The sequence below is a fragment of the Blastococcus sp. TF02A-26 genome, assembly GCF_003319125.1.
Classification (GTDB): domain Bacteria; phylum Actinomycetota; class Actinomycetes; order Mycobacteriales; family Geodermatophilaceae; genus Trujillonella.
Map to the genome: position 1 here is coordinate 1 of NZ_QOHG01000029.1, position 44,259 is coordinate 44,259.

46 protein-coding genes, 2 pseudogenes and 1 riboswitch are annotated in these 44,259 nt (G+C 74.9%); of the genes and pseudogenes, 24 read left to right on the plus strand and 24 right to left on the minus strand.

Annotation, left to right across the window (positions count from 1 at the left end; translation table 11 throughout):
- Positions 1-122 precede the first annotated feature (122 nt).
- The 3 genes from DQ240_RS22045 to DQ240_RS22055 are packed head-to-tail and all read right to left on the minus strand — an operon-like array spanning position 123 to position 2,085.
- Positions 123-746 (minus strand): alpha/beta family hydrolase, encoded by a 624-nt coding sequence (locus DQ240_RS22045; RefSeq protein WP_113841862.1) that lies wholly within the window; start codon positions 744-746, stop codon positions 123-125.
- Positions 743-1,414, minus strand: coding sequence for an HAD-IA family hydrolase (locus DQ240_RS22050; protein WP_113841863.1), 672 nt, complete (start codon positions 1,412-1,414; stop codon positions 743-745). The genes DQ240_RS22045 and DQ240_RS22050 overlap by 4 nt, the downstream gene beginning before the upstream one ends.
- The gene (locus DQ240_RS22055; RefSeq protein WP_113841864.1) at positions 1,411-2,085 is read right to left on the minus strand and encodes a DedA family protein; all 675 of its coding nucleotides are present in this window, start codon (positions 2,083-2,085) and stop codon (positions 1,411-1,413) included. Before DQ240_RS22055 ends, DQ240_RS22050 begins: the two co-directional genes overlap by 4 nt.
- A gap of 70 nt (positions 2,086-2,155) precedes the next feature.
- Between DQ240_RS22055 and DQ240_RS22060 the strand changes: the two genes are divergently transcribed.
- A complete protein-coding gene (locus DQ240_RS22060) occupies positions 2,156-3,454 on the plus strand; it encodes an amidohydrolase family protein (RefSeq protein WP_113841865.1) in 1,299 nt (432 codons plus the stop codon).
- A gap of 42 nt (positions 3,455-3,496) precedes the next feature.
- Here DQ240_RS22060 and DQ240_RS22065 read toward each other — a convergent pair whose 3' ends face one another.
- Positions 3,497-4,312: an MBL fold metallo-hydrolase gene (locus DQ240_RS22065; RefSeq protein WP_113841866.1), complete on the minus strand. Its 816-nt coding sequence runs from the start codon at positions 4,310-4,312 to the stop codon at positions 3,497-3,499.
- 149 nt (positions 4,313-4,461) lie between these two features.
- On the opposite strand from DQ240_RS22065, the gene DQ240_RS22070 reads away from it, so the two are divergent.
- The 6 genes from DQ240_RS22070 (at position 4,462) to DQ240_RS22095 (ending at position 11,440) form a co-directional block, all read left to right on the plus strand.
- Positions 4,462-6,330 (plus strand): cation:proton antiporter, encoded by a 1,869-nt coding sequence (locus DQ240_RS22070; RefSeq protein ID WP_113841867.1) that lies wholly within the window; start codon positions 4,462-4,464, stop codon positions 6,328-6,330.
- Between the two features lie 31 nt (positions 6,331-6,361).
- Positions 6,362-7,876 carry a TldD/PmbA family protein gene (locus DQ240_RS22075; RefSeq protein WP_113841868.1) on the plus strand — a complete coding sequence of 505 codons (1,515 nt, stop codon included), beginning with the start codon at positions 6,362-6,364 and terminating at the stop codon, positions 7,874-7,876.
- Positions 7,873-9,261, plus strand: coding sequence for a metallopeptidase TldD-related protein (locus DQ240_RS22080; protein WP_113841869.1), 1,389 nt, complete (start codon positions 7,873-7,875; stop codon positions 9,259-9,261). Before DQ240_RS22075 ends, DQ240_RS22080 begins: the two co-directional genes overlap by 4 nt.
- A 152-nt stretch (positions 9,262-9,413) precedes the next feature.
- The gene (locus tag DQ240_RS22085; protein WP_113841870.1) at positions 9,414-9,716 is read left to right on the plus strand and encodes a hypothetical protein; all 303 of its coding nucleotides are present in this window, start codon (positions 9,414-9,416) and stop codon (positions 9,714-9,716) included.
- Positions 9,717-9,763: 47 nt separating this feature from the next.
- Complete coding sequence (locus tag DQ240_RS22090; RefSeq protein WP_113841871.1) at positions 9,764-10,237, plus strand: hypothetical protein; 474 nt, start codon at positions 9,764-9,766, stop codon at positions 10,235-10,237.
- Positions 10,238-10,423: 186 nt separating this feature from the next.
- A complete protein-coding gene (locus DQ240_RS22095; RefSeq protein ID WP_113841872.1) occupies positions 10,424-11,440 on the plus strand; it encodes a C40 family peptidase in 1,017 nt (338 codons plus the stop codon).
- A gap of 27 nt (positions 11,441-11,467) precedes the next feature.
- Here DQ240_RS22095 and DQ240_RS22100 read toward each other — a convergent pair whose 3' ends face one another.
- Positions 11,468-12,037 (minus strand): YdeI family protein, encoded by a 570-nt coding sequence (locus tag DQ240_RS22100; RefSeq protein WP_113841873.1) that lies wholly within the window; start codon positions 12,035-12,037, stop codon positions 11,468-11,470.
- Positions 12,034-13,068, minus strand: a complete 1,035-nt coding sequence (locus DQ240_RS22105; protein WP_113841874.1) for a uroporphyrinogen decarboxylase family protein — start codon at positions 13,066-13,068, stop codon at positions 12,034-12,036. The genes DQ240_RS22100 and DQ240_RS22105 overlap by 4 nt, the downstream gene beginning before the upstream one ends.
- Positions 13,069-13,152: 84 nt before the next feature.
- On the opposite strand from DQ240_RS22105, the gene DQ240_RS22110 reads away from it, so the two are divergent.
- The 3 genes from DQ240_RS22110 to DQ240_RS22120 all read left to right on the plus strand — a co-directional run bounded on the left by DQ240_RS22110 (position 13,153) and on the right by DQ240_RS22120 (position 15,713).
- Positions 13,153-13,731: a gamma carbonic anhydrase family protein gene (locus DQ240_RS22110; RefSeq protein ID WP_113841875.1), complete on the plus strand. Its 579-nt coding sequence runs from the start codon at positions 13,153-13,155 to the stop codon at positions 13,729-13,731.
- Positions 13,732-13,836: 105 nt separating this feature from the next.
- Positions 13,837-14,364 carry a SigE family RNA polymerase sigma factor gene (locus tag DQ240_RS22115; protein ID WP_113841876.1) on the plus strand — a complete coding sequence of 176 codons (528 nt, stop codon included), beginning with the start codon at positions 13,837-13,839 and terminating at the stop codon, positions 14,362-14,364.
- On the plus strand, positions 14,364-15,713 hold the full coding sequence (locus DQ240_RS22120; protein ID WP_113841877.1) for a hypothetical protein: 1,350 nt from the start codon (positions 14,364-14,366) through the stop codon (positions 15,711-15,713). The genes DQ240_RS22115 and DQ240_RS22120 overlap by 1 nt, the downstream gene beginning before the upstream one ends.
- A gap of 18 nt (positions 15,714-15,731) precedes the next feature.
- Here DQ240_RS22120 and DQ240_RS22125 read toward each other — a convergent pair whose 3' ends face one another.
- Entirely contained in the window at positions 15,732-16,796 is a 1,065-nt protein-coding gene (locus tag DQ240_RS22125) for a low specificity L-threonine aldolase (protein ID WP_113841878.1), read from the minus strand.
- A gap of 95 nt (positions 16,797-16,891) precedes the next feature.
- Between DQ240_RS22125 and gdhA the strand changes: the two genes are divergently transcribed.
- Positions 16,892-18,241, plus strand: a complete 1,350-nt coding sequence (gene gdhA / locus DQ240_RS22130; protein WP_113841879.1) for an NADP-specific glutamate dehydrogenase — start codon at positions 16,892-16,894, stop codon at positions 18,239-18,241.
- Positions 18,242-18,255: 14 nt separating this feature from the next.
- Here the strand turns inward: gdhA and DQ240_RS22135 are convergent, their stop codons facing one another.
- The 5 genes from DQ240_RS22135 to DQ240_RS22155 all read right to left on the minus strand — a co-directional run bounded on the left by DQ240_RS22135 (position 18,256) and on the right by DQ240_RS22155 (position 22,665).
- Positions 18,256-19,380: a homoserine O-acetyltransferase gene (locus DQ240_RS22135; RefSeq protein ID WP_113841880.1), complete on the minus strand. Its 1,125-nt coding sequence runs from the start codon at positions 19,378-19,380 to the stop codon at positions 18,256-18,258.
- Position 19,381: 1 nt separating this feature from the next.
- Positions 19,382-20,674 (minus strand): bifunctional o-acetylhomoserine/o-acetylserine sulfhydrylase, encoded by a 1,293-nt coding sequence (locus DQ240_RS22140; RefSeq protein WP_113841881.1) that lies wholly within the window; start codon positions 20,672-20,674, stop codon positions 19,382-19,384.
- Between the two features lie 42 nt (positions 20,675-20,716).
- Positions 20,717-20,832: riboswitch (SAM riboswitch) on the minus strand.
- Positions 20,833-20,890: 58 nt separating this feature from the next.
- Positions 20,891-21,382, minus strand: a complete 492-nt coding sequence (locus DQ240_RS22145; RefSeq protein WP_113841882.1) for a hypothetical protein — start codon at positions 21,380-21,382, stop codon at positions 20,891-20,893.
- The gene (locus DQ240_RS22150) at positions 21,379-22,269 is read right to left on the minus strand and encodes a mechanosensitive ion channel family protein (RefSeq protein WP_199589464.1); all 891 of its coding nucleotides are present in this window, start codon (positions 22,267-22,269) and stop codon (positions 21,379-21,381) included. Before DQ240_RS22150 ends, DQ240_RS22145 begins: the two co-directional genes overlap by 4 nt.
- 15 nt (positions 22,270-22,284) lie before the next feature.
- On the minus strand, positions 22,285-22,665 hold the full coding sequence (locus DQ240_RS22155; RefSeq protein WP_113841884.1) for a hypothetical protein: 381 nt from the start codon (positions 22,663-22,665) through the stop codon (positions 22,285-22,287).
- A gap of 129 nt (positions 22,666-22,794) precedes the next feature.
- Here DQ240_RS22155 and DQ240_RS22160 point away from each other — a divergent pair, with 129 nt between their 5' ends.
- Positions 22,795-23,193, plus strand: a complete 399-nt coding sequence (locus DQ240_RS22160) for a VOC family protein (protein ID WP_113841885.1) — start codon at positions 22,795-22,797, stop codon at positions 23,191-23,193.
- A gap of 86 nt (positions 23,194-23,279) precedes the next feature.
- Positions 23,280-24,245, plus strand: a complete 966-nt coding sequence (locus DQ240_RS22165; RefSeq protein ID WP_233498908.1) for a siderophore-interacting protein — start codon at positions 23,280-23,282, stop codon at positions 24,243-24,245.
- An 81-nt stretch (positions 24,246-24,326) separates the two neighbouring features.
- Here DQ240_RS22165 and DQ240_RS22170 read toward each other — a convergent pair whose 3' ends face one another.
- The 3 genes from DQ240_RS22170 to DQ240_RS22180 are packed head-to-tail and all read right to left on the minus strand — an operon-like array spanning position 24,327 to position 27,318.
- Positions 24,327-25,163 (minus strand): ABC transporter ATP-binding protein, encoded by an 837-nt coding sequence (locus tag DQ240_RS22170; RefSeq protein WP_113841887.1) that lies wholly within the window; start codon positions 25,161-25,163, stop codon positions 24,327-24,329.
- The gene (locus tag DQ240_RS22175) at positions 25,160-26,251 is read right to left on the minus strand and encodes an iron chelate uptake ABC transporter family permease subunit (protein WP_113841888.1); all 1,092 of its coding nucleotides are present in this window, start codon (positions 26,249-26,251) and stop codon (positions 25,160-25,162) included. The genes DQ240_RS22170 and DQ240_RS22175 overlap by 4 nt, the downstream gene beginning before the upstream one ends.
- On the minus strand, positions 26,248-27,318 hold the full coding sequence (locus tag DQ240_RS22180) for an iron ABC transporter permease (RefSeq protein ID WP_233498909.1): 1,071 nt from the start codon (positions 27,316-27,318) through the stop codon (positions 26,248-26,250). Before DQ240_RS22180 ends, DQ240_RS22175 begins: the two co-directional genes overlap by 4 nt.
- Before the next feature lie 189 nt (positions 27,319-27,507).
- Here DQ240_RS22180 and DQ240_RS22185 point away from each other — a divergent pair, with 189 nt between their 5' ends.
- The 7 genes and pseudogenes from DQ240_RS22185 (at position 27,508) to DQ240_RS22210 (ending at position 31,505) form a co-directional block, all read left to right on the plus strand.
- Positions 27,508-29,166 (plus strand): APC family permease, encoded by a 1,659-nt coding sequence (locus DQ240_RS22185; RefSeq protein WP_233498910.1) that lies wholly within the window; start codon positions 27,508-27,510, stop codon positions 29,164-29,166.
- Positions 29,166-29,426 carry a DUF167 domain-containing protein gene (locus DQ240_RS22190; protein WP_113841890.1) on the plus strand — a complete coding sequence of 87 codons (261 nt, stop codon included), beginning with the start codon at positions 29,166-29,168 and terminating at the stop codon, positions 29,424-29,426. Before DQ240_RS22185 ends, DQ240_RS22190 begins: the two co-directional genes overlap by 1 nt.
- A gap of 55 nt (positions 29,427-29,481) precedes the next feature.
- Positions 29,482-30,045 (plus strand): dihydrofolate reductase family protein, encoded by a 564-nt coding sequence (locus DQ240_RS22195; protein ID WP_113841891.1) that lies wholly within the window; start codon positions 29,482-29,484, stop codon positions 30,043-30,045.
- A 135-nt stretch (positions 30,046-30,180) separates the two neighbouring features.
- Positions 30,181-30,726, plus strand: a pseudogene (locus DQ240_RS24565) (DUF222 domain-containing protein); the annotation flags it as partial.
- A gap of 70 nt (positions 30,727-30,796) precedes the next feature.
- A pseudogene (locus DQ240_RS24570) lies at positions 30,797-30,931 on the plus strand (hypothetical protein); the annotation flags it as partial.
- A gap of 21 nt (positions 30,932-30,952) precedes the next feature.
- Entirely contained in the window at positions 30,953-31,186 is a 234-nt protein-coding gene (locus tag DQ240_RS24575; protein WP_369832029.1) for an HNH endonuclease signature motif containing protein, read from the plus strand.
- A 94-nt stretch (positions 31,187-31,280) separates the two neighbouring features.
- Positions 31,281-31,505 (plus strand): hypothetical protein, encoded by a 225-nt coding sequence (locus tag DQ240_RS22210; protein WP_113841893.1) that lies wholly within the window; start codon positions 31,281-31,283, stop codon positions 31,503-31,505.
- Here the strand turns inward: DQ240_RS22210 and DQ240_RS22215 are convergent.
- The 4 genes from DQ240_RS22215 to DQ240_RS22230 all read right to left on the minus strand — a co-directional run bounded on the left by DQ240_RS22215 (position 31,502) and on the right by DQ240_RS22230 (position 34,603).
- A complete protein-coding gene (locus DQ240_RS22215; RefSeq protein WP_113841894.1) occupies positions 31,502-31,903 on the minus strand; it encodes a DUF2237 family protein in 402 nt (133 codons plus the stop codon). The genes DQ240_RS22210 and DQ240_RS22215 overlap by 4 nt on opposite strands.
- Before the next feature lie 12 nt (positions 31,904-31,915).
- A complete protein-coding gene (locus DQ240_RS22220) occupies positions 31,916-32,635 on the minus strand; it encodes a hypothetical protein (protein ID WP_113841895.1) in 720 nt (239 codons plus the stop codon).
- 91 nt (positions 32,636-32,726) lie between these two features.
- Positions 32,727-33,746 (minus strand): hypothetical protein, encoded by a 1,020-nt coding sequence (locus DQ240_RS22225; RefSeq protein WP_113841896.1) that lies wholly within the window; start codon positions 33,744-33,746, stop codon positions 32,727-32,729.
- Between the two features lie 89 nt (positions 33,747-33,835).
- Positions 33,836-34,603, minus strand: a complete 768-nt coding sequence (locus tag DQ240_RS22230) for a hypothetical protein (protein WP_113841897.1) — start codon at positions 34,601-34,603, stop codon at positions 33,836-33,838.
- A gap of 173 nt (positions 34,604-34,776) precedes the next feature.
- Here DQ240_RS22230 and DQ240_RS22235 point away from each other — a divergent pair, with 173 nt between their 5' ends.
- Positions 34,777-36,762, plus strand: a complete 1,986-nt coding sequence (locus DQ240_RS22235) for an acetoacetate--CoA ligase (protein WP_113841898.1) — start codon at positions 34,777-34,779, stop codon at positions 36,760-36,762.
- Here the strand turns inward: DQ240_RS22235 and DQ240_RS22240 are convergent, their stop codons facing one another.
- Genes DQ240_RS22240 through DQ240_RS22250 form a run of 3 tightly spaced genes read right to left on the minus strand, consistent with a single transcriptional unit; the run spans position 36,763 to position 38,596 of the window.
- Positions 36,763-37,428 (minus strand): NUDIX domain-containing protein, encoded by a 666-nt coding sequence (locus tag DQ240_RS22240; RefSeq protein ID WP_199589465.1) that lies wholly within the window; start codon positions 37,426-37,428, stop codon positions 36,763-36,765. It abuts the gene before it with no gap.
- Positions 37,425-37,808 (minus strand): DUF4406 domain-containing protein, encoded by a 384-nt coding sequence (locus tag DQ240_RS22245; protein WP_233498911.1) that lies wholly within the window; start codon positions 37,806-37,808, stop codon positions 37,425-37,427. Before DQ240_RS22245 ends, DQ240_RS22240 begins: the two co-directional genes overlap by 4 nt.
- Positions 37,805-38,596, minus strand: coding sequence for a DeoR/GlpR family DNA-binding transcription regulator (locus DQ240_RS22250; protein ID WP_113841899.1), 792 nt, complete (start codon positions 38,594-38,596; stop codon positions 37,805-37,807). The genes DQ240_RS22245 and DQ240_RS22250 overlap by 4 nt, the downstream gene beginning before the upstream one ends.
- A gap of 147 nt (positions 38,597-38,743) precedes the next feature.
- On the opposite strand from DQ240_RS22250, the gene DQ240_RS22255 reads away from it, so the two are divergent.
- Complete coding sequence (locus DQ240_RS22255; protein ID WP_113841900.1) at positions 38,744-40,030, plus strand: acyl-CoA dehydrogenase family protein; 1,287 nt, start codon at positions 38,744-38,746, stop codon at positions 40,028-40,030.
- Positions 40,031-40,073: 43 nt separating this feature from the next.
- Here the strand turns inward: DQ240_RS22255 and DQ240_RS22260 are convergent, their stop codons facing one another.
- On the minus strand, positions 40,074-41,291 hold the full coding sequence (locus DQ240_RS22260; RefSeq protein ID WP_113841901.1) for an Nramp family divalent metal transporter: 1,218 nt from the start codon (positions 41,289-41,291) through the stop codon (positions 40,074-40,076).
- Positions 41,292-41,387: 96 nt separating this feature from the next.
- On the opposite strand from DQ240_RS22260, the gene DQ240_RS22265 reads away from it, so the two are divergent.
- Positions 41,388-41,888, plus strand: a complete 501-nt coding sequence (locus tag DQ240_RS22265) for a hypothetical protein (protein ID WP_199589466.1) — start codon at positions 41,388-41,390, stop codon at positions 41,886-41,888.
- Here DQ240_RS22265 and DQ240_RS22270 read toward each other — a convergent pair.
- Entirely contained in the window at positions 41,865-43,127 is a 1,263-nt protein-coding gene (locus DQ240_RS22270; protein WP_147262062.1) for a TetR/AcrR family transcriptional regulator, read from the minus strand. The two genes, DQ240_RS22265 and DQ240_RS22270, sit on opposite strands and share 24 nt — an antisense overlap.
- 97 nt (positions 43,128-43,224) lie before the next feature.
- Between DQ240_RS22270 and DQ240_RS22275 the strand changes: the two genes are divergently transcribed.
- On the plus strand, positions 43,225-44,139 hold the full coding sequence (locus DQ240_RS22275) for an alpha/beta fold hydrolase (RefSeq protein WP_199589467.1): 915 nt from the start codon (positions 43,225-43,227) through the stop codon (positions 44,137-44,139).
- Positions 44,140-44,259: the final 120 nt, after the last annotated feature.

Genomic DNA, 44,259 nt, shown 5'->3' on the forward strand with positions numbered 1-44,259 from the left:
CTCCGGAGCTCGTGGAATGGGTGCCTTCAGCAGCTCCACTCCACGTCCGGAGGTCCTCCCCGAACAAGATCAATCAGATCGTGTCGTCACACGTCCTCGACCAACGTCTCCGGTCAGTACAGCTAGCGGGGGTGGACCTCGTCGAGCCAGGCCAGCGCGGCGGCGGCGACGACGTCCGGGTTCTTCTTGAGCGAGTGGTCGCCGGGCACCTCGTAGACCGACGCGGTCCGGCGGCCGGCCAGCGCGGCGGCGACGGCGGCCGGTGCCCCGAAGGCGTCGGTCTCGCCCTGGACGACGACCAGCGGGACCTCCACCGCCGTCAGCTCCTCGGCCCGGCTCTTCTCCGGCCGGCCCGGCGGGTGCAGCGGGAAGGCCAGCGTCAGCACGCCGTCCGCCCCGAGGGCCGCCGCCGTCCGGCAGGCGACCCGGGCGCCGGCGCTGCGGCCGCCGAACACCACGGGGCCGGAGAGCCGGTCGTCGGCGCGCAGGGCGCCGAGCACCGCCGTCCACCCCCCGTCCAGGCGCGCCGGGGCCGGGGCGATCCGCTTGCCGGCGACCCGCCAGGGCTGCTCGACCCGCAGGACCCGCCAGCCGGCGGCGACGACGTCGCGGGTCACGGCCGCGAGGTCCGCCGACTCCACGCCCCCGCCGGCCCCGTGACCGAGCAGCAGCGTGCCGTGCGGTGACCCCGCCGGCTCGTCGGCGAGGACCCGTGCCGGGCCGAGCGGGGTGGGGACCTCCGTCATGCGGCGGGGAGGGCGAGCAGTGCGTCGACGGCGCCGCCGAGGTCCTCGGCCACGATCGCGGCCGGGTCGTAGACCGCGGGATAGGTGCGCTCGGCCCGCGGGAACCAGGCGCCGGTGAGGCCGGCCCGGATCGCGCCGTGCACGTCCCAGCCGTGCGCGGCGACCAGCGCCATCCGGGCGGGCTCCACGTCGCAGATGCCGGCGGCCCACAGGTACACCTCGCGGGCGGGCTTCCACGCGCGGATGACCTCGCTGGACAGCGTCCGCTCGACCAGCGGCGAGATCCCGCCCCGCTCGAGCCCGGCCTCGGCGACGCCGGGGGAGCCGTGCGACAGGGTCACGACGCGGACGCCGGCCTCCCGCAGACGGCGCAGCGCCGGCTCGACGTCGGGGTGCGGCCCGAGCTCGAGGAAGGTGTCGGCGAGCCGTCCGCGGTCGGCGGCGGAGAGGTCGGTGAGCTGGGCGAGGGCGGCGTCGAAGGCGTCGCGGAACCGGCACCACGTCCCGGCGGTCGCGGCGGCGAAGCCGGTGAGCAGGGTCCGGGCGAAGACCGTGGACAGCAGGTCGGGCGCGAGACCGTGCTCCACCAGGCCGGCGCGGACCGGGGCGAGGTCGAGCAGCGTCTCGTTGACGTCGAGGGCGACGACCCGCGGGCGGGTGGGCGTCATGCCTGGTCGCGCTCGTCCACCGGCAGGTCGGCGCCGGCGTCGCGCGGACGGCGGAGCTTGCCGGTGGCCTTGCGGTAGACGAACCACGCGACGGCGCCCACGACGACGGCGACGACGACGTAGTCGAGGTAGTGCAGGTTCGCCTCGATGAAGTCGCGGGCCAGCCAGCCGAGGGTGACCAGCAGGGTGTTCCAGATCAGGCTGCCCGCCGCGGTGTAGAGCAGGAACTGGCCGAACGGCATGCGGACGACGCCCGCCGGGACGGAGATGAAGCTGCGCACGATCGGCACCATCCGGCCGAAGAACACCGCGGCACGGCCGTGCTTCTCGAACCACTCGAAGGTCTTGTCGACGTCCTCGGTCTCGACGAGCGGCAGCCGGTCGAGGAAGGCGTGCGACCGGCGCGGTCCGAGGGCCCGGCCGACGTAGTAGAAGAAGATCGCGCCGAGGACCGAGCCGATCGTCGCGAAGAGGACGACGAGGAAGAAGTCCCACGGCGTGTCGATGAGGACGCCGGCCGCGCCGAGCACCGCCTCGCTGGGGATCGGCGGGATGACGGTCTCGAGCAGGATGCTGAAGCCCACCCCGAGCGGTCCCAGCGTGTCGACGAGGTCCAGGAGCCAGGCGGTGATCCCACCCTCGTCGGAGGCGGCGGCGGCGAGGAAGGACATGCCCCCACGGTAACGGCGGCATCACGGGTGTCGGCCGACCCGGCGGGACGCGTGGGGCTAGCGTGCCGCCATGCGCCAGCGTTTCACCGCCCGGGCGGTCGTCGTGGGGGACCGGTCCGGCACGGTGGTGCCCGGCGGGGTGGTCGACGTCTCCGACGGCCTGGTCACCTGGGTCGGGCCCGCCGCGGACGCCCCGCCGGCCGAGGACGTCGAGTCCGTCGCCGTCCCGGGGGTGCTGCTCCCGGGCCTGGTGAACGCCCACTCGCATGCGCCGATGGTGCTGTTCCGCGGCCAGGGCGAGGGGCTGCCGCTGGACCGGTGGCTGCAGCAGGTCATGTGGCCGCGGGAGGCGCGGCTCACCCCCGACGACGTCGAGGTCGCGATGACGGCGGCGTCGGCGGAGATGCTGCGCGCCGGTGTGACCACCAGCGTGGAGATGTACTTCGAGCCGGAGCGGATCGCCGCGGCGGTGGGCCGTACCGGGGCGCGCGCCGTGATCGCCGCGCCGATGGTGCCGCTGCCCGGGATGCCGCCCCTGGAGGAGCAGCTGGCCGCCGCCGTCGAGCTGGCCGCGGGGGCGCCATCGGACGGGACCGTCGAGTACGGCCTGGGGCCGCACGCGGCCTACACCGTCCCCCTCCCGCTGCTGCGGCAGGCGGCGGAGGCCGCGCGCGAGCACGGGATGCTGCTGCACCTGCACGTCGCCGAGACCGCGACCGAGGGCGCGGACCTGCTCGCCGCGCACGGGCTCTCGGTGCCCGCGCTGCTGGCCGCGCACGACGTGCTCGGCGGCCGGGTGCTCGGCGCGCACTGCGTGCACATGGACGACGCCGACCTCGAGCTGTGGCAGGAGTACGACGTCGCGGTGGCGCACTGCCCGGCCAGCAACGCCAAGCTGGCCAGCGGCGTCGCCCGGCTGCGGGACATGCTCGACCGCGGCATCCGCGTGGGGCTGGGCACCGACGGGCCGGCGTCCAACGACGGGCTCGACCTGCTCGCCGACGCCCGGCTGGCCGCCCAGCTGGCCCGGCTGCGGAAGGCCTCGGCGACCGCGCTGCCCGCCGCCGAGGCGCTGTGGCTGGCGACCGGTGCGTCGGCCGACGCGATCGGCCGGCCCGACCTCGGCCAGGTCGCCGTCGGCCGGCGGGCGGACCTGGTGCACGTCGACACGCGCGACCTGGGCTTCGAGCCGGTGGGGGACCCCGCCGACCTGGTCACGCACCTGGTCTGGTCGGGCGCCTCGCGGCTGGTGCGCGACGTGTGGGTGGGCGGCCGGCAGGTCGTCGCGGACGGCGTCGTGACCTCCGTCGACGCCGACGCGCTGCGGGCCGACGTCGCCGCTCGCGCCGCCCGCCTCGCCGGCGCCTGAGCGGAGTCGCTGGAGGGCGGCTTCCGCACTCGAGCGACTCCGCTACGGGCGGAGGGAGATGGTCTCGCCGCGGCTCACCGGGCGGAGCTCGCCGGGCACCCGCCGCTCGGCCACCTCGCGGACGAAGTCGCCCAGCGGTGAGGCGAACCGCGAGTAGTCGTCGAAGTGCACCGGCACGGTCACCGGTGGCTTCAGCAGCTCGACCAGGTCGGCGCCCTGACGGCCGTCCATCGTCACCGTGAAGCCGAGCGCCTTCGTGCCGCCGAGGTGCGGGATCAGCACGTCGAGCGGGCCGCACCGCTGCAGCACCTCGGCGAGGTAGGGGCGGAAGAGCGTGTCGCCGCTGATGTAGGCGCGCCAGCTGACCTCGCCGCCCCGCACGAGCTCGAGCACGCTGCCCATCACCGGCGGCAGCACCTTCGCCAGCAGGCCGGGACCGTGCTCGCCGGGCACCGACGTGATCCGCAGCGTCTCCTCGCCGCGGGTGATCTCGTGCCGCTGCCAGGGGGTGAGGTCGAGCGTCTGCCCGAAGCCCCGTCGGGACAGCGCCTTCGCCGCCTCCTGCGTGGTGACGACGGGCGTGCCCTTGTCGAGGGTGCGGGTGGCGATCCGGTCCCAGTGGTCGGCGTGCAGGTGCGACAGCAGGATCGCGTCGAGCGCGGGCAGCTGGGTGGGCTCGATCGCCGGATCGGTCAGGCGCGTGGTCCACAGGCCCTTGCCGAGGTAGGCGCGCTGCCCGCGGCGGAGGAAGTTCGGATCGGTGAGCAGGGTGAACCCGCCGATCCGCAGCAGCGTGGTGGCGTTGCCGCCGAAGGTCAGCGTGACGTCGTCGGCGGGGGACGGCGGGGCGGCGGTCATGGGTCGCTCCTACCCCCGGGGAATGCGCCGGACGCGCCGCGACTTGCCGCTGGCCGGACACCCGGCCGCCGTCGACGGTCGCGGCCGGCACTGGGCAGGCTGTGCGGGGACGTCGACCGGTGCCCCCGCGGCGGTGAGGAGGAGCAGGCGTGGAGCTGACCGCCGTGCTGGTCGGCCTGGTGATCGCCGTCGGGGTGATCGCGGGGTTGTGCGACCGATGGGGATGGCCGACCCCGCTGGTGCTGGTCGTCGCCGGGGCAGCCGCCTCGTTCGTGCCCGGCGTCCCGGACGTGCAGCTCGAGGCGGACGTCGTCCTGTACGGCGTCCTCCCGCCGCTGCTCTACGCGACGACGGCCCGCACGTCGCTGTTCGACTTCAAGCACAACAAGCTGAGCATCGTCCTGATGTCGGTGGTGCTGGTCGTCTTCACCACCGTCGTCGTCGGCGCGGTGACCTGGCTGCTGCTGCCCGGCGTGGCCCTCGCCGCGGCCCTGGCGCTCGGCGCGGTCGTGGCGCCGCCCGACGCCGTCGCGGCCTCGGCGATCGGCCGGCGACTGGGCCTGCCCCGGCGGGTGGCGACCCTGCTGGAGCACGAGAGCCTGGTGAACGACGCGGCCGCGCTCATCGCCCTGACCGTCGCGGTCACCGCGCTCACCGAGGCCCCCTCCGCGCCCGAGGTCGCCGGCGAGTTCGTCTGGGCCGTCGTCGGTGCCGTGCTCGTCGGCGGGCTGGTCGCCGCGGTGCTCGCCGTCGTCCGGGCGCGGCTGCGCGACCCCGTGCTCGACACCCTCGTCTCCTTCGTCGCCCCCTACCTGGCCTTCCTGCCCGCCGAGGAGGTGCACGCCTCCGGCGTCCTGGCCGTCGTCGTCACCGGTCTGGCGCTGGCCCAGCTGTCCCCGAAGGTGCAGACGGCGTCCGCGCGGGTGACCGAGGCGATCACCTGGCGGACCGTCGCGTTCGTGCTGGAGAACGCGGTGTTCCTCGTGATCGGCATGCAGCTGCCGGGCCTGCTCTCCGGCCTGGAGGAGGCCGGGGTCAGCGGCTGGCGGGTGACGCTGGTCTGCGCCGGCGCCCTGGTGGCCACGATCGCCGCCCGCTTCGTCTTCGTGTTCGGGACGGCGGCCCTGCTGCGGGCGGGGAGCGCGGGGATGCGCCGCCAGGTGTGGAGCACGCCGGTGGCCGGGCTGGTGTCCTGGGCCGGGATGCGCGGCGTGGTGACCCTGGCCGCGGCCCAGCTCATCCCCGAGGACCTGCCCGAGCGCGACGTCCTGCTGCTCGCGGCCTTCACCGTCGTCGTCGGCACGCTGCTGATCCAGGGATCGACGCTGCCGTGGCTGGTCCGCCGCGTCGGCCTGCCGCCGCCCGACCCGGCCGAGGACGCCCTGCAGGCCGCCGAACTGGGCGACGCCGCCAGCGCCGCGGGCCTGCGCCGGCTGGCGGAGCTCGTCACCGGCGACGAGCCCGACGGCGTCGTCGAGCGGCTGCGCGACCGGTCCGAGGCCCGGTCGCACGCCGCGTGGGAGCGGCTGGGCCGTCCGCTGGCCGACCAGGAGACCCCGTCGGCGACCTACCACCGGCTGCGGGTGGAGATGCTCGCCGCCGAGCGCGACGTGATCGTCCGGGCCCGGGACGAGGGGCGGGCGCCGGGCGAGGTGCTGACGGCGGCACTGGCGGCGATCGACCTCGAGGAGTCGCTGCTCGACCACAACGAGGAGCTCGAGGAGCTCGAGCGCGACCGGGCCCTGGCCCCGCGCCCCGCCGAGCCCCGCTGCGAGCACCTTCGGACGGCGCCGGTGGGGGAGTCGCACCCGGCGGCGGCCTGCCAGGACTGCCTGGTCGAGGGGACGACGTGGGTGCATCTGCGCACCTGCCTGACCTGCGGGCACGTCGGCTGCTGCGACTCCTCGCCGCGGCGGCACTCCCGGGCGCACTTCGGCGCGGAGGGGCACCCGGTCGTCGTCAGCGCCGAGCCGGGCGAGGCGTGGCGCTGGTGCTGGGTGGACAGCGAGCTCGGCTGAGGGCGTCGGCCGCGGCTGGTAGACAGGGGTCGTGGCCGGACCCCGCGACGTCGATGCGTCCTTCCTCGCCCTCCCGCTCTCCGCGCTCACCGAGGCGGCGCTGACCCGCGCGGTCGACCTCGGCTGCGAGCACGCCGACATCCGGGTGGAGCGGATCCGCACCCAGTCGATCAGCCTGCGCGACGCCCGCCTGGAGAGCCTGGCCGACGGCGAGGACCTCGGGCTGGCCGTCCGCGTGGTGCACGAGGGCACGTGGGGCTTCGCGGCGGGCGTCGTCCTCACCGCGGCCGAGGCGGTCCGCCTGGCCGAGGAGGCCGTCGCCGTCGCGCGGGTCTCCGCGCCGCTGAGCACCGACCGCGTCGAGCTCGCCCCCGAGCCGGTGTACCCCGACGCCGTCTGGGTCTCGGAGTACGAGATCGACCCGTTCGCAGTCGCCGACGCCGAGAAGACGGCGCTGCTCACCGAGCTCTCGGAGCGGCTCATGGCCGCCGACGGCGTCGAGCACGTGCAGTCGAGCTGCACCGCGGTCAAGGAGCAGAAGTACTACGCCGACACCGCCGGGACCCGCACCCGGCAGCAGCGCGTGCGCATCCACCCCGCGTTCACCGCGCTGACCGTCGACCGTGCGACCGGCGCCTTCGAGAGCATGCGCACGCTGGCCCCGCCGGCCGGCCGTGGCTGGGAGTACCTCACCGGCGGCTCCCACGACTGGGACCGCGAGCTGGCCGAGATCCCCGAGCTGCTGCGCGAGAAGACCAAGGCGCCCAGCGTCGAGGCCGGCCGCTACGACCTCGTCGTCGACCCCTCGAACCTGTGGCTGACCATCCACGAGTCGATCGGTCACGCCACCGAGCTCGACCGCGCGCTGGGCTACGAGGCCGCCTATGCGGGCACCTCGTTCGCGACCGTGGACAAGCTCGGCTCGCTGCAGTACGGGTCGGAGATCATGCACGTGACCGGCGACCGCACCGCCGTCCACGGTCTGGCCAGCGTCGGCTGGGACGACGAGGGCGTGCAGGCCCAGCAGTGGGACATCGTCCGGGACGGCGTCCTGGTCGGCTACCAGGTCGACCGGAACATGGCCCGCCTGCGGGGCATGGAGCGCTCCAACGGCTGCGCGTTCGCCGACTCGCCCCAGCACGTCCCGGTGCAGCGGATGGCGAACGTCTCGCTGCAGCCGGCCGCCGGCGGGCCCTCCACCGAGGAGCTGATCGCCGGCGTCGAGCGCGGCGTCTACGTGGTCGGCGACAAGAGCTGGTCGATCGACATGCAGCGCTACAACTTCCAGTTCACCGGCCAGCGCTTCTACCGGATCGAGGGCGGGAGGCTGGCCGGGCAGCTGCGCGACGTCGCCTACCAGGCGACCACGACCGACTTCTGGGGCTCGATGCGCGCGCTCGGCGGGGAGCAGACCTACGTGCTGGGCGGCGCGCTGAACTGCGGCAAGGCCCAGCCCGGGCAGGTGGCGCCGGTGTCGCACGGCTGCCCGTCCGCCGGGTTCGAGGGCGTCAACATCCTGAACACGGTCCAGGAGGGCGGGCGATGACGGCCTACCGCGCACAGGAGCTCGTCGAGCGGGCGCTGGCCGCCTCCACCGCCGACGGGCAGGTCGTCTACGTCGTCGACAGCTCCGAGGCCAACCTCCGCTGGGCCGGAAACAGCCTCACGACCAACGGCGCGATGCGCTCCCGCCAGGTCGTCGTCATCTCGTTCGTCGACGGCGGCGCGGGGATGGCGGCCGGCACCGTCGCCCGCTCGGGCACCCCGGACATCGCCGAGCTGGTCGCCGCCAGCGAGCAGGCCGCCCGCGACGCCGGACCGGCCGAGGACGCCGTCCCGCTGGTCTCCGACGTGCCCCCCGGCGCGGGCGACTGGGACGCCGACCCGGCCGAGACGTCGATCTCGGTCTTCGAGGAGTTCGCGCCCGCTCTCGGCGCCGCCTTCGGCCAGGCCCGCGGCCGCGGCGACCTGCTGTTCGGCTACGCCGAGCACGCGATGTCCACCACCTACCTCGGCACCTCCACCGGGCTGCGGCTGCGGCACGACCAGCCGACCGGCCGGGTCGAGCTGAACGGCAAGAGCAGCGACCTCAGCCGCTCGGTCTGGGCCGGCGTGGGCACCCGCGACTTCCTCGACGTCTCGGTGGCCGGCCTGGCCGCCGAGGTCGAGCGCAAGCTCGCCTGGTCGCAGCGCAGGGTGGAGCTGCCGGCGGGCCGCTACGAGACGCTGCTCCCGCCGTCGGCGGTCAGCGACCTCATGATCTACGCCTACTGGACGATGGAGGCCCGGGACGCCGACGAGGGCCGCAACGTCTTCGCCAAGCCGGGCGGCGGCAGCCGGATCGGCGAGCGGCTGGCCGCACTGCCGCTCACGCTGCGCAGCGACCCGAGCGCCCCCGGCCTGGAGACGGCGCCCTTCCAGGTGGTCGGCGGTTCGTCGGGCGCGGCCTCGGTCTTCGACAACGGCATGGCGGTGCCGGCCGTCGACTGGATCCGGGACGGCGTCCTGACCAACCTGGTGCGGCCCCGGGCGTGGGCGCTCAAGACGACCGCGCCCGCCACGGCCGCCGTCGACAACCTGATCCTCGAGGACCCGAACGCCACGGCCAGCCTCGAGGAGATGGTCGAGTCCACCGAGCGCGGTCTGCTGCTGACCACCCTCTGGTACATCCGCGAGGTCGACCCGCAGACGCTGCTGCTGACCGGCCTGACGCGCGACGGCGTCTTCCTCGTCGAGGGCGGCGAGGTCACCGGGGCGGTCAACAACTTCCGCTTCAACGAGTCCCCGGTGGACCTGCTCGGCCGGATCACCCAGGCGTCGCGCACCGAGCGCACCCTGCCGCGGGAGTGGAACGACTGGTTCACCCGCGCGGCGATGCCGGCCGTCCGCGTGCCCGACTTCCACATGAGCTCGGTGTCGCCCGCCAGCTGACGCGGGTGGGACTCGTGGGACCCGTGCGGCGCCGCGGGCGGAAACCGCTTCAGTTACCGCCTCCTCGTGCCGTCTAAACACGGTGCGGGGATATTTTTCCCCGGAACGTGCACGCGGGCCCCTGGCGGGGGCTGTCGAGGGGAGCGGTCCCGATGAGCAGGTCGCAGAAGCCGTCGGTGTTCCAGATCGGGCAGGTGTGGGACGACGGCCGCACCGTCGTCGTCTCGGGCTGGGGCCTGGGCCTGTGCGCCACGGGCTGCACCTGCCACCGCCACCCGTCCGCCGGGCACCTCGCCATCGACGAGGACCAGGCCGCCGGCCGGCTGGGCCTGGTCAGCTACCGCGAGGGCGGCTGCGACTGCTGCGAGGCGTGGACCGCCGACGAGCTCGCCGCCGTGATCCGGGACTTCGAGCACGTCTCCTCGCTGGAGGCCCAGGAGCCCCTGGCCGGCTGAAGGACCCCGGTCCGGTTCCCGGGTCGGCCTGCGGGTAGGGCGTCCCCATGCTGGGACGCGCTGCTCTGCGAGGTGCACTGGCCGGGTTGGCCGGCACCGCGGCCATGACGCTCGCCGAGAAGGCCGAGCAGCAGGTGACGCACCGGCCGGACAGCTACGTGCCCGGCCGGACCCTCACCGCCCTGACCACCGGGCGGCGGCTCCCCGAGCGGGCACGGCCGCCGGTGCGCAACCACCTGATGCACTGGGGCACCGGCGCCCTCGTCGGGGCGCTGCGGGGCGTGTGGTCGGCCAGCGGGCTGCGCGGCTGGCGTGCCTCGGCCTGGCACACCTCCGTCCGCCTCGCCACGGACCAGACGCTCGAGAACGCCACCGGCGTCGGCTCGCCGCCGTGGACCTGGTCGCGGCAGGACCAGGTCGTCGACATCGCGGGCAAGGCCATCTACTCGTTCGTCACCGGAGCCGTCGCCGACCGGCTCGTCCCGCCCGCTCCGGACCGCCGCGGCGACCTCTGGCGCTGACGCCCGGCCGGGGCTGCTGCGGCCTCCGCCACCTCCCGGGACGGGTGTGACGCCCGAGGTCGGACGACAGCTCCGGGCTCCGCGTGCCCTCCTCACGTGTCAACACGTCGTCCTTACCGTGCGTGTTGACGCGCGACCTGCCACCTCTTCCCCGCCGGCAGGTGCGGAGCACACGAGGAGCTGACGATGCAGCGCAATCGGACGACGAGCCGCCGGTGGGCCGGTGCCGTGCTCGCGGCCGCCGCAGCCGTCGCCGTGGTGCTGGGACCGACCGGCGCCACCGCCGCGCCCACCACCGCCGCGGAGGCGGCCGACCTGGTCGCCCAGGCCGGCCAGGAACTCACCGTCCTCGACGAGCAGGTGCACGAGGCCGAGGTGACCGTCGCCGGCCTGCAGCAGGCCGCAGCCGACGCGCGCGCCGCCGCCGACGCCGCGTACGCCGAGGTCGCCCGCTTCGAGCCGCAGCTCATCTCGATCGCGCAGACCGGCTACACCTCCGGACCCACCTCGGGCGTGGCCGCGTTCCTCACCAGCGAGTCGGCCGAGGACTTCGTCCAGCAGATGACGACGCTGGACATGATCGCCGACCACACCGACCAGGTGCTGGGCGCGGTGTCCGCGGCCCGCCGGGAGGCCGTCGCCGCGCAGGAGCAGGCCGAGGCCGCCGCGGCACAGGCAGAGGCCGCGCTGGCCACCCTGCAGGAGCAGCAGGCGGCCGTGCAGGCGCGGGTGGACCAGTACGAGGCGGACTTCACCCGCCTGTCGGCCGAGGAGCGGGCCGTGGTGACCACGACGCTGGCCGGCCCCACGATCGCGCCGCCGCCCGTGGAGCAGGTCGTCGCCCGGGCCCCCTCGGCCGGCGCGGGCGTGATCATCGAGGCCGCCCTCGCGCAGGTCGGGGCGCCCTACGTGTGGGGTTCCTCGGGGCCGAACGGCTTCGACTGCTCGGGCCTGACGCAGTTCGCCTACGCCGCGGCCGGGGTCTCGCTGCCGCACTCCAGCCGGGCGCAGGCGGGGATGGGCGTGGCCGTGTCGCGCGCAGAGCTCCAGCCGGGCGACATCGTCTACTTCTACTCGCCGGTGAGCCACGTGGGCATCTACATCGGCAACGGCCAGATGGTGCACGCGCGGACCTTCGGGACCCCGGTCTCCGTCACCACCGTCGACATGCGCGGCTACGCCGGAGCGCGCCGCATCCTCTGAGGCATCCTGACGCGGACGGGGGCGGTCTCAGGGGCTCGCCTCCAGCGACGCCACCGCGGCGGTGATCCGCCGGGCGCGGGTCTGCGGCGTGGCCGCCGTGTGGACCCGCCAGAGCACGGAGTAGCGCTCCTGCCCGGCCAGCCGGTCGAAGGCGGCCCGCGCGCCGGGGACGGCGTCCAGGGCCGCGGCCAGGTCGTCGGGCACGGTCATGTCGGCGCTGCCGGGGTAGGCGCGCTCCCACCGGCCGTCCGCCTGCGCCGCCTCGACCGCCGCCAGGCCGGCCGGGCGCATCCGTCCCGCCTCCAGCAGCCGGCCGACGGCGGCGACGTTCTTCTGCGACCACACGCTGCGCGCCCGCCGCGGCGTGATGCGCTGCAGGTAGGTCGCCTCGTCCAGCCGGTTGGAGCGGCCGTCGATCCAGCCGAAGCACAGGCAGCTCTCCACCAGCTCGGGATACGTCACCGACGCGATGCCCGAGCCCTTCTTGGCCAGCCGCACGTAGATCCCCGGCGCGGTGTCACCCTCGGCCGCCAACCAGGCCTCGAACGCGGCCTGGTCGGGGAAGGCGAGCACCGGCAGATCGGTCGGCAGGGTCACCGGAGCTCGGCGCGGACCACCGCCGCCGCCTCGGCGAGCGAGCGCATCTTGCCGGCGGCCGACTCCCGCGGCAGGTACTTCAGGCCGCAGTCGCTGGTGAGCACCAGCCGCTCGACGTCGACGTCGTCCAGCGCCCGCCGGATCCGGTCGGCGACCACCTGCGGCGTCTCCACCTCCGGCGTGGAGAGGTCCAGGACCCCCAGCGCGATGCCCTTGCCGCGCAGCGGCCGCAGCTGAGCCGGGTCCAGGTGCGACTGCGCCGTCTCGACGGCGACCGTGTCCACCGGGGTGTCGGCCAGCTCGGGCAGGAACGAGTAGCCCTCCGGCCGCTCGGAGACCATCGCCGCGTAGCCGAAGCACAGGTGCAGGTGCACCGGCCCGGGGGCGCCCTCCACCGCGCGGGTCACCGCCTCCGCGCCGTAGCGCCGGGCCACCTCGGGCCGGGCCTGCAGCCACGGCTCGTCGATCTGCACGATGTCGGCGCCGGCGGCGAACAGGTCGGCGATCTCGGCGCGGACGACGTCGGCGTAGGCCAGGGCGAGCTCGCGGTCGTCGCCGTAGTGGTCGTCCTGCGACTGCTGGGCCATCGTGAACGGCCCCGGCACGGTGATCTTCACCGTCCGGTCGGTGTGCGCCCGCAGGAACCGGACGTCGTCGGCCTGGATCGGCCGTGGGCGGTTCACCGGGCCGACCACCCGCGGCACCGGGATGGACTTCCCCGAGCGGTTGAGCACGCTGCCCGGGTGGTCGATGTCGATGCCGTCGAGCGCGGTGGCGAAGTGGTTGGAGTAGGACTCCCGGCGGATCTCGCCGTCGGTGACGATGTCGAGCCCGGCGTCCTCCTGCGAGCGGATGGCCAGCAGCGTGGCGTCGTCCTGGGCGCCGGCGAGCTGCTCCGGGGCGACCCGCCAGATCTCGCGGGCCCGCACCCGCGGCGGGAACTGGCCGGCGAGCTTCTCGTGATCGACCAGCCACTCGGGCTGCGGGAGGCTGCCGACGATCGACGTGGGCAGCGGCGGCAGGGACGGCATGAGGGGCACTCCAGGGGACGGCGGCGTCGGGACCGAGTCTGCCGGACAGGTGCGCCGTCGACAGCGCTGTGCTGGGGTGGGCCCGTGGCGGAGAACTACATCGGCGAACTGGACTTCGGTGCCCCGCGGATCGACCCCGAGGCGTTCGTGGCGCCCACGGCGGTCGTGGTGGGCGCGGTGACGCTCGGTCCGCAGTCCAGCGTCTGGTACGGCGCCGTCCTGCGGGCCGACGCCGAGGTCATCGAGATCGGCGCCGGCTCCAACGTGCAGGACGGCAGCACCCTGCACTCCGACCCCGGCTTCCCGCTGGTGGTGGGGACGGGCGTCACGGTCGGCCACCGAGTCGTGCTGCACGGCGCCCGCGTCGACGACGACGTCCTGGTCGGGATGGGCAGCATCGTCATGAACGGCGCGCACATCGGCTCGGGGTCGATCGTGGCCGCCGGCGCCGTCGTCACCCAGGGCAAGCAGTTCCCGCCCGGCTCGGTGATCGCCGGGGTGCCGGCGAAGGTGGTCCGGCAGGCCACCGACGACGACCTGCTGCACATCCGCGGCAACGCGCTCTCCTACAGCGAGCGGCTGCCCTCGGCGCGCAAGGTGCGCCCGGTCGTGCGCGGGAAGCTCCCCGCCGCCGGGCACGCCCCCGGCGACGACGCCGACTAGCCCTCTGGGCGGATGGGTCACACCGGGTAACGAAGCGGTAACGCGGTCACCCGGAACGGCCGCCGGATCGCGTCTTAGGAGCGTGATTCGCCACCTGGGGGAGAGATGAGCGGCGACGGCTCGTTCGAGGCGTTCGTCGCCGAGCGGTCGACGGCGCTCCTGCGCACGGCGTACCTGCTCACCGGCGACCGCGGCCACGCCGAGGACCTGCTGCAGACGGCGCTGGTGAAGACCTACCGGCACTGGCACCGGCTGGTGAACCGGGAGGACCCGACGGCGTTCGTCCGCCGGGTCCTGGTCACCACGCACGCCGGCTGGCGGCGCCGGCTCCGGGTCAGCGAGTTCGTCTCGGCGACGCCCCTGCTGCGGGGGGAGACCGACGCCGGCTTCGACACCGGTGACCGGCAGGTCGTGGCGGCCGCCCTCGCGCAGCTCCCGCCGCGGATGCGCGCCGTCCTGGTGCTCCGCTACTTCGAGGACCTCTCCGAGGCCGGCACCGCCGAGGCGCTCGGCTGCTCGGTCAACACCGTCAAGACCCACACCACCCGCGGGCTGGCCCGGCTGCGCGAGCTGCTCGCCGTGCCGCCGACCCGGCCCGCTCCCTGCACCACCGGCTCCGGAGGGCAGCCCTGATGGACATCGAGACCCGTCTCCGCGACGACCTGGCCTCCCGGGCCACCGACATCGCCGCCGCCCCCGCGGACCTGTACGGCACCGTGCTGGCCGGTCACCGGCGGCAGCAGCGCCGGCGCCTCGGGGTGCTGGCGGCCGGCGCGTGCGCGCTCGTCGCCGCGGTCGCCGTCCCGCTCGCGGCCGGCGGGGACGGCGGCCAGGACCGCATCGGGCCCGGCTCGTCGTCCGCCCCGGCCCTGACCGCCGGCTACGAGCCCTACGCCGTGGCGCCGCGGGGCAGCCTCGCGGCCGATCCCGCCTACGTCGACGCCCTGCTGGGCACCCCGTGGAGCGGCGGCCCACCGGAGGAGACCCGGCACGTCGTGTTCGCCGGGGACGTCGGCGGCGGGACCTCCGCCCTGGTCATCGGCTACCGGGACGGCGGCTGGACCGCGCTGGACCTCCGGGGCCCGGCCGGGGCCGCCCCGGAGGACCTCGCGCCGGCCGGCGAGCCGCAGCCGGTCGACCCCGGGGCCTGGATGCAGATCACCACCGAGGACGCCGTCGTCGTCATCGCCCTGCCCGGGGACGCGATCGAGGTCTCGCCCCGACAGGAGCCCGGCCCGGACGGCGTGCCGACCTCGGCGCCGTACCGGCCGGTCGGCGACGCCACGGGGATCGCGGTGCTCGACGCCGTCGACCTCGGCGCCGCGGCCGTGCGCATCACGCGCGACGGCGCGGTGGTCCACGAGGGGCCGCTCGGCACCGCCCAGGCGGCGGCCGAGGGGGGCGTCGACGGCCTGGACCTGGGCGCGGCGCTCGCGGCCGCGGCGGGCGAGCCCGACGAGTCGCTGGTCCGCCAGCTCGTGGTCGGCGCCGCGGTGGCGGCCGGGGAGCCGGCGGGTGGACTCGCCGTCGAGGTGCTCTGGGGCGGGCCGATCGGGACGCGCGAGGACCCGGTGGACGCCGCCGTCGTCGCGGTCTCGCTCGACTCCGGGGTGCGGGTCCTGGTGGGCGGCATGGCGATGCCGGCCGCGGACGGCGGAACGGTCACCGGACCGTGCCTGCGCTCGTTGCTGCCCGCCGGTGCCGACCTCGCCGGGCAGGTGGTCCCGATGCGCTGCGACCTCTACGACCCGGCGGACGGCTCCCCGCTGGGCAGCCGGCTGGTCGTAGTGGCCCCGGACGGGACGGCGTCGGTGCGCCTGACCGGCGTCTCCGGGGCGGTCCTGGACGAGCGCGTGCCGGACGGGCCGGTGTCGGTCGGCCCGGCGCCCGAGGGGCTGGCCGCCGTGGCCGCGCTCGACGCGGACGGCCGGGTGCTGGCCGAGGCCCCGGTCGGCCGGATCGAGGGCCTGCCGCACGACTAGCCGGCGGCACGCCCGGGATCAGGTGCCGGCGAGGGCAACGACGGCGCTGCGGATCTCCTCGATCGACAGGGCGAGGGTGGCGTCGCCGACGGAGAGCTCGGTCTTCAGCACCGACGGGTCCGACGTCGTCTGCGCCTGCTGCCAGGTCCACAGCCCGCCCTCGGCCAGCCGCACGACCGCGGCCGTGAAGGCCTCGGGCGTCGTCTCCAGCAGCAGGTGCAGCATCGGCGTATCCGGCGGGTCCGGGACGACGCGCACGCCGGGCAGCTCGCGCACCGCGGCCGCCACCTCCCGGGCCCGCTCGAGATAGGCCGGCATGAGGGGCAGCCGTCGGCGCAGGCAGGTCAGCGCCGACGCCGCGCCCGGCCACATCCCGAACAGGGTGCCGCCCATCCGGCCCCGCCACTCCCGCACCTCGGCGACGACGTCGGCCGGGCCGGCCAGGCAGCATCCCGGCAGCGCGCCGATGCCCTTGTAGAAGCTCACGTAGACGGTGTCGAACAGGGCGGCGACCTCGGCCGGCGGGCGGCCGTAGCCGGCGGCCGCCTCCCAGAGCCGCGCGCCGTCGAGGTGGGCCGCCGCGCCGCGCTCGCGGGCCCAGGCCGCCTGCGCGGCCAGGTCGTCCCAGCCGACCAGCGGCCCGCCGATCTCCCGCTGTGGCAGCTCCACCACCAGTGCGGCCGGGGCCTCGGCGACGCCGTCCAGCTCCGCACGGGTGAGCAGCCGGGCGCGGTCGCCGACCGGCCGGCCGATGAGCCCCTGCACCCGCTCCAGGGCGCCGCCCTCGTGCAGGAAGAGGTGGCACTGGGGATGGGCGACGACGGTGCGCCGCCCGCGCCGGTCGGCGTGCACGCGCAGCGCCACCTGCTGCGCCATCGTGCCGCTGGGCAGGTACACCGCCGCCGGCATGCCGAGCAGCCCGGCGACCTCGGCCTCGAGCTCGGCGACCACCCCACCCGAGCCGTAGCGGTCGACCGCCGTGTCCGGCGGGATCGTGGCGAGCAGGTCGGCGGCCCGCACCGGGCCGTGGCCGGTCAGGGCCCGGTCGCAGGCGGCCCGCAGCGCGTCGAGGTCGGCGTCCACCCGGCCAGTCTGCCCCGGCCACGGGCGGCCGACCGGAGGATCCGGACGGCGCCGTACCGTCCTGGGCGACCGGTGGACGACCCGAGGAGCGCGACGTGGCCGACGAGGTGCCTGCGACGGTGCAGGGGATCTACGAGGAGGTCCTCCGGCGCAACCCGGGGGAGACGGAGTTCCACCAGGCGGTCCGGGAGGTCCTGGAGTCGCTGGCCGTCGTCCTCGACCGGCACAGCGAGTACAGCGAGATGAAGACCGTCGAGCGGATCTGCGAGCCCGAGCGGCAGATCATCTTCCGGGTGCCGTGGCAGGACGACAGCGGCGAGGTGCAGATCAACCGGGGCTTCCGCGTCGAGTTCAACTCCGCGCTCGGCCCCTACAAGGGCGGCCTGCGGTTCCACCCGTCGGTCAACCTCGGCATCGTCAAGTTCCTGGGCTTCGAGCAGATCTTCAAGAACGCGCTGACCGGGATGCCGATCGGTGGCGGCAAGGGCGGGTCGGACTTCGACCCCAAGGGCCGCTCCGACTCGGAGGTCATGCGCTTCTGCCAGTCGTTCATGACCGAGCTGTACCGGCACCTCGGCGAGTACACCGACGTCCCGGCCGGGGACATCGGCGTCGGCGCCCGCGAGATCGGCTACCTGTTCGGCCAGTACAAGCGGATCACCAACCGCTACGAGTCCGGCGTCCTCACCGGCAAGGGCCTGGGCTGGGGCGGCGCCCTGGTCCGCACCGAGGCCACCGGGTACGGCGCGGCGTTCTTCGCCGACGCGATGATGCAGGCCCGCGGCGAGTCCTTCGACGGCCGACGGGTGGTCGTCAGCGGCTCGGGCAACGTCGCCGTCTACGGCATCGAGAAGGTGCACCAGCTCGGCGGCACCGTCGTCGCCTGCTCGGACTCCAGCGGCTACGTGGTGGACGAGAAGGGCATCGACCTGGAGGTGCTCAAGCAGGTCAAGGAGGTCGAGCGGGCGCGGATCGAGGCGTACGCCGACCGGGTGCCGTCAGCGTCGTTCGTCGCCGGCGGCAGCGTGTGGGACGTGCCCTGCGAGGTGGCGATACCCAGCGCGACGCAGAACGAGCTGGACGACGCCGCGGCCACGACCCTCGCCCGCAACGGCTGCCGCTACGTGGTCGAGGGCGCCAACATGCCGACGACCCCGGAGGCCGTCCGGGTGCTCAAGGAGGCCGGCGTGGCCTTCGCGCCCGGCAAGGCCGCCAACGCCGGCGGGGTGGCCACCTCGGCGCTGGAGATGCAGCAGAACGCCTCGCGCGACCGCTGGACCTTCGAGCACAGCGAGGCCCGGCTGGAGGAGATCATGCGCGGCATCCACGCCCGCTGCCACGCCACCGCCGAGGAGTACGGCTCACCGGGGGACCTGGTGCTGGGCGCGAACGTGGCCGGGTTCCTCGAGGTCGCCGAGGCGGTGCACGCCCACGGTCTCATCTGAGGCGACGAGGGAGTTCAGGAACCGAGCAGCTCGCGGACCAGCGCGCCGACGGCGTCCATCTCGATGAGGAAGCCGTCGTGCCCGTACGGGGACTCGATCACGCGCAGCGGGACGCCGAGCGCGTCGGCCACCCGCTGCTGCAGCTCCAGGGGGTAGAGCCGGTCGCTGTCCACCCCGGCGACGACGGCGCGAGCGGTGACCCGGGCGAGCGCGGCCTCGACGCCGCCCCGGCCGCGACCGACGTCCCAGGTGTTCATCGACTCGGTGAGCACCACGTAGCTGCCGGGGTCGAAGCGGCCCGCCAGCTTGTCGGCGTGGTGGTCCAGGTAGGAGGCGACGGCGAACCGGCCGTCGTCCTGCACGACCGCCCCGAACCGCTCCTCCAGCTCCAGGGCGCTGCGGTAGGTGAGGTGCGCGATCCGGCGGGCGACCCCGAGGCCGTCGACCGGTCCGGGGCCGGGCAGGTAGTCGCCGCCGGCCCACGCCGGGTCGACGCGGACCGCCGCCTGCTGGGTGGTCTGGGTGCCCAGCTGGTCGGCGGTGACGGCGGCGCCCGAGGCCAGGAAGAACAGCGCGCCGACCCGCTCGGGGAGGGCCACCGCCCACTCCAGGGCCCGCATCCCGCCCATCGACCCACCCAGGACGGCGGCCCAGCGGCCGATGCCGAGCGCGTCGGCCAGGGCCGCCTCGACCGCCACCTGGTCGGCGACGGTGACCGCCGGGAAGCGGGAGCCCCAGGGAGCCCCGTCCGGCGCGGTCGAGGAGGGACCGGTGGTGCCCTGGCAGCCGCCGAGCACGTTGGCGCAGACGACGAACAGCCGGTCGGTGTCCAGCGGCGCCCCGGGACCGACGAGCCCCTCCCACCAGCCGGCGGTGGGGTGGCCGGGGCCCGCGGTGCCGGCCAGGTGGCTGTCGCCGGTCAGCGCGTGCTCGACCAGGACCGCGTTGCCGCCGTCCGGCGCGAGCGACCCCCACGTCTCGTAGGCGACGCGGACCCCCGGCAGCACCCCGCCGCGCTCCAGCGCGACCGGACCGTCCAGGTCGAGGAAGAGCCGGTCCCCGGCCGGGTCGCCGTCCCGCCACCCGCCGGTGCGGGAAGGGGTCCGGGACGCCGGACCGGCGTCCCGGACCCCTGTCACCTCACGCCTCCTTGGCGGCGCGGAAGCCGGCCTCCAGGTCGGCGAGGATGTCCTCGATGCCCTCCAGGCCGACCGCGAGGCGGACCAGGCCGGGGGTGACACCCGTGGTGAGCTGCTCCTCCGGCGTGAGCTGCGAGTGCGTGGTCGACGCCGGGTGGATGACCAGGCTGCGGACGTCCCCGATGTTGGCCACGTGGCTGTGCAGCTCGAGCGCGTCGACGAACCGCTTGCCGGCCTCGACGCCGCCGTGCAGCTCGAAGGTGAGCACCGCGCCGGCGCCGCGGGGCGCGTACTTCTGCTGCGCGGCGTGCCACGGCGAGGACTCCAGCGCCGGGTAGTTCACCCGCTCGACGGCGTCGTGGCCCTCGAGGAACCGCGCCACCTCCAGCGCGTTCTCCACGTGCCGCTCCATGCGCAGCGACAGCGTCTCGATGCCCTGGACGACGAGGAAGGCGTTGAACGGGCTGATCGCCGGGCCGAGGTCGCGCAGCAGCTGCACCCGGGCCTTGAGCGCGTAGGCCGGCGCACCGAGCGAGGCGTAGACCACGCCGTGGTACGTCGGGTCGGGCTCGGTGAACCCGGGGAACTTGCCGCTGGTCCAGTCGAAGTTGCCCGAGTCCACGATCAGGCCGGCGATCGCGGTGCCGTGGCCGCCCAGGTACTTGGTCGCCGAGTGCACCACGATGTCGGCGCCGAACTCGATCGGCCGGATCAGGTACGGCGTGGCGATGGTGTTGTCGACGATCAGCGGGACGCCGTTGCGGTGCGCGACCTCGGAGACGGCGCTGATGTCGAGGATGTCGCCCTTCGGGTTGCCGATGGTCTCGGCGTAGAAGGCCTTGGTGTTCTCCTGGACCAGCGACTGCCAGTTCTCCGGGTCGTCGGGGTCCTCGACGAAGGACACCGTGACACCCAGCTTGGGCAGCGAGTGGTGCAGCAGGTTGTACGTGCCGCCGTACAGCGACGCGGACGCCACGACGTGCGACCCGGCCTCGGCGATGTTGAGGATCGCGAGGGTCTCGGCGGCCTGGCCGCTGGCCACCGCGAGCGCGGCGACGCCGCCCTCGAGCGACGCGACGCGCTGCTCGAGCGCGTCCTGCGTCGGGTTCATGATCCGCGTGTAGATGTTGCCCATCTCGGCCAGCGCGAACAGGTCCGCGGCGTGCTGGGCGTCGCGGAACTGGTAGCTGGTCGTCGCGTAGATGGGCAGCGCGCGGGCGCCGGTGGTGGGGTCGGGGCTCGTGCCGGCGTGGATCTGCCGGGTCTCGAAGCTCCAGCTCTGCGGGTCGGTCATGCGCCGGTCTCCTCTCGTTCGGGAGACCCGGCGGCGCACCGGAACCCCGTCTTGCCGGGCGGCGGGCGCCGTCCGACCGGCTCTTCCCCTGGAGCACCTCGGACGGAGTGGAGGTTGCCGGGCAGCCAGCCAGGTGCTTGTCGCTGCCTCTCGTGAGCCAGCGTCGAAGATAGCGGGGCCGCCGCCCCACCCGTCACAGGGGTTCCGGCGGACCGGTCAGGTCTCCGGCGCGGGGCTGCTGCTGGGCGCCCGGCTCGTCGTCGACGTCCGGGAGGGGCTCGAGGGCGACGACGGCTCCGAGGTCTCCGGCGCGGTGGTCCCGGTGTCCTCGGTCGGCTCCGGCGCCGGCTCCGCCTCCTCCGACGGCTCGCCCGTCGTCCGGGGCGCGCTCGTCGTGGGCCGGGCCGAGGTGCCGGGCGCCGTCGTCGTCGGCTCGGGCGGCGGGGTGCTCGCCGGGGGGACCACGACGGGGACGTCGCCGGTGTCGCCGGCCGGGGCGGTGTCGGTGGTCTCGGGGCGCACGTACAGGTAGAGGACGCCGATCGCGACGAACAGCACCGCGAGGACGACGGTCGAGGTGCGCGCCCGGCCCAGCTTGCGGGGGATCGAGGCCCACCAGCGGCGCGGGCCCTCGGCCGGGGCGGTGGTCAGCGTCGGCGCCGGGGCCGTCGGCATGGTGCGGGTCGGCTCCTCGTCGGGGCCGGTCACCGGTCGCCCCCCGCGGGGACGGTGCCGGGTGCCCCGTCGGGCGCCGTCGGCGGCGGCACGGTGAGGCCCTGCCGGCGGAACGCCAGCACCACCCGGGCACGCAGGTCCCGGCCGACCTCGAACTGCTTGCCGGGCAGCGTGCGGGCCACCATGCGGACGTTGACCTCGTCCAGGCCCAGGCTCTCGACGCCCATGACGGACGGCTCGTCGAGCAGCAGCGGCTGCAGGGTCGGATCGGCGTAGGCCTCCCGCCCGACCCCGCGGAGGATGTCGTTGACCGCGCCGACGTCGACGCTGGTCGGCACCGGGACGTCGACCACCGCGCGGGCCCAGTCACGGGAGAGGTTGACGACCTTGACGATCTGGCCGTTGGGGAGGGTGACCACCTCGCCGTCGGCGGAGCGCAGCCGGGTGACCCGCAGCGTCACGTCCTCCACGGTGCCGCGCGCGGGGTCGCCGCCACCGACCACCTGGATCTCGACGACGTCGCCGAACCCGTACTGGCGCTCGGTGATGATGAAGAACCCGGCGAGGACGTCACCGACGATCCGCTGCGCGCCGAAGCCGAGGCCGACGCCGAGCACGGTCGCGGGCGCGACGAGCCCGGTGACCGGGACGCCGAGCCGGTCCAGCACGAAGAAGACCGCGACCGCGTAGATCAGGACGATCAGCGTCCAGGTGATGACCTGGGTGAGGGAGTGGCGGTGCTTGGCCGCCTCGGACCGCACCAGCGCGTCGCCGCCGGTGGACCGGCGGTCGATGCTGTCGGTGATCTTGCGCCCGGTCCAGGCCACGAGGCGGGCGAGCAGCACCGAGCCGAGGATGATCAGCACGATCTCCAGGCCTCGGCCCGACAGCCAGTCCAGCAGGTCGTCCAGCGGTTGCACGGGGTCCACCCTGCCTCATCCCGCCGGCCCGTCGCGCCGGGCGAGCCACAGCGCCGTCCCGACCCAGGCCGCCGCGGCAACCGCGGCGAGCACCCAGATCCAGCGCAGCGGCTCCCCCGCGGTGGAGAGCACGAGCAGGACGGCGACCACGAGGACGGCGCCGGAGACCGTCAGGGAGCGCAGCAGGACGTCGACCGTGCCGGGGCCGGGGATGGCGACGAACACGATCGTGGCGACGACGAGCAGGAACGCGGCGAGGGCGGCCAGGAACAGCGAGGTGACGCCGTACTGGTCCGGCAGGCCGACCCCCGCCAGCCCGAAGAGGACCGTGGCCAGCCCCAGCCCGAGGAGGGTGCGCCGCCGGCGCGGGGACCACGGCGGGCGCAGTTCGGTCACGGGTCGAGGGTCCCCGCTGCCCCGGCGGGCCGCATCCGGCCGGAGGCTGATCCGGCGATGACTTCCCGGGGCGGCGTCCGTCTCTGCTGCGACGGGGGCGCCCGGCCTCCAGACGATCAGGAGCACGTCATGCGCATGGTCTTCCTCAACCTGCCGGTCTCGGACCTCGCCGCCTCGCGGGCGTTCTACGCCGGCCTCGGCTTCTCCTTCGACGAGCAGTTCTCCGACGAGCAGACCACCTCGGTGGTGATCGACGAGAACATCGTCGTGATGCTGCTGACCCACGAGCGCTTCGCCGACTTCGTGACCGGTCCCATCGGCGACCCCGCCTCGGCGACCACCCAGCTGACCGCCCTGTCGGCGGGCAGTCGCGAGGAGGTCGACGAGCTGCTCGCCCGGGCCCTGGCCTCCGGCGGCAAGCCGTGGAAGCCCGCGCAGGACCACGGGTTCATGTACGGCGTCAGCTTCGCCGACCCGGACGGGCACGTCTGGGAGGTCGTGTGGATGGACCGGTCGCAGCTCGGGTGACGGGCATTCCCTCCGGCGGGCTCAGAGGTTAGCCTCACCTGAACCGCCGTCCGCACGGGTCGGCGTCCGAGGATCGGGGACCGCTCGTGACCACCACCGAGGCCCTGCCCGCCGAGGCGCTCGTCGTCGAGGCCCCGCCGGTCGAGGCGCCCGGCTGGCGCTTCTTCGACACCGTGGTCACCGGCGTCCGGCGGATCGGGCCCAGCACGGTGCGGCTGACCCTCGGCGGTCCGGAGCTGGCGACCTTCGGCGCGGCCGGGGACGACCAGCGGATCAAGTTCGTGATCCCGCAGCCCGGCCGCGACGTGGGCGACCTCGTCGCGCACGGCGCCGACTGGTACCCGTACTACTGCTCGATGGCCGACGAGGTCCGCCCGTTCGTCCGCACGTACACGGTGCGTGCCGCGCGGGTGGACCGCGCCGAGATCGACGTCGACGTCGTCCTCCACGGGGTCGACGAGGGCCACGCCGGCCCGGCCGCCACCTGGGCCGCCGGCGCCGTCCCCGGGGACCGGCTCGTCGTCCTCGGTCCCGACCGTCCCGGCACCGGCCGCATGTGGGGCGTCGAGTGGGCCCCACCGGCCACCGCGCACACGTTGCTGCTGGCCGCCGACGAGACGGCCGTGCCCGCGGTCTCCGCGATCCTGGAGGGGCTCGCGGAGGTCCCCGGTCGCCGCGTCGTCGCCCTGCTCGAGGTACCCGAGCCCGGCGACGAGCAGGTCCTCGACGTCCCCGCCGGGGTGACCGTGCGCTGGCTGCCCCGCTCCGGGCGGGTCCGCGGCGAGCTGCTCGTGCCCGCGGTGCACGCCGCGCTCTGCGACCTCGGCATCGCCTCGGCGGAGCGGTCCGGCGAGGTCGTCGAGGACGTCGACCTGGACGCCGGGCTGCTGTGGGAGGTCCCCGACCCCGACGCGACCGCCGGCTGCTACGCCTGGCTGGCGGGCGAGGCCGGAGTCGTGAAGCAGCTGCGCCGGCACCTGGTGACCGACCTCGGTGTGCCGCGCAACGAGGTCGCCTTCATGGGCTACTGGCGGGTCGGCGTCTCCGGCTGACCCCCGGGGCATGGGTACCGATACCCCCGTCCTGAGCGCTGAAGCCGGGGGTATCGGTACCCATGCCCCCCAACGCGGGCGTCAGCGCAGGCGGCGGACCGGGACGACCATCGGGGTTCCGGCCACCGGGTCGGGCACGACCCGCGCTTCCAGCTCGAACACGTCGGCCATGAGCTGCTCGGTGAGCACCTCGGCCGGCGTCCCCGACGCGACCAGGACGCCGTCGCGCATCGCGACCAGCCGCTGCGCGTACCGGGCGGCCAGGTTGAGGTCGTGCAGGACGACGACGATCGTCCGCCCCCGCTCGGCGTGCAGCCGGGCGACCAGCTCGAGGACGTCGATCTGGTGCGCCAGGTCCAGGTAGGTCGTCGGCTCGTCGAGCAGCAGCAGGTCGGTGCCCTGCGCCAGCGCCATCGAGATCCAGGCCCGCTGCCGCTGGCCGCCCGACAGCGCCTCGACCGGGCGGTCGGCCAGCTCCGTCATGTCGGTCCAGGCCAGCGCCTCGCCGACGGCGAGCTCGTCCTCGCGCGACCACTGGCGCAGGAAGCTCTGGTGCGGGTGCCGGCCGCGAGCCACCAGGTCGGCGACGGTCAGCCCGTCGGGCGCGGTCGGCGTCTGCGGGAGCAGGCCGAGCACGCGGGCGACGTCGCGGGTGGAGGTCCTGGCGATGGCCCGCCCGTCGAGGGTCACCTGGCCCGACGTCGGGCGCAGCAGCCGGCCCAGGGCCTTGAGCAGCGTGGACTTCCCGCAGCCGTTGGGGCCGACGATCGCGGTGAAGGAGCCGTCGACGAGGGCCAGGTCGACGTCGTGCACCACGACCCGGTCGTCGTAGGCGAGCCGCACCGACTCGGCGGCGAGCCGGACCGGTCCGTCCGCCGGAGGGCCCTCGACGGCCCCCGGGGCGAGGTGGGTGGTCACAGCGTCGATCGCCGCCTTCCACGGACGAGGAGAAAGAGCAGGTAGGGGGCGCCGACGACCGCGGTGATGATCCCGACGGGCAGCGCGGACGGGAGCACGGTCCGGGTGAGCAGGTCGGCGCTCACCACGAGCAGCGCGCCCAGCAGGCCCGAGGCCAGGAGCGGCGGCCGCGACCCGCCGGTGAGGCGGACGGCGATCTGCGGGACGACGAGCGCGACGAAGGCGATCGGCCCGGCGGCGGCCACCGCGGAGGCGGTCAGCAGGACGGCGATGAGCACCACGGCGCCCTGCGCCAGAGGCAGCCGGACGCCGAGGCCGCGCACCGTGTCGTCGCCGAACTGCAGGGCGGCGAGCGCCCGCGACGAGGCCAGCGCCAGCGGCAGCAGCACCAGCAGGGCGATCGCGAGCGGGACGGCGTGGTCCCAGGTGCGGGCGTTGAGCGAGCCGGTGATCCAGACGTAGGCGGCCGCGGCGTCGTAGATCTGCGCCCGGGTCAGCAGCCACTCCACGGTCGCGCTGCCCAGGCTCCACAGCGCGATGCCGACCAGCACCAGCCGGAAGCCGTCGATGCCGGCCCGCCAGGCGAACACGAGGAGCAGCAGCCCGGCGACCACGGCGCCCAGCAGCGCCGACAGCGGGATGCCGAGGCCGCCGAGCAGGTCGCCGGTCGCCGTCGAGCCGCTGAGCACGATCGCCGCGACCGCGCCGACCGACGCGCCCTGCGTGATGCCGAGCAGGTCGGGAGAGGCCAGCGGGTTGCGGGCGAAGGTCTGGAACAGGGCGCCGGCCAGGCCGAGCGCCAGGCCGACGAGGGCGCCGACGGCGATCCGCGGCGCCCGCAGCTCGAGGACGATGAACTCCGAGGTGCTCTCGCCCAGACCGACCAGCGTGCGCAGCACCTCGCTCAGCGCGATCGGGTAGTCGCCCCGGCCGAGGCTGACCGCGCCGGCCAGCACCAGGGCTCCGGCGGCGAGCAGCGGCACGAGGAGCTGGCGCCAGCGGATCCGCCCGGACAGCGGGCCGAGCCGCACCACCGTCGTGCCCCGGCGGACCGGGACCGGAGCCGGGCGTTCATGCGTGGCGGTCACGGCCCGGCCAGCCGGCGACGGCGGATCAGCGCGATGAAGAACGGGGCGCCGACGAAGGCCAGCACGATGCCGACCTGGACCTCGCCGGGGCGGGCGAGCACCCGGCCGACGACGTCGGCGGTGAGCAGCAGGACCGCGCCGAGGAGGGCCGAGCCCGGGACCAGCCAGCGGTGCCGCGGACCGGTGATCGCCCGGACCACGTGCGGCACCACCAGGCCGACGAACGAGATCGGTCCGCAGGCGGCGGTGGCGGCCCCGCACAGCAGCGTCACGCCGGCCAGGCCGACGACGCGGGCCAGCCAGATCCGCTGTCCGAGGCCGCGGGCGACGTCCTCGCCGAGGCCGAGCAGGTCCAGCGCGGGCGCGTTGGCCAGCGCGAGCACGAGGCCGATCACGATGAACGGGGCGACCTGGCCGGCGACGTCGGAGTCGCGGCCGGCCAGCGACCCCACCACCCAGAACCGGAAGCCGTCGAGGGTCTCCTGGTCGCTGACGAGGATGGCCTGCACCAGCGCGTACAGCAGCGCGGTGACCGCGGCGCCGGCCAGGGCGAGCGTCACGGGGGTGGCCCCGCCGCGCCCGGCGGAGCCGAGGGCGAAGACCACGACGCTGCCGAGCAGAGCACCGGCGAAGGCGAACCAGACGTAGCCCGACGGCGTGCCCACGTCCAGCAGCCAGATGGAGAGGACGACGGCGAACGAGGCGCCGGCGGTCACCCCGAGCAGCCCGGGGTCGCCCAGCGGGTTGCGGGTGTGCCCCTGGGTCAGCGCACCGGCCGCGCCCAGGGCCAGGCCGGCCAGGACGCCCAGCATCGTCCGCGGGATCCGGAGCTCGCGGACGACGACGGCGTCCTCGCTTCCCAGCCCGGGGGTGGTGAGCGCCTCCCAGACGGTGCCGAGCGGGATCGACCGCGAGCCCACCGCGATGCTCAGTGCCACCGCGACCACGAGCAGCGCCAGCAGCACCAGCAGCGTGACCGCGCCGCCGCCCGCGCCGCGCAGGAGGCCCCGCCGCTGGTCGGCGACGGCCGCGGCCGCGGGGGCCGGGGCGTCGGACACGGCGCTCACGGCGACTCCCGGGCGGACGGCGGACGGCGGACGGCGGACGAGGGCAGGGTGCATCGCCCGACGGGTCAGGCAAGGCTCACCTTACTGGGGTCCGCCCCGGGATGGCACCCCTCCGTGCCGAGGGGGCCGACTACCATCGCGCGCGCCGTGCGGCCGCCCCGACGGGCCGACGGCGGAGAGGCGGTCTGCGTGTCGATCCCCGCTGGCGGAGGCGGCCGATCCGCCGTCGCGGACAGCCCCGGTCCTCTCGCCGAGGGCACCGCCGTCGACAAGGGCCTCAAGCGCGGCACGGTCGGGCTGCTGTCCTCGATCGTGATCGGCACGGCGTCCACCGCGCCGGCCTACAGCCTCGCGGCCACGCTCGGGTTCGTCGTCATCGCCGTGGGGGTGAAGGCGCCGGCGATCATGCTGCTGGCGTTCGTCCCCATGTACTTCATCGCGGTCGCCTACGCCGAGCTCAACAAGCGCGAGCCCGACTGCGGGACGACCTTCACCTGGGCCGCGCGTGCGTTCGGGCCGCGGACCGGCTGGCTCGGCGGCTGGGGGCTGATCGCCGCCGACGTCATCGTCATGGCGAACCTGGCGCAGATCGCGGGCTCCTACGGCTACCAGCTCGTCGGCCTGGACTCGCTCGCCGAGAGCACCTTCTGGACCACGGTCGCCGGCGTGCTGTGGATCGCCGCCATGACCTGGGTCTGCTACATCGGCCTGGAGGTCTCCAAGCGCCTGCAGTACGTGCTGCTCAGCGTCGAGGTCGTCGTCCTCGTGGCGTTCGCCGTGTACGCGCTCGTGAAGGTCTACTCCGGCGATGCGCCGGACGGCTCGCTGCGCCCGTCGCTGTCGTGGCTGTGGCCGTCGGGCCTGGAGTGGTCCTCGCTCACCGAGGCGGTGCTCCTGGCGATCTTCATCTACTGGGGCTGGGACACCGCGGTCGCGATCAACGAGGAGACGAAGGACCCCGGCCGCACGCCCGGCCGCGCGGCGATCATCTCCACGGTCCTGCTGCTGGCCAGCTACGCGATCGTCTCGATCGCCACGGTGGCCTTCGCCGGCGTGGGGACGACGGGCATCGGGCTGGGCAACGAGGACAACGCCGAGGACGTGTTCAACGCGATCGGCCCGGCGGTCTTCGGGGACGACCTGGGCGGCCGCGTCTTCGAGGCGCTGCTGATCGTCTCCGTGCTGACCTCGGCGGCCGCGTCGACGCAGACGACGATCCTGCCGACGGCGCGCGCCACGCTGTCTATGGGCGCCTACCGGGCGGTCCCGGCCGCGTTCGCGCGCATCCACCCGCGGTACCTGAGCCCGTCGGTGTCGACGGTCTGGATGGGCGCGGTCTCGATCGCCTTCTACGTCGGGCTCACGATCGTCAGCGACAACGTCCTGCAGGACTCCATCCTCGCCGTCGGCCTGCTGATCGCCTTCTACTACGGCATGACCGGCTTCGCGTGCGCGTGGGAGTTCCGGCGCGATCTGCACACGGCCCGCGACGTGGTGATGCGCTGCGTGATCCCGCTGCTGGGCGGCGTCCTGCTGCTCGCGGTGTTCGTGCTCGCCTGCATCGAGTACGCCGACCCCGACTACGGCTTCACCGTGCTCTTCGGGGTCGGCGGGGTCTTCGTCATCGGGATCGGCACGCTGCTGCTCGGCGTCGTCCTGATGGCGGTCTACAACGTGATCGCCCCGGCCTACTTCCGCGGGGAGACGCTGCGGAACCGGTCCGGCGACCTGCTGCTCGAGCCCGCTCCCGAGGGGGCGGGGCTGCGGCTGCCGGACTCCCGCGAGGAGACCGTCATCGCGCCGGACCTGTCGAACCTGCCCGAGGGGCGCGAGCCGTACCAGCCCTGATGAGGGTCGCTCTCCGGGTGCGGCCCGGTGCCGGCCGGACGGCGGTCGGCGGCTCCCACGACGGCGCGCTCGTGGTGCGCGTGGCGGCGCCGGCCGTCGACGGGCGGGCGACGGAGGCGGCACTGACCGCCGTCGCCTCGGCGCTCGGGCTGCGCCGCCGGGACGTCGTCCTCGTCACGGGCGCGACCAGCAGGACGAAGGTCGTCGAGGTGCCGGACGACCGTGCGGCGGCGGTGGCGGACCTGTTGTCCGACCGATGACTTCTGCGCGTCCGGCCGGTCTGCACGCCGAGGACCGACCCACGGGAGCTGGCGCATGCGGAAGCTGACCTTCGCGATGAACGTGAGCCTGGACGGCTACGTCGCCGCGCCGGGCGACGACCTCGGCTGGAGCGTGCCGAGCGACGAGCTGTTCCAGTACTGGTCCGACCGGGTGGGGGCCACCGAGCTGGCGCTGTACGGGCGGCGGCTGTGGGAGGGGATGAGCTCCCACTGGCCGACCGCCGACCAGCAGCCCGGCGCCACGCCGGCGCACGCCGAGTACGCCCGTCGCTGGCGGGACATGCCGAAGGTGGTCTTCTCCTCGACGCTCGGCGCGGTCGACTGGAACGCCCGCCTGGTCCCCGGCGACGCGGTCGCCGAGATCACCCGGCTCAAGGCCGAGGACGGCGGGGACATGGACATCGGCGGCGCCACCCTCGCCGCGACAGCCATGCGGGCGGGGCTGATCGACGAGTACGTCCTGGTGACCGCCCCGGTCCTGATCGGCGGTGGCGCGCCGTTCTTCACGGCTCTGGACAACTGGGTGGACCTGGAGCTGGTGGAGACCCGGACCTTCGCCGACGGCGTGCTGCTGACCCGGTACGAGGTCAGGCGCTGACTCTCCCGTACCGGCATCGGGCCATCGTGCAAGTGTCCCGTCGAGACTGTGGACAGCGCGCTGACCTGGGGATTCATCGCTTCGCTCGGGCCCTGCGGCGGTAGAATCCGTACATGTGTTCGAGTGGTGCCGGTGGTGATCCGCACGCAAGGAGACCGCGTCGGCGCTGGTGCACCGCGGGCGGGCGCTGGACCTGCTGCCGCCACGGCCGCGGCGTTCGCCGCCGGCGCGATCGGGGTCGACCACGTCACCGCCGTCGCCGAGGTCGTGACGCCCAAGCACCTGGCGATGGCGACCGGACAGGGGGTGGACCTGGCCGAGGTCGACACCGCCCTGGCCACGGTCGCCTCCGGCGGCACCTACCGAGAGCTGACCGAGGCGGTGCACCACTACCCCACCCGGCTCGACCCCGACGGACCCGAACCGGCACCGACCGACCAGCGGTCGCTGACCATCACCACCCACCCCGACGGCACGGTGACCATCCGCGCCGAGCTCGACGCCGTGGGCGGGGAGAAGGTCAAAGCCGTGCTCGAGCCGATCGCCGCCACATCGCGCACCGCCGGCGACGAGCACAGCCCCGCCCACATCCGCGGCGATGCGCTGGTGCAGTGGGCCGACAACACCCTCGCCGCCGGGGCGGTGCCGGTCCAGCGGACCCGCAAGCCCGGCATCGCCGCCGTGATCGACGTCGCCGCTGGCCCCGTCCAGGGCACCGCCCTGAGCGTGCGAAGGGTGGGGAGGACGGGGTCCTCCAACCGCCGCCCGGGCCCGGTGGCTGGCCTGCGACGCCACCGTCGCCCGCATCGTGATCGGCCCCGACGGGCAGCCGATCGACCGCGGCCGCGAGGTCCGCATCGTCCCGCCGGCCCTGCGCCACCTGCTGGACCTGCGCGACGGCGGGTGCGTGTTCGCCGGCTGCGACGCCCCACCCTGGTGGTGCGAGGCCCACCACCTCATCCACTGGGCCTTCGGCGGCGAGACCACCCTGGACAACACCGGGCTGTTGTGCGAACGGCACCACGGCAAGGTCCACGCCGGCTTCCGCGTCGAACGAGATCCCGACGGCACCTGGCACACCCACCGCCCCGACGGCACCGAGATCCTCCTGACCCGACCCGATCTCCTCGTCTCCGTCTGATCGCTGACCTCCCCGCCTCAGCCGCCCACCGACCGGTGGGCGGCCAGGGTGGGTGCCCCGGCAGGATGGGCGTGAGTCGAGCGTGGGAGGTCTCGTGGCAGGTGTGAAGCAGTGGAGCCAGCTGACCGGGGGGCAGCGCGCCCTGGTGGTCACCGGCGTGGTCGTCGACTCCGTGGCCAAGGCCGCGGCCCTGCGTGACCTCAGGCGCCGGCCGGCCGCGCAGGTGCGCGGGCCGAAGTGGCTCTGGGGCGCCGCCATCGCGCTCACCGGGTCACTCGGCGCCGTCCCGCTGGCCTACTTCCTCGTCGGGCGCCGTTAGCCCAGACCGCTGATGTCGTCGGGCACGTCGACGGCGTGCTGGCGGAGCGCCTCGAGCGGCACGACCTCCAGGGCGCGGGCGTTCGTCGCCGCCAGGACGACCCCCGCGGCCGCGCCGGCCTGGTAGGCCTGCAGCCACCGCACCGCGACGACGCACCAGCGGTCGCCGGGGACCAGCCCGGGGAAGTCGTACTCCGGCCGAGGGGTGCTCAGGTCGTTGCCCAGCTCCCGCTGCATCGCGAGGAACTCCGCCGACACGACGGCGCACAGGGTGTGCCGGCCGAGGTCGTCGGGGCCGCTGCTGCAGCACCCGTCCCGGTAGAAGCCGGTCATCGGCTGCGTGCCGCACGGCTCCAGCGGGCCGCCCAGCACGTTCAGTTCGTCGCCCTGCTCGCTCACGCCGCGCTCATCTCACCGGTGCTGCCGACGGCTGCCACCGTGCCAGTCCTCCTCCTGCCCGGCCTCGCCCCGGCGGACGCCGAACGAGGCCAGCTGCGGACGCTCCCGCAGGCTCCGCTTGAGCTCCGCGAACCCCGGGAAGCCCGCCAGCGCGATGACGTGGTCCCACAGCTCGACCGCCTCGTCGGGCTCCGGGAGCCGGCTGATCACCGGCCCGAAGAACGCCGTCCCCTCCGGCGGCCGGAACTGCAGGATCGGCGTCCCGACGTCGCGGCCGGTCAGCTCCAGGGCCTCGTCGGTCTCCGCCTGCACCACGGCGTCCCAGCCCTCGTCGTCCAGGGCCCCGGTCAGCTCCGCCGGCAGCCCGAGCTCGGTCAGCACCGGGGCCACGAACCCCGCCGTCCCGCGGGCGCCGGCGGCGGTCTCCGCCGAGGGCGGTGCGTCGTGGATCCGCCGGCCCAGGGCCAGGTAGAGCCGGTCCACCGCGTCCGGACCGTGCTCGTCGCGCACCCGCGCCGCCAGCCGGAGCAGCCGCAGTCCGTCGGTGTGCCCGGCCTCGTAGTCGGGCGGGAACTGCGCGGCGTAGTCGACGTGCGCGTTGAGGAGCCGCAGCGAGATGAACCGCCACTCGACGGAGTACTCCCGGCGCTCCGCGACCAGGCGCACCCACTCGCTGGTCAGCCAGGCGAACGGGCAGACGGGGTCGAACCAGAATCGCAGGTCGGCCGGCACGGGCCGAACCTAGCGCCGGAGACCGCACACCGCCGGGCGCGCCGGATCGGCGGCCGGGCTCAAGGGTGCCCGACCGCCGATCCGGAGGCGGTCAGTCGAGCTCGACCGCGCGGCGCCGACGGGTCCCCGCCACCACGCCGAGCCCGGTGAGCAGGAACAGTGCCGCGAGGAGCACCCAGGACGCCGCGTCGACGCCGGTCCAGGCGAGCTCCCCGGCCACCGTTCCCGCACCAGACCCGGCCTCCGCCGGCAGGTGCGCCGGAGCGACAGCCGGAGCGACGACGGACGTCGGCCAGGCGGCCGGCGCGACACCGGGGGCGAGACCGGGCTGATGCGGGGTCGGCGTGTCCGGGACGGTCGGAGCTCCGACCGTGCAGCTGCCCGAGCCCGTGCCGAGCAGCCCGAGGCCGGTCCCGCAGACGGTCACCGGGACGTCGACGTCGACCACCGGACCGCCGGTGCCGGGACCGCCCGTGCTCGGGCCGCCCGGCGTGACCGTGCACGTCCCGAGCGCGTCGCCCAGCACGCCGATCCCGGTGCCGCAGACCGTCACGGGGACGTTCAGGTCCAGCAGCGTCGCGGGTGCGCCGGGGCCGCCGGTCGCCGGAGCGCCGGGCGCGCACCCGCCCGCGGCCTCGCCGAGGACGCCGATGCCGTTGCCGCAGACGGTCACCGGCACGGAGACGCCGAGCAGGCCGCCGTCGCTGCCGGCCGGCACGGGGGCCGTGCCGGAGGCCGTGGCCTCCCCGAGGACCCCGACGGCGTTGCCCGAGACGGTGACCGGCACGAGGACGTCGGCCGGCTCGACCGCCGGCGCGGGAGCCGGCTCCTGCGTGGCGGTGGTCCCCGGCAGGCCGACGCCGTTGCCGCCGACCGTCACCGGGACGGACACGGACAGTCCGCCCAGGTCCACGCCGACGTCGGCGGTCAGCGCCGGCAGGTGGATGCCCGGTGCGGGCACCTCGCCGAGGACGGCGAGCGCGTTGTCGGTCACGGTGACCGGCACCGTGACGTCGAGGTCGTCGTCCGCGGACGCGACTCCCGTGCCGAGGGCCCACAGGCCCCCGGTCAGCACCGCGGCGCGCAGGCCGCGACGGATCCAGCTGTTCATGGCTGTACCTCTCCTGACGAGTGGGTCCCCGGTCCCGGCGGGACGGCGGGGGATGGCGCTGCACCGGCACACGGCCGGCGGCGCCGCACTCAGTCGGGAGAGGTCGCGGGGTCCTCGGGGGTGTCGAGGGACGGCGGGGTGTCCCCGTCGGGCACGCCGCAGCGCAGCGCCCCGGCGGCGGGCGCACCGGCCGCGGGGAGGGTCGGGGTCGGCAGGTCGGTGCCCGTGCCCGCTCCCGCGGACGACGAGCCGGCGCCGGACGGCGGCAGCGCCGACGGCCCGGGGATCGGCAGCGGCGCGGCGGGCTCGGAGGCGTCCTCCGGCAGCGCCGACTCGACCGGGGTGGGGGAGGAGGTCGCCGGGGAGGCCGGCGCCGCGACGACCGGTGCGACGACCGGTGCGGTGGCCGGCGCCACGGCCGTGACCGGCTCGGGGTCGACCGTCATCGGGAGCTGGGGAGCCGGCGGCGTGGGGAGCGGGGGCTGCTGCACCGGCGGCGGCGTCGAGACCACCGGGGGTGAGGACACGACGCCCAGCACCGGCCGCACGACCGCGTCGACCACCGGGGCGACCGGGGTGCGGTCCAGGAGGCCGACGACCGGCGGCGCTACGGCGTCGACGACCGGGGTGACCACCTCGGCGACCACGGGGCGGACCACCGTGTCGGTCAGCGCGCCGGTGAGGTCGACGGTGGCGGAGACGGTGCCCGTCAGCAGCCCGGTCGCGGGTGGCTCGTCGGCCGAGGCTGTGGCGGAGAGCTGGCCCGCGAGCCACAGGGCCCCGCCGAACCCGGCCACGGCGAGCCCGCGCAGGACGGCACGGCGGAGCCCGGAGGCCTCCCGCACCCGTCCGCCCACGTCGACTCCTCATGGTGATGTGTCCACTGCGAAGCGTGGCCGCCCCCTGGCGGCGGCGCACGCCGGAACGGGTCATCCGATCGGCGGTATCGCCGGCCGCGTGATGACCCACGGTGACGGGAGGGGCGGGTGTGCCACGTGAAACCGCGGCGCCGGAGTGGCAGGGTGCGGTCGTGACCGAGAGCGCCCCCGACGTCCTCTGGCAGCCCACCCCCGAGTCGATCCGCGCCACCCGGCTCGCCGCCTTCGCGGCCCGGGTCGCGGAGCGTCGGGGCGTCGACGTCGGCGACCCGGTCGACTACGACCGCCTCTGGCGCTGGTCGGTGGAGCACCTGGACGCGTTCTGGGCGGAGGTGGCCGACTGGAGCGGCGTCCTCCCCGGCGTGCCCGACGACAGGGTGCTGACCCGCCGGGAGATGCCGGGCGCCGAGTGGTTCCCCGGGACGACGGTCAACTACGCCGAGCAGGCGCTCCGGCACGCCACCGACGAGCACCCGGCGCTCATCTCCGTCACCGAGGGGACGCTGGCCGGGGAGTCCGAGCCGGTCGAGACGTCCTGGGCCGACCTCCGCCGCCAGGTGGGCGCCTTCGCCGCGACGCTCCGCCGGCTCGGCGTCCGCCCCGGCGACCGGGTCGCGGCCTACCTCCCCAACGTCCCCGAGGCGGTCGTCGCCTTCCTCGGCGCGGCGTCGATCGGCGCGGTCTGGTCCTCCTGCGCGCCGGACTTCGGCACCCGCAGCGTCCTGGACCGGTTCGCCCAGATCGAGCCCACCGTCCTGGTCGCCGTCGACGGCTACCGCTTCAACGGCCGCCCGCACGACCGGCGGGACGTCGTCGCCGACCTGCGTGCGGCGCTGCCGACCGTGCGGACGACGATCGCCGTCCCCCGGCTCTTCCCCGACGAGGTCCCCGACGGCGCACTGAGCTGGGCCGACGCCGTCGCCGACGAGCAGGAGCCGCAGTTCGAGCCGCTGCCCTTCGACGCCCCGCTGTGGATCGTCTACTCGTCGGGCACGACCGGTCTGCCCAAGGGGATCGTGCACGGCCACGGCGGCGTCGTCCTCGAACAGCACAAGCAGCTGGCCCTGCACGGCGACGTCCGCCCGGGCGACCGCTTCTACTGGTACGCCTCGACCGCCTGGATCATGTGGAACATCGCCACGTCGGCGCTGCTGGTGGGCGCCACGGTGGTGGTCCACGACGGCGCACCGGCGTACCCGGCGGTCGACGCCCAGTTCGCCCTGGCCGCCCGCACCGGGATCACCTACCTCGGCACGAGCGCCGGCTACCTCACCGCCTGCGAGAAGGCGGGCATCCGGCCGGGGGAGACCTGCGACCTCTCCCGGGTCCGCGCCATCGGCTCGACCGGGTCGCCGCTGCCGGCGAGCGCGTTCCGCTGGGTCTACGACGCCGTCTCCCCAGACGTCTTCCTCGGCTCGCTGTCCGGCGGCACCGACGTCGCCACGGGCTTCATCGGCAGCTCGCTGCTCCTGCCGGTGACCGCCGGGGAGCTGCAGCGGCCCATGCTCGGGGTCGCCGCCGCGGCCTGGGACGAGCAGGGCCGGCCGGTGACCGAGGAGCTGGGCGAGCTCGTCGTCACCGAGCCGATGCCGTCGATGCCGCTGTACTTCTGGGCCGATCCGGACGGCACCCGCTACCGGGAGGCCTACTTCGAGCCGTGGCCCGGTGTCTGGCGGCACGGCGACTGGCTGGAGGTCACCGGGCGCGGCACCTGCGTCATCACCGGCCGCTCGGACTCCACGCTCAACCGCGGCGGCGTGCGGATGGGCACCGCCGACATCTACGCCGCCGTCGAGCCGATCCCGGAGATCGCGGACTGCGTGGTGCTCGGCGTCGAGCAGCCCGACGGCGGCTACTGGATGCCGCTGTTCGTGCAGCTCGCTCCGGGTACCGAGCTCACCGACGACCTCGTGGCCCGGATCCGGCAGGCGATCCGGACCGGGGCCAGCCCCCGCCACGTGCCCGACGAGGTGATCGCGGTGCCCGGTGTGCCGCACACCAAGACCGGCAAGCGGCTGGAGGTGCCGCTGAAGCGGCTCTTCCAGGGCGTCGACCCGCGGAAGGCGGTCAACGCCGGAGCCGTCGACGACCCCGCGCTGGTCGAGCACTACGTCGGGCTGGCCCGGAAGCGCGGCTGATCAGCGACGGAAGGGCCCGCGGAGGACCGCCCACTGCAGCAGCATGACCGTCTTCGCGTCGGCGATCCGGCCGTCGTCCACCATGGCCAGCGCCTCGTCGACGTCGAGCTCGAGCACCTCGATGTCCTCGCCCTCCTCGACCAGGCCACCGCCGGCCGAGACCCGGTCGGCCGGCGTGTACGGCGCGGCGAAGAAGTGCAGCCGCTCGGTCACCGAGCCCGGGCTCATCCACACGTCGAAGACGCGGGTGAGCGGGCCGACGACGACGCCCAGCTCCTCCTCTGCCTCCCGGCGCATCGCCGACTCGGGGTCCTGGTCGTCGAGCAGCCCGGCGGCGGTCTCCACGAGCAGCCCGTCGGGATGGCCGTTGACGTAGACCGGGTAGCAAAACTGCCGGGTGAGCAGCACGGTCCGCCGCGCGGTGTCGTACGGCAGCAGGGCGGCGCCGTTGCCGCGGTCGTAGGTCTCGCGCTGCTCGGTCGTCCACCGCCCGTCGCGGTGCCGCTGGTCGAACGTCGTCCGCCGGAGCACGTGCCAGCCGCTGGCCAGCAGCTCGACGTCCCGGACGACGACGTCGGGGTTGCCGGTCAGGTCACGGCCGACGCGGTCCAGCCCCGTCCGGCCACGATGGTCCGGGACGTCGACGCCCGGCACCCCGGCGGTCACCGCGCCACCCCCGGGACGTCGTCGAGGCTGGTGTAGACCGCGGCGCCCCGCGCCCGGGCGAGCGCCACCATCTCGTCGGAGCCCGCGGACGCACCGGGCAGCCGCAGGACGGCGTCGCACCGGTCGACCAGCCGGCGGCCCATCGGGTGGAACACCTCGTCGAACGCCGCGTCGCCGATCCGGGTGGAGCCGGCGAGGGCGGCCAGCGGCAGGGCGAGGTCCTCACCGTTGACCGCGAGGTGCCCGGCGCGGAAGAGCGCGAGACAGGCCTCCTGGATCCGCCGGTGGTTGGCCGCGACCAGGGCCGGGTCGTCGCCCGTGCCCCCTCGGTAGGGCCCGGCGACGAGGACCATCAACGGCCTGGTCAGGGGCTCGATCACGCGTAGACCACCTCCACACCGGCGGAGTCGACCGCGGCGAGGGTGTCCTGCGCCGCGGGGGAGAGCTGGGGGTCGCGGGCGCTGGAGTCGGTGACCAGCCGCCCGACCGCGCCGAGCGGGGCGACGGCGGCGAAGGCGCGGACGCCGAGCTTGGCGGCGTCGGCCACCACGAGGGAGGCCCGCGCCTGCTCCAGGGCCACCTGCTTGACCGCGGCGTCCTCCAGCGTGAACTCCGACCAGCCGGCCTCGGCGCTCACCGCACCGATCGACATGACGAACAGGTCGAACGTGAGGGACCGCAGCACGGCGGCGGTCAGCGGTCCGGCCAGGCTCTGCTCCCCGGGCCGGGACTCCCCGCCGACGACCAGCAGCCGGATGCCGGGCCGGTCGGCCAGCGCGCCGGCCACCGGGAGGCTCAGCGCCGCCACGGTGAGCGGACCGCGGCCGGCGGCGGCGAGCGCCCGGGCGACGTGCACGGTCGTCGTCCCGGCGTCCAGCAGCACGGTCGAGCCGGGCTCGACCAGGTCTGCCACGGCACGGCCCAGCCGGTCCTTGACCGCCGCCTGCCAGCCCGCGCGGGCGGCGAAGCCCGCCGCGGACTCCGGCTCGGCGACGGCGACGGCGCCGCCGCGCACCCGCTCGACCAGGCCGCGCCGCTGCAGGGCGTCGAGGTCGCGCCGGACGGTCATCTCCGAGACGCCGAGGCGGGCGGCCAGGTCGGTGAGGGACACCCGGCCGGCGTTGCGGACCAGGCGCAGCGTCACGTCGAGGCGGTCGGGGACGGGCACGACGACTTCCTACCAGCTTGCTGTGAGATGTGTGAAGTATCCGTGAGATCGGTGGTGTCGATCACGAACGCGGGTGACCGCGCCGTGCGGCGGGCATGCCCGACGGCCACAGTGTCGAGAACACCGGCCGACAGGGAGCGAGCGACGATGACGTCGAGCGACAGCGCCAGCGAGGAGACCGAGGTCCAGGAGGCCCGGCCGCCGGAGCTCCTCCCGCCGTGGCACACCCCCGAGCGCGAGGAGCTGCAGCTGCAGGCCCGCCGCTTCGCGATGGAGGAGGTGCTGCCGGTCGCCAACGAGCTCGACCCGCAGAAGGGGCTGATCCCGGCCTCGCTGCTGCAGCGGCTCGCCGAGCTCGGCTACTTCGGCATCACCGTCCCGGCCGAGGACGGCGGACTGGGGCTCGGCGTCTTCGAGTACTGCATGGTGTCCGAGGAGCTGGCCCGCGCCTGGATGAGCACCGCGAGCATCCTCGCCCGCGCGCAGGGCCTCGGGACGTCGCTCGCCGACCCCGACCGCCGCCGCGAGCTGCGCCGCCGCAGCGCCCGGGGCGAGTGGATCGGCGCGATCGCCCTGTCCGAACCCGACGCCGGCTCGGACCTGGCCGGGGTCTCCACCCGCGCGGTGCTGGAGGGCGACGAGTGGGTCGTCACCGGGCACAAGCGCTGGTGCGGCAACGCCGAGGCCGCCGACTTCATCCAGGTCCTGGTCCGGGAGCGCGACCCGGAGGAGGGCGAGCCGCGCTCCCGCGGGCTGCGCACCCTGCTGCTGGAGAAGAAGCGCGGCGAGTTCCCCGAGGGCCTGTCCGGCCACCCGATCGACAAGGTCGGCTACCACGGCTTCCTGACCTGGGACCTCACCTTCGACGGCGTCCGGATCCCCGCCGAGAACGTGCTGGACGACGCGAACGACGCCGGGGGCGAGGGGGAGATCGGCGGGAGGGCGGGGGAGGAAGCAGCGGCCCGTGCGGGAATGCGCAAGGCCAAGGAGTTCCTCGACACCGCGCGCGTGCACACCGCGGCCCGCGCCGTCGGGCTGGCCCGCGCGGCGCTGGAGGACTCCGTCGTCTACCTCCAGGAGCGCGAGCAGTTCGGCCACCCGATCGCCGACTTCCAGGCGCTGCGGTTCGCCGTCGCCGAGATGGCGGCGCAGATCGAGCAGAGCCGCGCGTTCTACCGCCAGGTGGCGCACCTGATCGACCTCGGCCGCCCCTGCGACCGCGAGGCGGCGATGGTGAAGCTCGAGGCCACCGAGATGGCGGTCCGCGTGACCAACCAGGCGATGCAGCTCCACGGTGGGAACGGCTACACCACCGAGCGGCAGGTCGAGCGGCACTGGCGTGACGCCCGGCTGACCACGATCTTCGAGGGCACCAGCGAGATCCAGAAGCGGATCATCAGCGATCGGATGCTCCCCCGGTCCCCGCTCGCCTGAGTGGAGTCGCTCGAGCGCGGAACGTGCGCTCGAGCGACTCCACTCACGAGAAGGTCAGGTACAGCAGCGCCAGGTTGAGCGTGATGACGGCGGCCGCGACGACCGCCGCCGCCGCCGTCGTCCCGCGCCGGTTCACGTGCTCGCCCATCACGTCGTGGCGCGCGGTGAGCAGCACCAGCGGGACCAGCGCGAACGGGATGCCGAGCGACAGGACCACCTGGGAGACGATCAGGGTCTCGCTCGGATCGGCCCCCAGCGCCAGGACGACGACCGCCGGGATGACGGTCACCACCCGGCGGACCAGCAGCGGGACCCGGCGGTGCAGCAGGCCGCGCATGACCTCCGCCCCCGCGGCGCTGCCCACCGAGGTCGAGGCCAGGCCCGAGCCCAGCAGGGCCACGGCGAAGAGCAGGGCGACGCCGCTGCCCAGCTCCGAGGTCATCAGCTCGTGGACGCCCTGCAGCGTGTCGGTGCCGGGGAACCCCTGCAGGCTCGACGCCGCCACCACCAGCAGCGACAGGTTCAGCACCCCGGCCAGCACCAGCGCCGACACGACGTCGCCCCGCGTGGCCGACAGCAGCCGCCCCACGCCCAGCCCCTCGCCGCGGGAGCCCAGGCGCGTCGTCGTCAGGCTGGAGTGCAGGTAGATCACGTGCGGCATGACGGTCGCGCCGATGATCCCGGAGGCGAGCAGCACGCTGTCGGACCCGGCGAACGACGGCACCAGGCCGCCGGCCAGGTCTCCGCCGTCCGGTGGGTCCACGAAGAGTCCGGCCATGAACCCGACGGCGATCAGCAGCAGGAAGCCCATGATCACGCGCTCGAGCGCCCGCTGCCCCCGCGCGTCCCCGATCCGCAGGACCAGCGGCGACACCGCCGCGGTCAGGACCGCGCCGAGCACCAGCGGGACGTCGAAGAGGATCGCCAGCGCGAGCGCCCCGCCGACCACCTCCGCCATGTCGGTGGCGATGGCCACCGCCTCGGCCTGCGCCCAGTACGCCAGCCGGGCCGGCCGTGGCAGCCGCTCGCCCAGCTGCGCGGGCAGCGACCGGCCGGTGACGAGCCCGAGCTTCGCCGAGAGGTACTGCACGAGCACGGCCATCACGTTGGCCAGCACCACGACCCAGACCAGCGTGTAGCCGTAGCGGGCGCCGGCGGTGACGTTGGTGGCCACGTTCCCCGGGTCGACGTAGGCCACCGCGGCGATGAACGCCGGCCCCAGCAGCGCCAGACGGCGGGTGGGTGGCGGCAGTGTCGCCATCGCTCTCCTCCGGTCGTGGGCCGAGCCGGAGGAGAGCCTGCCACGGCGGAGCAAGTATTCGTTCCACGGTCCCCGCGATTCGGGTAGCTTCCGCCCGTGCGCACGGCCGTCATGCGGGTGGTCATCGACGCGGACGGCGTTCTCGGGCCGGACGCGTACGAGGCAGGTCTCGTCCGGCTCCGCGAGGGGCAGCTCGAGGTGGTCGCCAGCCCGGCCGCCCACCTCCCGGAACGGCGGCGCGAGGTCGAGCTGATCCTCGACGAGTCGCAGCTCGCCGCGCGGGACGAGTACGTCGGCCTCTGCTCCCGCGCCTTCGGCCTGCCGGCGACGCCCGGCGTCGTCTCCTTCATCAGCCGCGGCACCGACGACGACGCCCGCGGCGTGCTCGCCGGCTTCGGTCTGGACGTGCCGGTCGTGGAGCGCTTCTGCGAGGACGACGACGAGGTGGTGCGCGTCGTGCTCACCCGCGAGCAGGCGTCCCGGGTGCCCGAGGGGAGGCTGCACACGGCGCTGGAGGCGGCGCTCAACTGCGAGGTCCGGATCGTCGTCGACACCGGGGCGGCGTGGGCCGGGTCAGGCGCGGAGGGCGCCCCGTAGCAGAGCGGCACGCAGGAAGGCGTGCGCGCGGGCCGTCCCGGTCCGCGCGTGCTGGTGGAACGGCAGCCACAGGACGGAGCGGATGTGCAGAGCCATGTCGGGCACCGTGCGCAGCCGGCCGGCCGCCGCTCCCCGCGCCAGGAGGTCCTCGAGGGACCGCAGCCGCCCCTGGGTCTGCAGGTAGTAGTCGTGGAAGGGGCTGCTCGCCGCCTCCCGGCCGCTCCAGCCGTAGCGCAGGATGCAGGACTCGGCCTCGAACCGGCGGCTGGCGTGCACGAAGACCAGGGCGAGCCCGTCCAGCGTCTCGACCTCGGCGGAACCGGCCGCGAACACCGCGTCGAAGGCCTCGCCGAGGTGCCCGGAGTAGCGCGCCAGGACCTCGCCGAGCAGCGCCTCCTTGGACTCGACCCGCCGGTACAGCGTCCCCATCCGCACGCCGGCGGCCGCGGCGATGTCGCGGACCGTGGTGGCGTCGTACCCGCGGCGGGCGAACTCCGCCCGGGCCGCGGCCACGATGGTGTCCCGGTCGCGCGGACCTGCGGGCGGTGCCTCCGCCCGCCAGCCGGCCACCGCCTCGGCCGCGGCGCGCGTGGCCGCCGAGGCGTCGAGCTCGGCGTCCGGCGGGCAGTCGGTGGTGACGCCCTCCAGCAGGACGTCGCAGAGCTGGGCGGCCAGCTCCCGCGGGTCCCGGCCCGCGGGGTAGCTGCCGGGTGCGTCCAGCGTCGCCTGCTGCAGCGCGAAGCGGAGCAGCGCCGGGTCCGCCCCGCCCTCACGGACCGGCCGCAGCCCGTCGACGGCGTCCCGCCAGGCGGTCTCGAGCGCGGCCGTGGGCAGGCGCATGGCCTCGCGCAGGCGCGCGGTGGCCACGGTCGGGGGCTCGAAGGCCCGCAGCCGGACGGCGGCGGCGTGCTCGAAGCTCAGCGCCATCACGTCGGCGGTCAGCCGGCGGACCCGCTCCTCGGCGTCCGCACCGGGCGCGGGCGGCGCGGCGACGGCGGCGTCGGCGACCTCGCCGAGCGCAGCGCTGAACGCCGTCAGCAGCTCGGCGGCGATCTGCTCCTTGGACGCGAAGTGGTGGTACAGGCTGCCCGGCAGCAGACCGACGGCGTCGGCGATGTCGTTCATGGTCGTGCCCGCGTAGCCCGACGCCTCGAACAGGCGGGCCGCGGTGCTGCGGACGACCTGGGCGCGAGCGCTGTCTCCGGGCGCGCGTCCCGCGGTCCCCTGCGCACCGGCCATGGCGCCGAGTATGGCCGCCGCCGTGCCGCCCCGAGCCGTGGAACGGGCCCGCGGCCCCAGGTTTCCCCCAATCGCTCGACGACGAGGAGAGGTGCACATGGCTGAGACAGAGGTGAACGGCGGGATCGTCGTCCACGAGTTCGTCGGTCCGGAGGACGGCGAGGTCGTGGTCCTGACGCCCGGTGGTCGGTTCAGCAAGGACTACCCGGGGGTCCGGGAGCTGGCCGAGGGGATCGCCGCGGGCGGCAGGCGGGTGCTCCTGTGGGACCGTCCGAACTGCGGGCGGTCCGACGTCCAGGTCTTCGGGCAGTCCGAGTCGCACATGCGGGCCCAGACCCTCGGTGGCCTGCTCGACGCGCTCGGCATCGACAAGGTGGCCAAGTTCGGCGGCTCCGGCGGTGCGCGCGACTCGGTGATCTTCGCGCTGCTGTACCCGGAGCGGGTCACCCACCTCGCGCTGTGGAACATCGTCGGCGGCAACTTCAGCACCATGTCGCTGGCCGGCGTCTACATCCTCAACGAGCTGCGCACGGTCCGGGCCAAGGGCATCGAGGGGATCCTCCAGCTGGGTGGCCCGGCCGGTGGCTGGTCGGACATGGTCGCGGCCAACCCGCGCAACGCCGACCGGCTGCGCGAGATCGGCGCGGAGCAGTTCGAGCGGGTCATGAACCGCTGGCTGGACGCCTTCATCCCCAAGCCGAACGAGCCGATCCCCGGGGTGGCGGACTACCAGTTCGGCGAGATCGGGGTCCCGACGCTGATCATCCGGCCGGGCATCAACGACCACGACCACCCGCCGACGACGTCGTTCCGGGTGCACGCGCTCATCAAGGGCTCCCGGCTGATCGAGCCGCCGTGGCCCGAGGACGCCTGGGAGCGCGGCGGCGAGGCCCGCGAGGCTGGGACCGGCAACATCTTCGACTCCTGGGTGCTCGCGGCCCCGACGCTCGTCGACTTCGTCGACGGCAAGGAGGCGGGGACGCCGACCACGGTCGGCTGGAACCAGGGCTAGCTGTACTGATCGGACAGGTTGGTGCACGGCCTCTGGCCGAGGGTGATCTTGAAGTGAGGAGGGACCTCCGGGTTGGCTGTGGGAGCCGCCAAGCACCCACTCCGACCACAGGAGGTCCCT

Coding starts and splice junctions, on each gene's coding strand:
- DQ240_RS22045 (WP_113841862.1), bottom strand. CDS start 746: ATGACGGAGGTCCCCACCCCGCTCGGCCCGGCACGGGTCCTCGCCGAC.
- DQ240_RS22050 (WP_113841863.1), bottom strand. CDS start 1,414: ATGACGCCCACCCGCCCGCGGGTCGTCGCCCTCGACGTCAACGAGACG.
- DQ240_RS22055 (WP_113841864.1), bottom strand. CDS start 2,085: ATGTCCTTCCTCGCCGCCGCCGCCTCCGACGAGGGTGGGATCACCGCC.
- DQ240_RS22060 (WP_113841865.1), top strand. CDS start 2,156: ATGCGCCAGCGTTTCACCGCCCGGGCGGTCGTCGTGGGGGACCGGTCC.
- DQ240_RS22065 (WP_113841866.1), bottom strand. CDS start 4,312: ATGACCGCCGCCCCGCCGTCCCCCGCCGACGACGTCACGCTGACCTTC.
- DQ240_RS22080 (WP_113841869.1), top strand. CDS start 7,873: ATGACGGCCTACCGCGCACAGGAGCTCGTCGAGCGGGCGCTGGCCGCC.
- DQ240_RS22085 (WP_113841870.1), top strand. CDS start 9,414: ATGAGCAGGTCGCAGAAGCCGTCGGTGTTCCAGATCGGGCAGGTGTGG.
- DQ240_RS22090 (WP_113841871.1), top strand. CDS start 9,764: ATGCTGGGACGCGCTGCTCTGCGAGGTGCACTGGCCGGGTTGGCCGGC.
- DQ240_RS22095 (WP_113841872.1), top strand. CDS start 10,424: ATGCAGCGCAATCGGACGACGAGCCGCCGGTGGGCCGGTGCCGTGCTC.
- DQ240_RS22105 (WP_113841874.1), bottom strand. CDS start 13,068: ATGCCGTCCCTGCCGCCGCTGCCCACGTCGATCGTCGGCAGCCTCCCG.
- DQ240_RS22115 (WP_113841876.1), top strand. CDS start 13,837: ATGAGCGGCGACGGCTCGTTCGAGGCGTTCGTCGCCGAGCGGTCGACG.
- DQ240_RS22120 (WP_113841877.1), top strand. CDS start 14,364: ATGGACATCGAGACCCGTCTCCGCGACGACCTGGCCTCCCGGGCCACC.
- DQ240_RS22140 (WP_113841881.1), bottom strand. CDS start 20,674: ATGACCGACCCGCAGAGCTGGAGCTTCGAGACCCGGCAGATCCACGCC.
- DQ240_RS22160 (WP_113841885.1), top strand. CDS start 22,795: ATGCGCATGGTCTTCCTCAACCTGCCGGTCTCGGACCTCGCCGCCTCG.
- DQ240_RS22190 (WP_113841890.1), top strand. CDS start 29,166: ATGAGGGTCGCTCTCCGGGTGCGGCCCGGTGCCGGCCGGACGGCGGTC.
- DQ240_RS22195 (WP_113841891.1), top strand. CDS start 29,482: ATGCGGAAGCTGACCTTCGCGATGAACGTGAGCCTGGACGGCTACGTC.
- DQ240_RS22225 (WP_113841896.1), bottom strand. CDS start 33,746: ATGAACAGCTGGATCCGTCGCGGCCTGCGCGCCGCGGTGCTGACCGGG.
- DQ240_RS22255 (WP_113841900.1), top strand. CDS start 38,744: ATGACGTCGAGCGACAGCGCCAGCGAGGAGACCGAGGTCCAGGAGGCC.
- DQ240_RS22260 (WP_113841901.1), bottom strand. CDS start 41,291: ATGGCGACACTGCCGCCACCCACCCGCCGTCTGGCGCTGCTGGGGCCG.
- DQ240_RS22270 (WP_147262062.1), bottom strand. CDS start 43,127: ATGGCCGGTGCGCAGGGGACCGCGGGACGCGCGCCCGGAGACAGCGCT.
- DQ240_RS22275 (WP_199589467.1), top strand. CDS start 43,225: ATGGCTGAGACAGAGGTGAACGGCGGGATCGTCGTCCACGAGTTCGTC.